The following is a 53,715-nucleotide window of genomic DNA, read 5'->3' on the forward strand; positions in this document are numbered from 1 at the left end:
CTGGCCGCTGCCGCCAAGGCCTGATTCAAGTTCCTAAGCAGCCACTGGTGTCTGTACTGCAAAGCCTGGGCGGCAACCCACCTTCGATGGGATGTTGCCGGTAGGGCTTGGGTGATCGGGTACTGGAAGCCAAAAATTATCAATCTAACAGTCTAGGAGTTCTCGTATGTTTATGCGTCGCCAATTTTTGCAAGGCCTGGTGCTGGCCGGCAGTGCCAGCCTCGTCCCCTTGTCCAGCTGGGCGGCAGAGGGCGTGTCTGCGCTGGAGCTGGTCAAGCCCCTGGCGGAGTACAAGCTCTACGTCAACACCAACCTGCGCGAGCTGGTCAAAGGCGTGCAGGCCTTTACCGACGCGGTCAAGGCCGGCAAGGTCGAAGAGGCCAAGAAGATGTATGCCCAGGTGCGCCGCCCTTATGAGCGCATCGAGCCGATTGCCGAGCTGTTTGCCGACTTGGACAAGAGCATGGATTCGCGCGCAGACGACCATGAAAAGGCCGAGAAGGATCCCGGTTTTACCGGCTTCCACCGCATCGAGTACGGCCTGTGGGTGGAGAAAAGCACCAAGGGCCTGACCCCCTTTGCCGACAAGCTGCTGGCCGATGCCAAGGAGTTGCAAAAGCGCGTGGGGGGCCTGACCTTCCCGCCAGAAAAGGTGGTGGGCGGCGCGGCCGTGTTGATGGAAGAGGTGGCTGCCACCAAGATCTCGGGCGAGGAAGAGCGCTACAGCCACACCGATCTGGACGACTTCCAGGCCAACTTTGAAGGTGCGGACAAGATTTTTGAGCTGCTGCGCCCCCTGGTCGAGAAAAAGGACAAGGCCTTTGTCGACAAGACCGCTGCCAACTTCAAGACCGTGTTCGATATTTTGGCCAAGTACCGCAAGCCCGATGGCAGCTTTGAGCTGTACACCAAGTTGGGCGAGGGGGACCGCAAGATTCTGGCGGGCCGCGTCAACACCTTGGCAGAAGACCTGTCCAAGCTGCGCGGCATGCTCGGCCTGAACTGATCTGGGTGCCACAGGGCTGGGGAGCACTACCAGCTCTGCTATTTTGAAAGCCGCTCATCGCTGATGGGCGTGTAGGGTGCCGTGTTGTTTGCGACTGGATGCCTCAAACAAGGCGACAGAGCGACGAATTGCCATGTGTTGGTGAAACTCGTGGTGTCTTGCCACTCGAAAAGCGCCCGGTGATCCCGGGCGTTTCGCGTTGTTGTAGCTTCTGATGGATCTTGAAGATATTCTCACTGCATGCAAATTGAGAGCCCTCGAGGGCGTGGTTGCTCAGACTGGCAAGCTGGCGGATCGGTTAATGCGGACAGCCGGCCTGCATGCCCGGGAGTGCCCTGTGTGCGTTCGGGCTGGATGCGTCTTGGAATGTAAATTGAAAACAACCAAAAATATTGCTGGTCATGCTTTGTTTACACATTTTTGAATAATCACATTTCTTCATAGTCAAGATTTTGCATGCGGATTATTTTCTTTAACCATGTCAATGAGTGCGCGTAAAGCTGTAGATATCTGTCGATGTCCAGAATAGCAAAGGCACAGTCCAGGAAATGGCGGGCACCAGTCTTCTAATAGCCGAATGAGCCTGCCATCCTTTAGCGCATGTTGTACCAGGTGGTCTGGTACAAATGCGATACCCACGCCATCCATTGCAGCTTCGACCATCAGAGACTGGTCGGTAAGGGTCAGAGGTCCTTTCACATCAATGACTTCGCTCGCTCCGTGTCGTTCAAACTCCCACCGATAGATCTTGCCGCTTTCAAAGCGAAACCGAACACAGGAGTGGCGGTAGAGATCCTGAGGAACTTGGGGGCATCCATGCTCAGCCACGTACTGTGGTGATGCAACCGCAGCAAAGCGCACATCTCCGCCCAAAGGTACAGAAATCATATCCTTGGGCACCGCTTCGGCAAGACGGATACCTGCGTCAAAACCCTCTCCGATGATGTCGCTCAATCGCCCGTCGCTCACTATATCTAATTGAACCTCGGGGTACATTTTCAAAAACTGCGCAAGGATAGGCAGCAAAATTATGCGTATTGCTCCCTCACTGGCATTGATTCTCACCGTACCTCTGGGCATCTGCCGAAGCTGATCTACGTCACGTAGTGCATCTTCAATGGCTGTCATTGCTGGGCGTAACTTCGCAGCTAGCCGTTCACCCGCTTCAGTAAGCGAGACACTGCGAGTGGTGCGATTGACCAGTCGAACCCCTAAGCGCTGCTCCATCCCTTTTACGGAATGGCTTACGGCAGAAGGCGTAATGTCAAGATCTATAGCCGCCCCCCGAAAGCTCTCACGAGATGCCACTGCAAGAAATACTGCAAATGCAAAAAAATCTCCGTTCTTGGGTCGGTGTGCATTTTCCATTTCAATTGATGTCTCGCTAAAAATATGAATTTGTTTTCAATAAAATCTGAATTCGTTCAACTGAGATATTGAGCTTGCAAATAAGTGCTGAGAGAAATAAATCCTCTGATTGGTCGAGTCTGAAGAAAGCGGTTTACTCGCCCAAAACTAAAAACTCAATGCCGCCAATGTGATTGATAAGCTCATTGATTAGATCGACAACAGTGTTCAAGCGAGTACCCCCTGAATAGTCTGAGTCTAATTGCCGGCCAGTCTAACTCAGAGTCTCTCCCCCTTGCTCAAAGCTGAGGGACGGAATTTCTGATTGATGAATTGACCTCACTTAGCTGTAAAGCCAGGGCTTATTGTTCATTTATAAATGGATTTTTACACTCGTGTCATCACTTCAAAGGAACACGAATGTCTCAAAAAATCTTGATCACTGGTGCTAGCTCGGGCTTCGGACGAGGCGCTGCCATCGAGCTGGCACGTCTGGGTCATACAGTCGTTGCAGCTGCCGAAACCTGGCCACAAGTGCGCACCTTGCGTGAAGATGCAAAGACGGCGGGAGTCAGTTTGGACGTCATCAAGTTGAACTTGCTCGATCCCATCGATATCGCCCATGCAGGCTCGTTTGATCCAGATGTACTGGTCTTGAACGCGGGTGTTATGGAGGGCGGCTCCGTCGTCGACATTCCAATGCAAAGGGTGCGGGAGTCTTTCGATATCAACGTATTTGGACACCTGGAGCTTGTACAGGCCATCGTGCCGAAAATGGTGGCTCGCAAGTCAGGCAAGATCGTCTGGACATCTTCGATGGGCGGCATTCTGGTTGTGCCGTTCCTGGGTATCTATTGCGCCACCAAACACGCCATCGAGGCCATTGCAGGCTCTATGAAGGCAGAGCTTGAGCCCCATGGCGTGAAGGTCGCCACTGTCAATCCGGGCGTTTTTGGTACTGGGTTCAATGACACCGGTGCGGAGAGCTACGTACAGTGGTATGACGAAAAAGCCGCCGTGGTTCCCATGCCTGATTTCAGTGGCAGTTTGGTGGGCCAAGCAGATCCTCAAGAGAGGATCGACGCAATGGTCGAGATCATTCCGGCTGACAAGCACCTTTATCGCACCATGCGCCCAATTGCGACCATCGAAGCCGCTAAGAAGTGGCAAGAAACTGAATGGACTCAGGATGTCTGAGATCACGCTAGACCATGCCAATCGGATCCTGGCGCAAGGCCGTGTAGCCGCTCAAAAAAATGGCTTGAATGCAGTATTCGCGATCATGGATACGGGCGCGCACCTCGTGGCCTTTTCCAGGATGGACGGTGCCTGGCTCGCGTCCAATGAGCTGTCGATCGCCAAGGCTCGTACAGCAGTCATGTTCCAAGCACCATCCGAATTTCTCAACCCCCCATTGCAGATCGGCCAGCCCCTTGCCCACTTTGACCACGTTCACAGCGGAGGCCTGTTGCTGATGGGTGGAGGCCTGCCGCTCTTCAATGAGGATGGTCTTTTGATTGGCTCCATCGGAGTCTCTGGAGGGACCCCCGAGCAAGATGCGGCCTTGGCGCGTGCTGCAGTCACCGCTTAGGCAAATAGAGAAGGCCCTTGGCCGCTGCCAATCGCAGAACCATGGCCAACGAGCGGCTCTATATGGATAAAGGGATCGAGTAAAAGACACTTCGCAGTGTCATGCAGGCCGGGACGGCCTGCACCTCTGAAGGGAGGCAATGATTCAAAGCTATTTGAATGCTGAGCGCGTAAGTGCGACCATACTGGTAATTATTGGCCTGCTGGCTATCTGCATCGCCGCATGGGGTTGGCGCAATGGTGCATTTTGGAGAGGAGCTGCCATTGCAATGCTTGCAATGGCAGTCATTCAAATTAGCGTAGGCGCAACAATTCTTGTGACGAGCCCAAAACAGGCACAAAGCATGGCAAGGTTAATAGTCGTGCAAAAGTCTTTGGCGGTTAAGGATGAAATATCAAGAATGCAAAGCACGTTGAAAGGCTTTTCAATTTATCTAAGTTTTGAGCTGGGATTATTTTTGATTGGATTGTTTATATTTTTTATAGCATCAAGCGATGGCTTTTGGCGTGGATTTGCTATCGCACTTTTGATTCAGGCAGCCGTGGTGCTGGCGTCAGATTTCTTGGCCGTCCGGCGAGCGTACGCATATTTGACCTGGCTAAATAAAATATAAAAATAGCAAAGTATGAGGAATACTCCCTCTCATGATCACTGTTTGCAAGATATAAGTGCTTTAGAGCCACGAGCAAGAAGAAGGTGGTCTAAGCAAGAAAAATTGGCGATCATTCAGCAAACCTATGCTGCTGGGCAATCTGTATCAATGGTGGCGAGTCATTATGGTATCAATACAAATTTGCTGTTTCTGTGGCGCAGGCAGTATGAGCAAGGTCTGCTCATACCCCTTAAGCCAGGCGAACAAGGTGTTGCGTTAGAGCTGTTCACCGATGTTTTACGGCAGTTGCGTGAGCTGCAGCAGCTGCTAGGAAAAAAGAGCCAAGAGGCAGAGATATTGAAGCTCACACTGGAGTATGACCGACAAGCGCGTATGAGAATGCTCGGCGCTCGAATTGGGATGCTTCAGAGCAAGCATGGGTGAAGGAGTGATATATGCCTATGTCCTTGTAATAGCACCCAACAAGTCGCAGGCGCTGTAGCGCCCTGCGGAGCGGTTTTTATCGGCGCAGCCCCCCGGGATTGGCCGACAATGGCGGCTGCATTTTGAACCGCTAGCGCTATGAACGACACCACCACCAGCCCCGATGCGGGCGAGACCGACTGGGCTGCCTGGAGCCGAGAAGCCGTCGAGACCATGATGGCCCGCAATACCGAATGGCCACGCCAGTTTGGCCTGCTCGCTGCGCCCCAGTACCACTGGGATTTGCAGAACGCCAGCCTGGTGTTGCAGGGGCCGCTGCACGCGGTGCAGGGCACCGTCTGCCTGGTGGGCACCAGCAGCCAGAGCGATGGCAGCTTTGTGTGGAGCTGGGCCAATGCCGACATCCCTGCCCAGCATGGCCAGGCGCTGGAGGTCGTGCATGACTTTGGCCGCGAGCACCAACTGGCCTTGTTGACCACCGCGCGCATTCCTGGTGGCCGGCCTGAGGCGACAGAATGCCTCTGCATTGCCGCCCGCCTGCAGCGCGCCATCGGTACCTTTGTCGACCAGCAAGGCGATATCACGCTGTACTTCAGCATCCTGCATCTGCAGGTCGCGCCGGCGGTGGACCAAGCCTTGCAGTAAGCGCAGCTTTCCGCATCAAAGCTGCGGCGCCGACTGGCCCTCCGCGGGGCAGATAAGCCCCAGGCTGCAACCAAAGGGGTCCAGCAGCATGGCGGCGCTTGCCCCCAGGCTGGTGGTGATCGGCCCACGGTACAGCTGTGCACCGTGGGCCTGCAGGCGCTCAACGGCGGCGTCCAGGTCAGCCACCTCCCAGTACACCGTCGTACCGCCGACGCCACCCGGGCATTTGCCATCGACCGGGTGAAAGCCGATCAACAAGCCCGGCCCCTGCACAAACGCATAGTGCGCGTTCTCTTGCTGTACCTCAGCGCCCAGGAGCTGCGCATACCAAGTGGCCGCTGCATCGATATCGGCGACAAACAACACGACGGACTCCAGCTTTTTGAACAAGGCCATTCCTTTGCGATGGGTGGGGAGGGTGGGCGATTGTGGCATGGGATAGTGGTGCGCTGGCGGGTGGTGGCCGGCGCTTGCCCCTTAACCCGGAAATGGTTATGGAGACAGCCAGCGACGCCAAGTCATTTCATGTAACTACAATAGTTGCATGAAACACAACAGCCAGTTTTCCGATGTTCTGCATGTGCTGCTGCACCTGGCAGAGGCGCAGACGCCGCTGACCTCCGAGGTGCTGGCGCAAACCATGGACACCAACCCCGTGGTGCTGCGGCGCCTGATGGCCGGCTTGCGCGATGCCGGCATGGTCTCGTCCGGCAAAGGCCATGGGGGTGGCTGGCTGATTGCAGCCGGCTGGGGCGAGACAACATTGCGCGACATCCACCAGGCGCTGGGCGCACCGGCGCTGGTGTCGCTGGGCTTTCGCGAGGACCACCCCGAATGCCTGGTTGCGCAGGTGGTCAACCACTCGCTGCGCAGCGCCATGCAGGAGGCCGAGGCCTCGCTGCTTGAGAAGTTAGGCGCGGTCACGCTGGCGCAGCTGTCCGCCCAGATCGGTACCTCCTTGCGGGCGCACCGGCTGGCCAAAACATCCACTTCGTACCGTATAGAGGACCACCATGGACATTCACACTGATTTCGCCGTCATTGGCGGCAGCTACGCCGGCATGTCGGCCGCCTTGCAACTGGCCCGCGCGCGGCGCCAGGTTACCGTCATCGACGCGGGTGTGCGCCGCAACCGCTCTGTAGACGAAGCGGGCAGTACCTCGCATGGCTTTTTGTCACGCGACGGTGTGGCCCCTGCCCAGCTGTGGCGAGAGGCGCGCGCGCAATTGCTGCAGTACCCGACCGTGCGCTGGATCGAGGGCCAGGCCGAGCAGGCCCGTGTATTGCCCAGCGGCGAGCTGGCTTTTGAAGTGGCCGGCCAGTTGCTGGTGGCGCGCCGCGTGGTGCTGGCAACGGGGGTACGTGATGCGCTGCCTGCCGTGCCGGGCCTGGCAGAGCGCTGGGGCAAAAGCGTGTTCCATTGCCCTTATTGCCATGGTTATGAGGTGGGTGGCGGCGCGATCGGCGTGATTGCCGCATCGCCGCTGGCCCACCACCATGGGCTGATGCTGCCCGACTGGGGGCCAACCACCTTGTTCCTCAACGGCGCCTACGTGCCCAGCGAGAGTGATTTGGCCGATTTTGCAAGGCGTGGCACCCAGATCGAGGCCACGCCGGTGCTGCGCATCGACGGTTTTGCCGATGTGGTGCTGGCCGATGGCAGAACGGTCCCCCTGCAAGGCCTGTTCACCCAGCCACGTACCTCGCCCGCCAGCCCCGTGGCTCAGCAGCTGGGCTGCACGCTGGCCGATGGCCCCATGGGGCCCTATGTGCAGGTCGATGCCATGCAGCAAACCAGCGTGGCCAACGTGTTCGCCTGCGGCGATGGCGCGCGTGCAGCGGGCAGCATTGCGCTGGCGGTGGCCGATGGCGCGATGGCAGGCGTGGCCGCACACCGCGCGTCCATGCTTTGAGCGAATGGCTGGATGCAGAAAACGCCCCTCGGGGCGTTTTTTCATGCGCAGCTGAGCCGTCCAAGGCGATCAGCTGGGCTTCCAGCCTTCTGGCACCCGGGGCCGCTCGATCTTGGCCAGCTCGCAGACCACATCGGCGATGCCGGAAAAATCGATACCGCCAAACTGGCTGGCACGGGCCAGGCTGAAGGATTCATGCACGGCAGCGGCGACCGGCATGGGCACGCGGGCGGCATGCGCAGCGCTGACGACCAGCGACAAATCCTTGTGGGCCAGATCGATGGTGAAACCCGGCGAGGTATCGCCCGCCAGCACCTTGTTGGGAAAGTTCATGCGCAGCTGGCCATTGGTGGCTGAGGTGCCGTAGAGGACCTGCAGGGTTTTGCTGATATCGAGCCCAAAGCGCTGCGACAGGGCCAGCGCCTCGGCATTGACCTGGCACAAGGTGATGGCCACATAGTTGTTGACCAGCTTGGTGCGCCCGCCCGCGCCCACAGGGCCGCAGTGGTAGGTAGTGGTGCCCATGGCATCCAGCAGTGGTTTGACCTTGGCGAAATCGGCATCGCTGGCGCCGACCATGAACAGGCTCTCTCCCCGGTCAGCATGTTCGGCCAGGCGGCCCACGGGCGCATCGACCACGGTCATCTGGCGGCCAGCGGCGGCCTTGCTCAGGCGGTCTGTCGCCAGCGGGTCGATGGTGCTCATATCGAGCAGGATGGTGCCCGGCAGCGCATTGGCAAAGATGCCATCAGCGCCCTGGGCGATCTGCTCGACCTCGACCGAGGAGGGCAGCATGGTGATCACTACTGTGCAGCGGCGTGCAATATCGGGCACCGTCGCAGCTTCTGCGCCCAGTGCCACCAGCGCCTCTACGGCCTGGGGGTTGAGGTCGGCCACCAAGAGGCTGAAGCCTTTTTTCTGCAGATTGGCGGCCATGGAGCGGCCCATGCGTCCCAGGCCGATAAAACCGATGCTGTCTGTCATGCTGAGGGTCTCCTGCGGATGTATCAAGATTGGCACGTTGGAAAAGTGGAAGACGGCTTAGTACGCGATGTAGGCGGTCTTGGTGCTGGTATAGAAATCCACCGCATAGCGCCCCTGCTCGCGCGGGCCGTAGCTGGAGGCCCGTGTGCCGCCAAAGGGCACGTGGTAGTCGAGCCCGGCGGTAGGCAGGTTGACCATGGCCAGCCCGCTGCGCACATGCAGGCGGAAATGGTTGGCCGCGCGCAGCGACGTGGTGCAGATGCCGGCCGAGAGGCCGTAGCGCGTGTCATTGGCCGTCGCCAGCGCCTCGTCGTAATCAGCGACCTTGATGACGCTGGCCACCGGGCCAAAGATCTCTTCTTGGTTGATGCGCATGGCGTTGTTGCTGCGGGTGAGCAGGGCCGGCCGCACAAAGTAGCCGGGGGAGGCTGCCTCCACGGGCGTGCCACCTTCGACCAGTTCAGCGCCTTCGCGCTTGCCCAGGTCCAGGTAGTGCTGGATCTTGTCGAACTGCGACTGGTTGATGACCGGGCCGATCTGCGTGGCCTTGTCCAGGCTGTTGCCGACCACCAGTGCGCGCATGCGCGCCGTCAGCGCGTCGACAAAACGGTCATGCACCCGCTCGGTCACGATCAGCCGGCTGGAGGCCGTGCAGCGCTGGCCAGCCGAGAAGAAGGCGCCGTTGAGCGCGCATTCCACCGCCACATCCAGATCGGCATCGTCGAGCACCACCAGCGGGTTCTTGCCGCCCATCTCCAGCTGCAGGCGGATCATCTCGCCAATGGCGGTCTGCGCAATGCTCTGGCCCACATGCACGCTGCCGGTAAACGACACGGCATCCACGCCACTCAGCAGCCCTTGCGCGGCATGCTTGCCGCTGCCGTTGACCAGGTTGGCCACGCCGGGCGGCAGGCCTTGCTCGTCCAGAATGCGGAACAGCGCATGGGCTACGCCAGGTGTGTATTCCGAGGGTTTGAGCACCACCGTGTTGCCAAAGGCCAGAGCGGGGGCCAACTTCCAAGCCGGAATGGCGATGGGAAAGTTCCAGGGCGTGATCAGGCTCACCACGCCCAGCGCATGGCGGCTGATCTGCACACCGATGTCCGGGCGCACGGAGGGCAGACTCTCGCCGCCATAGCGCAGGCATTCGCCGGCAAAGAACTGGAAGATCTGCGCGGCGCGCACCACCTCGCCCAGGCCTTCGGCCAGGGTTTTGCCTGCCTCGCGCGAGACCAGCAGGCCCAGGCTCTCCTTTTGCGCGAACATCTGGTTGGCCACGCGCTGCAAGAAGTCCGAGCGCATCTGCGTCGTCGTGTGCTGCCAGCCGTCAAAGGCGGCGCGCGCGGCTGCCACGGCCTGCTGCATTTGCTCGGCGTCGGCGGCAGCGTAGTCGCCCACCAGCTCCCGCGTGTCGGAGGGGTTCCAGCTTTGGAGGGTGCTGGCGCCGCCCAGCCATTGGCCGTTGATCAGGTTCTCGTTCATGTCTCACTCTCAGGTAGGTCGCGCTGCGCACTTGCGGGGTGCGCAGCGCAGGCAGTCGGCAGGTAGGCCGGGCGTTAGCCGGCTGGCTTGAGCAGCGGGCAGGCGCCTTCTTTGGAAGGTGCGTAGGCCTTGTCGCCCGGGATGGTGCTGACCACCTTGTAGTAGTCCCAGGGCTTGGTCGATTCGGCTGGTTTTTTCACCTGCATCAGGTACATGTCATGCACCATGGCGCCGTCGGCGCGGATGTAGCCCTTGGCAAACATGTCGTCGATGGGCAGCGATTTGAGCGCGGCCATCACCTGGTCGGGCTCGGTGGTACCGGCCTTTTGCACGGCCTTCAGGTAAGTGGTCGTGGCCGAGTAGTCGCCCGCCTGGAAGGTGGTGGGCATCTTCTTGTTCTTGTCGTAGAAGCGCTGGGAGAAGGCGCGTGAGCCTTCGCTCATGTCCCAGTACCAGCCTTCGGTCAGGTACATGCCGCCGGTGGTGCCCAGGCCCAGGCTGTGGATGTCGGTGATAAAGGCCATCAGCACCGCCACGTTCATTTTCTTGTCGATGCCAAATTCTTTGGCGGTCTTGATGGCGTTGATGGTGTCGCCACCGCCATTGGCCAGGCCCATGACCTTGGCGCCCGAGCTTTGCGCCTTCATCACATAGGACGAGAAATCGGAGGTGCTGAGCGGGTGGCGGACGGCGCCCACCACCGTGCCGCCGGTTTGTTTGACGACGGCCATCGCCGCCTGCTCCATCGAGTGGCCGAAGGCGTAGTCCGAGGTGAGGAAGTACCAGTCTTTGTAGCCCTGGCCCACCAGCGCGGCGGCCGTGCCGCGCGCCTGGGCAGAGGTGGAGTAGGTGTAGCGCACCATATAGGGCTGGCAGGCCTCTTCGGTCAGCGAGTCAGCGCCTGCACCCGCGCTGATGAAGACCTTTTTCTTGTCCTTGGACAGGTTGCTGATCGCCAGCGACACGGCGGAGTTGGAGCCGCCGATGATCAGGTCCACGTTGTCGCTGTCCCACCATTGGCGTGCCTTGGATGCGGCGATGTCGGCCTTGTTCTGGTGGTCGGCCGAGATGATCTCGATCTTGCGCCCCAGCACCTCGCCGCCAAAATCGGCCACCGCCATGCGGACGGCATCCAGCCCACCGGGCCCGTCAAAGTCCGAGTACAGGCCCGACATGTCGGTGATGAAGGCGATCTTGACCTTGTCGGGTGCGGCCTGCGCGCCGCTGGCGAGCAGGGCGGTGACCGCCAGTGCGGCTGCAGTAAGGGGCCCGTGTGCTTTTTTCATGCTTGTGTCTCCTGGAGTGATGGACGGGGGTCGGCAGTGCTCTTGGCGGCCCTGCTCGACAACGGAACTAGCGCAGTACAAAGGGGTTGCTGGTGGTCGCTCCACTGTTGATCCAGACCGACTTGGTCTGCAGGTATTCGTAGATCGCGCTCTGGCCGTTTTCGCGACCCAGGCCCGAATCCTTGTAGCCGCCAAAGGGGGCCATAAAGCTCACGGCGCGGTAGGTGTTGACCCAGACCGTGCCGGCCTGCAGGCGCTCGGACATGCGCAGCGCGCGGCCAATATCGCTGGTCCAGACGGCAGCGGCCAGGCCAAAGCGCACATCGTTGGCAATGCGCAGCGCATCGGCCTCGTCGTCAAAGGGGATCACCGACAGCACCGGGCCAAACACCTCTTCTTGCGCAATGCGCATGCCGTTGTGCACCTGGGTGAGGATGGTGGGCTCGATAAACCAGCCCTTGCCACATTCGGCGCGGCTGGCCTTGCTGCCGCCCAGCACCACCTGGGCGCCTTCGGCCTTGGCGATGTCGATGTAGGACAGCACTTTTTCGTACTGGGGCAGGGTGGTGACCGGGCCGACCTGGGTTTCCAGGCTCATCGGGTCGCCCATGCGGGCCGTCGCGGCAAAGGCCACCAGGCGCTCAACAAAGGCATCGTGGATGCTGCGCTGAACCAGGAGGCGCGAGCCAGCGATGCAGGTTTGCCCCGTGGCGGCAAAGATGCCCGAGATGGCGCCATACATGGCCTGCTCCAGGTCGGCATCGGCAAACACGATATTGGGCGATTTGCCACCCAGTTCCATCGAGGCATGTTTGAGCTGCCCGGCTGCCGCCTGGTTGATGGCGCGGCCCGTGACATCGGAGCCGGTAAAGCTCAGCTTGGCGACCAGCGGGTGTTCTACTAGCGCGCTGCCCACCTGCGCCCCGTAGCCGGTGACCACGTTGAACACCCCGGGCGGAAAGCCCGCCTCGTTGAACAGCTCGGCAAACTCCAAGGTCGAGGCGGAGGTGAACTCGGAGGGTTTGACGACCACGGTGCAGCCCGCCGCCAGCGCGGGCGCAATCTTCCAGGCCAGCAAGAAGAGCGGCGAGTTCCAAGGCGTGATGGCGGCCACCACGCCCAGTGGCTCATGGCGGGTAAAGGCAAAGTAGCCTTTTTTGTCCAGCGGCAGGGTGGCCCCTTGCACCTTGTCAGCCAACCCTCCGTAGTAGTAGAACCACTGCGGTATGTACTGCAGCTGGGCACGCATCTCGGCAAACAGTTTGCCGTTGTCCATCACCTCGGTGCGGGCCAGCTTGTCGGCATCGCGCTCGATCAGCGCTGCGAGCTTGCGCAGCAGCGCGCCGCGTTCGGTGGCGCTCAGCTGCGGCCAGGCGCCGCTGCTGAACGCGGTGTGCGCCGCTTGCACTGCTGCATCCACATCGGCGGCATTGCCATCGGGAATCTCCGCCCAGGCCTCACCCGTGTACGGGTTGAGGCTGGCAATCCATTGGCCGCTGGTGGGCGGCTGGGCCTGGCCGGCAATCTGAAGGGAGTAGCGTTTCATGGCAGGTGGGGCAAGAAAGGGGCTGCGGGGCGAGGGCGCCGCAGCGCCGGATGGTGCGGGAAAGCGCAAGGGGCGCCGACCAGGCCATGCCTGGCAGCAGACGGCAGCGCGTTAGAACGGCTGCAGGCCCAGTGCGCTGCGAAAGCGGTTCTTGATAAAGGGGCCATCGCGCGGCGGCAGCGCGCGGGGCGGCTCATCGGCATGGATCAGCGCTTGCACAAAGGTGGTGGCCTGGCGGGCGTTGATGTGCTGGGCCAGCGCATCGGCCTCGTCCACCGTGCGCAGTTGCTGCACCTGGGCAATGCCAAAGCCGCGTGCCACGGCTACCAGATCGGTGCCCAGGCTGCTATGGCTTTTTTGCATGCCGGTTTCGCCATAGTGGCCGTTGTCCAGCACCACAATGCTCAGGTTGGCAGGTGATTTGGCTGCAATCGTGGCCAGGCTGCCAATGCCCATCATCTGCTCGCCGTCACCGGTGATGACCACCACCGGGCGCGTAGGCTGGGCCAGCGCGATGCCCAGCGCCACAGACGAGGCACCACCCATGGCGCCCCACAGGTAGTAGTTGTGGTCGCGGTCGCCAGCGGCAAACACATCGTAGGAGGCGGAGCCGAGGCCGGTGACGACCAGGGCCTCAGGGGTCTGTGCCAGCAGCCGGGCCACAAAAAGGCGGCGGTCCATGGCCGATGAGGTGTGGGCTGTCTGCATCAGTTTCTCTCCCATTTCTTGCGGCCGATTACGTCTTGGCCAATCAACACGGCGATGCGGGCACCGGCCAGGAAGGCGCCATCGAGCGCAGCACTGACGACTTCGTGCGCGTCTTCGGGGCGGCGCACCCGCATCACATGGATGCCCATCAGCTCCATCGCCGCTTGGGTGGCGCGGCCCATGGGCGCTTGCCAGGGGTTGAACTCGGCGTACTCACCGCGCATCGTGACGATGGTGAGAAAGGGGATGTCGGCTGCGCTCAGCAGCGAGAACATATTGATGCAGTTGCCGACGCCGCTGCTTTGCATCAGCAGCACCGCGCGCTGGCCGCCCAGCCAGGCGCCGGCCGCAACCGCCACGCCTTCTTCTTCGGTGGTCAGCGCGACATCGGTGATCTCGGGATCGGCGATGGCGCTCTTGATGACATAGGAATGGCCGGCGTCGGGCACATAGGCCACTTGCTGAATGCCGGCCTCCTTGAGGGCCTGAAATATATCTTTTTGCCAGGGCGGTGGGTTGGGGTTGGCGTTCATCTGCTTTCCGTTTTGTGAACCAGTGAAGGCATCATAAAATGTGATCAAGTGATTTGAATAATCACAATTTTTGATATCTGTATTACCTAATCTGATCGAAGGTGCAGCATGGATTTCAAGCAGCTCAAAGCCTTTTTGACCGTGGCCGACACCGGCAGCGTGACCCGTGCATCGGAGTTGTTGCATGTGGTGCAGCCGGCCGTATCGCGCCAGTTGAAGCTGCTGGAGGAAGACCTGGGCTGCGCGCTGTTTGAGCGCGAGCGCCACGGCATGGTGCTGACTGAGCAGGGCCACGAGCTGGCGAGCTACGCACGCCGCGCCTTTGGCGAGCTGGAGAAAGCCCGGCTGCAGCTGGCTGGCACGCAAGAGGAGGTGACCGGGCTGGTGACGATTGGCCTGCTGCCCAGCACCTGCGATGTGGTATCGAGCGCGCTGGTGGCAGCGCTTGCCAGCCGCTACCCGGGCATCAAGCTGCGTTTGACGGTGGCCTATGCCGGCACGCTCAGGCAATGGCTGGCCAATGGCCAGGTCGATGTGGCCCTGCTGTACGCGGCAGAGAAGCACCCCGATCTGGTGCTGGAGCCGCTGATCGAAGAGGAGTTATGGGGCCTGGGCCCCAAGGGCTGCGGCATGGCAGGCGCTGCCTCGGTGCGCATGGCAGAGATGGCGAGCCGGGCGCTGGTGCTGCCCAGCAACCCGCATGGCATCCGCTTGCTGGTGGAGCATGCCTGCGCGCTGGAGAACCTGCAGCTCAATATCTGCGTGGAGACCGATGCGCTGCCGGTGCAGCGCAGCGTGGTGATCGATGGCCTGGGTTACACCATCCTGCCGCCGATTGCGGTGGTGAACGACCTGGCCGCGGGCCGGCTGGAGGGCGCGCCCTTGACCGAGCCTGAGCTCAAGCGGGTGATTGCGCTGGCCCATGCCACTAACCGCAGCATGACCAAGCCAGTGCGCGCCACCGTGGCGGTGCTGCGCCAGATTCTGCAAGAGGCCGTGGCCTCAGGCGGCTGGCCCAGTGGCAAATGGCTGGCCAGTGCACCGGCCAGCACGCCGGCTTAGTAGTCCGCCATAAAAATGCCCGCCGGCCCCTGCAGCAGGGACGGGCGGGCAGTACTGCCGCACAAGGCTCGCGCCTTGCGGTTTTACTTCAGGTCAAAGCGGTCCAGCTCCATCACCTTGGTCCAGGCGGCGGTAAAGTCCTTGACCATTTTTTCTTTGGCACCGGCTTGGGCATAGACCTCGGCCACAGCGCGCAAGATCGCGTTGGAGCCAAAGACCAGGTCGACACGGCTGGCGGTCCAGCGCTGGGCACCGCTCTTGCGGTCCAGGCCCACAAAGCTGCCATCTTCCTGGGGCTTCCACTGGGTGCCCATGTCCAGCAGGTTGATGAAGAAATCATTGCTCAGTGCGCCGGGGTTGGCAGTCAGCACCCCTTGCGGGTTGCCAGCGGTGTTGATGTTGATGGCGCGCAGGCCACCGACCAGCACCGTCAGCTCCGGGGCGCTCAAGGTCAGCAGCTGGGCCTTGTCGATCAGCAGCGCCTCGGCCGGCGCGGCAAAGCGGCCTTGCAGGTGGTTGCGGAAACCATCGGCCTTGGGCTCCAGGTACTGGAAGGACGCGGCATCGGTCTGCTCGGCCGTGGCATCGCTGCGGCCGGGGTGGAAGGGCAGGGTGGTGGGCACGCCCGCATCGGCGGCGGCCTTTTCGACGCCGGCATTGCCGGCCAGCACGATCAAATCGGCCAGCGAGATGCGCTTGTCGCCATCGGCTGCCTTGTTGAAGGCGCGCTGGATACCTTCGAGCACCGCCAGCACCTTGGCCAGTTGCGCGGGCTGGTTGGCTTCCCAGTCCTTTTGCGGGGCCAGGCGGATGCGGGCACCATTGGCGCCGCCGCGCATGTCCGAGCCCCGGTAGGTGGAGGCCGAGGCCCAGGCTGTGCCGACCAACTCCTGCACCGTCAGGCCCGAGGCCAGCACTTGCGCCTTGAGGCTGGCGACGTCATCGGCGTTGACCAGGGGGTGCGTCACGGCGGGGAGCGGGTCTTGCCAGACCAGCTCTTCCTTGGGCACTTCCGGGCCCAGGTAGCGGCTGCGCGGGCCCATGTCGCGGTGGGTCAGCTTGAACCAGGCGCGGGCAAAGGCTTCGGCAAAGGCCTGGGGATTTTCCAGAAAGCGGCGCGAGATTTTTTCGTAAGCCGGGTCCTGGCGCAGCGACAGATCGGTGGTCAGCATGGTGGGCTTTTTGTTCGGGCCACCATGCGCATCGGGGATGACATCGGGCGCATCCTTGGCCACCCATTGGATGGCGCCGGCCGGGCTTTTCTCTTGCACCCATTCGTACTTGAACAGGTTCTCGAAGAAGAAGTTGCTCCACTGGGCAGGGGTCTGCGTCCAGGTCACTTCCAGGCCGGAGGTGATGGCATCGCGCCCGCTGCCGGAGGCGTAGCTGCTGGTCCAGCCCAGGCCCTGGGCTTCGATGCCATCGGCCTCGGGCTCGGCGCCCACATGGCTGGCTTCGCCAGCGCCATGGGTCTTGCCAAAGGTGTGGCCGCCGGCGATCAGCGCCACGGTTTCTTCGTCGTCCATGGCCATGCGGGCAAAGGTATCGCGGATGTCGCGGGCGGCTGAGATCGGGTCGCCATTGCCGTCCGGGCCTTCGGGGTTCACATAGATCAGGCCCATCTGCACGGCGGCGAGCGGGTTTTCCAGATCGCGGTCACCGCTGTAACGGCTGTTGGGCTTGTCGCTGGAGGCCAGCCATTCCTTCTCGGCACCCCAGTACACGTCTTGGTCGGGTGCCCAGGTGTCGACCCGGCCACCGGCAAAGCCAAAGGTGCGAAAGCCCATGGTTTCCAGTGCGACGTTGCCGCAGAGGATCATCAGATCGCCCCAGGACAGCTGGTTGCCGTATTTTTGCTTGATGGGCCAGAGCAGGCGGCGCGACTTGTCGATATTGACGTTGTCGGGCCAGCTGTTGAGCGGTGCAAAACGCTGCTGGGCGCGGCCCGCGCCGCCACGGCCATCTTGCACGCGGTAGGTGCCTGCCGCATGCCAGGCCATGCGGATGAACTGCGGGCCGTAGTGGCCAAAGTCGGCCGGCCACCAGTCTTGCGAGTCGGTCATCACGGCGCGCAGATCGCGCTTGACGGCCTCGTAATCGAGCTTGTTGAATGCTTCGGCGTAATCGTAGTTTTCACCCAAGGGGTTGTTGGCCGGGTGGTGCTGGCTGAGCAGGTCTACACGCAACTGGTTGGGCCACCAGCTTTGGCTGGTCGTGCCATTGCCTTGGGCGGCCGTTTCGCTGTTGCGCTGGGGGGCTGCACTGTGAAAGGGGCACTTGGATTCAGTGGTCATGGGGGTTCTCCGGTTCAAGCTGACAGGGCGCCAGATACCAGGCGGTATCCGATGGGAGGAAATTCCGATGGATGTGTCGGTTTCCATGTTTTTTGATTATGAATGCCGCTCGCCTGTCCCAGCCGCCTGCACTGATTGAATATCCGCAACTCGATGATTAAGAAAAACCAATCAGCAGCCAGGGCGACCGCGTTGAGGGGATGCAAGCACTGCGTTTGGAAGGGCAGACAGGCGCCATTACAGCATCGGATGCCGGATCGCTGCCGTCAGACAATGCCTACAAGCAAGTCTCCCCTGCGAGGCAAGCGCAGGCGGGCCCCTCAGCCTGCGCGGTGCTCAGCGGTGTACGTTTTTCACCAAGGTGCTTTTGCCAAACAGGCTTTGCACCAGGTCCACCACCAGCTCGGCGGTCTGGTTGCGCAGGTCGAGTGCGGGGTTCAGCTCGACGATGTCGATCGAGCCGAGCAGGCCGGTGTCGGCAATCATCTCCATGCACAGCTGGGCTTCGCGGTAGTTGGGGCCGCCGCGCACGGTGGTGCCGGTGCCTGGGGCAATCTCGGGGTCGAGAAAGTCCACATCAAAGCTCAGGTGCAGATGGGTTTGGCTGGGATCACAGCCAGCCAGCGGCGCCAGGGCGCGCAGCATGGTTTCGCGCATGCCCAGCTCGTCGATGGCGCGCATGTCGAACACATCGATGTTGTGGGTTTTGATCAAATGCTTTTCTTGCGCATCCACGCTGCGCAGCCCGATCTGGCACAGCGATTGCGGCCCCAGCGCTGGCGCAAAGCCGGCCAGGTGCGTCAGCTCGCGCGGGCCCAGGCCTGAGAGGCTGGCCACCGGGATGCCGTGGATATTGCCCGAAGGCGAGGTCTCGGGCGTGTTGAAGTCGGCATGGGCATCGAGCCATAGCACATAAAGGCGCTTGCCCGTATCACGGCAATGGCGTGCCACGGCGCTGATCGAGCCGACCGCCAGGCTGTGGTCGCCGCCCAGCATCAAAGGCATACGGCCGGCTGCCAGCTCGCCGTGCACGGCGTCGTGCACCGCCTGGTTCCAGGCGACGGCTTCGCCAAAGTTGCGCAGATCGCCATGGCGCGCATCGCGCGGCTTGCGCTGGTTGGCGGGGCCCGACAGGTTGCCCAGGTCGCGCACCTCGCAGCCCAGCTCCGCCAAGGCCGGCCCCAACTGGGCCACGCGCAAGGCGTCGGGCCCCATGGCCGCGCCCAGGCGGCCTGCGCCGATATCGGTGGGCACGCCGATGAGGCTGAGGGCGGTGGAGGGCGAGCGAAGGAGGTCAGGCTGGGATGGCATGGCAGTGGGTTGGGGCTAGGTCGTGATGGGGGGCTTCGGGCTGCAATAGCAGCTCGAACAGGTTTTTGGGATTGCGCAATTGTGGCAGCAGGGCCAGCGGTTGCAACAGCTGGTGTTGCTGGGCCAGGGCGTGCATATACCGCAAGGCGGTGTAGTCTTCCAGCGCAAAGCCGACGGAGTCGAACACCGTTATGTCGTCCTCGTGCAGGCGGCCGGCTCGCTCGCCGCGCAGCACCTGCCAGAGCTCGGTCACGGCAAAGTCTTCGGGCATGTGCTGGATCTCGCCTTCGATACGGCTTTGCGGTGCAAATTCGACGAAGACCTTGGCGTCCAGCAGGATGGCAGCATCGAGCTCGGTTTTGCCAGGGCAGTCGCCGCCGACGGCGTTCAGGTGCATGCCAGGCTGCACCATGGCGCGGCTGACGATGGTGGCATTGGCCTTGTCTGCGGTGACGGTGGTGACAATATCGGCGCCTTGCACGGCTTCAGCTGCACTGCTGCAGCGCTGCAGTTGCACGCCAGGTAGCTGCGTTCTTAAGTTGTGGATGAGCTTGTCAGTAGCGGCGGGGTCGATGTCAAACAGGCGCAGGGACTGGATGCCCAGCAGGCCGACAAAGGCCAGGGCCTGGAATTCGCTCTGCGAGCCATTGCCGATCAGCGCCATGCTGCGGCTGCTGCGCCGGGCCAGCAGCTTGGCGGCCATCACCGAAGTGGCGGCAGTGCGCAAAGCGGTGGTCAAGGTCAGCTCGCTGAGCAAGATGGGCGCGCCGGTGTCGGCCCGCATCAAGGCACCAAAAGCCATGATCGACGGAATGCCCCGCTGCGGGTTTTTGGGGTGGCCGTTGACATACTTGAACGCAAAGTGGCTGGCATCGGCCACGGGCATCAGCTCCATCACGCCGTCGGGTGTGTGCTGGGCCAGGCGCGCGGTCTTGTCAAAATCTTCCCAACGCGAAAAATCCTTCTCCAAAGCGCTGACCAGGCCGCGCAGCAGGTCCGTCAGGCCCACACGCTGGACCAGCAGGGCGGCGGCGTCGGTGCTCAGAAAGTCGACTTGTCCGGGGTGGTTCGTCATTTTTTGCTCCTTTTGATTTTTGCGCTGGCTGCAGAACCGAGGCTGTGCAGCAGCAGTTACAAGCAGTGTCTGCGCAAGCAGTCATAAAGCAAAGTGCCAAAAGTGGTAGAAAATGACAGGATTCAGAGCAATTAGTCAGGCTGTATTGTGCATATCGATAATATTGACCAGGCCTTAATCAGCCTGCTGCGCCAGAATGCCCGCGAGAGCGTGGCTACCTTGGCGGGCAAACTGGGCGTGTCGCGCGGCACCGTTACCAACCGCATGGACCGGTTGGAGCGCGACGGCCTGATCGTGGGCTACAGCGTGCGCCTGCGCCCCGATGTGCAGCCCGATGTGCTGCGCGCCTGGATGAGCATCGAGATCACGGGCAATGACACGCGCCGCGTGATGGCGTCCTTGCTGGGCGAGCCCGGCGTGGCTGCACTGCATAGCACCAATGGCCGCTGGGATGTGCTGGCGGAGCTGCAAGTGGCCAGTCTGGAGGCGCTGTCCCAGGTGCTTGAACGCATCCGGTTGATCAAGGGCATCAGCAACAGCGAGACCAGCATCCATCTAGAGAGCTTTCGCGTGTCCTGACAGCGCCGCGCTGCGCTGCGCCGCAGTGCATGGCTTATCGGCGAGGGGCGCGCAAAAATGCCAGCGCTTGCTGCAGCTGTAGGCCGGCATTCTCTGTGAGCACCGCATCATGGGCGAGCACCAGGCGTTCGACCGGCCAGGCACAGAGGGCGCTGGCAGATGCGCTGGCCGCCGCCCGGTCCTTGATGGCAAAGCGCAGCGCGCGCGGCATCGCCAGGCGGCTGCGTGTGCCGTTCAAGCTGTTGAAGAGGCGCGCGGACAGCGACAAATCCTGCGGGTAGTACTGCAGCAAGTCGGTGACGATCAGGCTGGCGCTGGGCTGGTGCAGCCAGACGCATTCGTTGAGAATGGGAATGCCGGTAAAAAACTGCATCGCCAGGGCGGGCTGCCAGGCGGCGGGCAGGGCTTGGTCCAGGCTGTGCAGCTGGGGCAGGTCCGGGCGTTTGGCGGCCAGGCCCGGCGCACCCCACAGCTCAGCCTGCGGGTAATGCGCCTGCCAGTCGCCAGCAAACAGGTGGTGCATGCGGTTGGGGGCGACGATCCAGCGCACGGTGCCCAGCGCATCGAGGGCCGCACGCAGCGCAGGCGAGGGTGCAATGGGCGAGTGCAGCCACAGCGTGCCGTCAGGCAGGCGTACAACAGCCATACGGCTGCGCACCGGCAGCCCATGCACACTGATGTGTTGGCGAGCACTCCAAAGGTCGGGGGCAATGGCTTCAAGCATGGTAGTGAGGGCTGCAGAGGGTGGAATGCCATGGATTGCCATTGTGAATCGGGCGCCTGGGTGCAAAAAGTCTGGCGATGGTCAACAATGGCAGGCAACTTTATGAGGGATCGTACATGCACTATGACGTGGTGATTGTGGGCGGCGGTGCAGGTGGGCTGGAGCTGGCCGCACAGCTGGGGCGCAAGCTTGGCGCGCGCGAAGGGCGCGAGCGTGTGTTGCTGGTGGACAAAATGCCCTTCCATATCTGGAAGCCGACCCTGCACGAGGTGGCAGCGGGCACGCTCGACGCGCACCAGGAAGGCCTGTCTTACACCGTGCTGGCGCGGCGCAACCATTTCAGCTTTGCCATGGGCGAGTTCATGGGGCTGGATGCGGCCAAGCAAAGCATTGTGCTGGCACCGGTCATCAACGATGCGGGCAAGCAGGTGGTGCCCGAGCGCGTCATCAGCTACCAGCACTTGGTGCTGGCCATGGGCAGTGGCTCCAATTCCTTTGGCACGCCAGGTATCGAGCATGCCTATCTGCTGGAGAGCGTGCGGGATGCGCAGCGCTTCCATGCCGACTGGCTTGGCGCCTGCGCCCATGCCTCGTATGCCGAGCCGCGTTCGCTGGCTGTCGCCATTGTGGGTGCCGGTGCCACGGGGGTGGAGCTGTCGGCCGAGCTGATCGAGGCGCACCAGATGCTGCTCGAGAGCCTGTCGGACAGCCAGCGCTTCCGGCTCGATATCAGCCTGATCGAGGGCGGTGAGCGGATCTTGGGCGGCCTGCCACCACGCATCTCGGAGCAGGCCAAGGTGGCCTTGGAGCGCAAGGGCGTGCGGGTGATGACGGGCACGCGCGTGCAGTCGCTGGCGCAGGGCCAGGTGATCACCTCCAACGGCGAGGTGCCAGCGGGTCTGATCGTCTGGGCCGCCGGCATCAAGGCAGCGGACAGCAATGCGCGCCTGGGGCTGGAGGTGAACCGCATCAACCAGTTTGTGGTGGACGACCATTTGCGCACCAGTGCCGGCCGCATTTATGCGATGGGCGATTGCGCAGCCGCCACCTGGACGGAGGGCAAGACCGTGCCGGCGCGCGCCCAGGCGGCCCACCAGCAGGGCAGCTATTTGTGCAAGCTGCTGTTTGCCGCGCTCAAGGAGCGCTCGTTCGACGAGGTGTTTGTTTACCAGGACTTTGGCTCGCTGGTCTCGTTGGGCGACAACAAGGGCGTGGGCAATCTAATGGGCGGCTTGTCGGGCAAGAACTTCTTTGTGCAAGGCCTGATTGCCAAGTGGATGTATATGTCTTTGCACCTGATGCACCACCGCGCCATTTTGGGAACCGGCAAGACGGCGGTGCTGGCGCTGGCCCGATTGCTGCAGCAGCGCGTGTCGGGCCGCATGAAGCTGCATTGAAAGAACTTTGCTCGGCAGTGCCGAGCAAGTTTTTGTGCTGGGTTTAGATATCGTCCGGGCCCAGCACGATATCGAGTGAGCTGCCACCGGCCAGCAGCTTTTGCACCAGCTCGGCGGATGAATCAGCGCCGTACTTGCGCATCAGCCGGGTGCGGTAGATCTCTACCGTGCGGTGGCTGATGCCCAGGCAGCGGCCAATCTCCTTGCTGGTCATGCCTTCCAGGAGGTGCGCGGCCACCTCGCGCTCGCGGGCCGTCAGCTCGGCACGCACCGGGCGCAGCGCGCTCAGGTCCTCAAAGCTCCAGACGCCGCCTTCATGCGGGTCCTCGCGGTTGAAGGCGCGGCCCATCACATGGCACCAGAACATCTCGCCGTTGGCGCGCTTCATGATGCGGTTGTCGGAGTAGAGACCGTGGGTGCCCATGATGGGGGCGATGCGCCGGCCCAGGCGTTCAAACTCATCGGCGCTGGGGTAGAGGATCTGGAAGGACTGGCCCATCATCAGCTCGCGCGAGGTGCGGAACATGTCGCAGACCTGCTCGTTGCAGTCGATCATGACCCGCCGGTGGGACACCACCAGGCCCACAGGCGCCATTTCAAAGGCTTGTCGGTAGTCGAGTGGTGTCACTGCCATGGCAAAAATTGTCCCCTTTACGAAATACTACGTATCCTAATACGTAGTATGCTTGATTGGCGAAACAAGCCCTTCTTATCAGGAGACAAGTGTGAATAAGATCTACCCCAGTGCTGCAGACGCGCTCAAAGGCGTGGTGGCGGACAAGCAGTTAATGGCCGTGGGCGGCTTTGGCCTTTGCGGGATTCCCGAGGCCTTGATCGAAGCGCTGCGTGACAGCGGCGTCAAGGACCTCACCGTGGCATCGAACAATGCCGGCGTGGACGGTTTTGGCCTGGGCAAGCTGCTGGAGACGCGCCAGATCAAGAAGATGATCGCGTCCTATGTGGGCGAGAACAAAGAGTTCGAGCGCCAGTACCTGGCCGGCGAGCTGGAGCTGGAATTTACCCCCCAAGGCACCCTGGCCGAGAAGATGCGCGCTGGCGGTGCCGGCATCCCCGCTTTCTTCACCAAGACCGGTGTGGGCACGCAAGTGGCCGAGGGCAAGGAGCTGCGCGAGTTTGATGGCGAGACCTATGTGATGGAGCGCGCCATCGTGGCCGATGTGTCCCTGGTCAAGGCCTGGCGCGCCGACAAGAGCGGCAACCTGCAGTTCCGCCTGACGGCACGCAACTTCAACCCGGCAGCAGCGACCTGCGGCAAGGTCTGTATCGTCGAGGTCGAAGAGATTGTCGAAGTCGGTGATTTGAAGCCCGACGAGATCCATCTGCCGGGTATCTATGTGCACCGCCTGGTGCTCAACGCCACCCCCGAGAAGCGCATCGAAAAGCGCACCATTACCGAGAAGCAGTAAGGAGCCTGTCATGCCTTGGACCCAAGACCAAATGGCCGCACGCGCGGCGCAAGAGCTGGAAGACGGCTTCTATGTGAATCTCGGTATCGGCATTCCTACGCTGGTGGCCAACCACACCGGTGACAAGGAAGTGTGGCTGCAATCGGAAAACGGCATGCTCGGCATTGGCCCTTTCCCGACGGAAGAGGCGATCGATGCCGACCTGATCAATGCGGGTAAGCAAACGGTGACCACGATTGCCGGCTCGTCCATCTTCAGCTCGGACCAGTCCTTTGCGATGATCCGTGGCGGCAAGATCAACCTGTCCATCCTGGGTGCCATGCAGGTGTCTGAAAAGGGCGACCTGGCCAATTGGATGATTCCGGGCAAGATGGTCAAGGGCATGGGTGGCGCGATGGACCTGGTGGCCGGCGTCAAGCGCGTGATTGTGCTGATGGAGCATGTGGCACGCAAGAAAGACGGCACCACCGATCTGAAGATTCTGCCCAACTGCACCCTGCCATTGACCGGCGTGGGCGTGGTGGACCGCATCATCACCGACCTGGGCGTGTTTGATGTGACCCCCGAAGGCCTGAAGGTGGTGGAGCTGGCGCCCGAAGTCAGCTTTGACGAGGTGCAGTCCAAAACGGGTGCGACCTTGGTCAAATAAACAAGCGCAAAAAGCTTGATCCAATCAGCCCGCCCACGCTTTGTTGGCGGGCTTTTTTGTGCGCAGGCGAAAGCTGTCGCTTTCCCCATTGTCTGGCGCGGGGGCTGGCGACATACTGGTGGTTGTACTCTTCCAAAATGCACGCCATGAACGCCCCTTACACGCCCGCCGCGCTGTCCCACCCCTTGTTTACCCAGCCCGATGTGCTGCGCATGCGCGAGGACATGGCCTTGGCCTTGCGGGCCGCTGCGCACTATGGCTTGGGGGAGGGGGTGTGCAACCACTTCAGCATGGCGCTGCCTGACGGGCAGCATTTTTTATTGAACCCGCGCGGGCTTATGTGGAGCGAGGTGCAGGCCGACGATGTGGTGATGGTTGATGCCCAGGGCGCGGTGGTGGCCGGTGGCCATGTGGTCGAGCCCACGGCGATGTTCATCCATGCGGCGGTACACCGCATCGCTCGCAAAACCTGCGTGCTGCACACCCACATGCCCTATGCCAGCGCCTTGACCTTGACGACGCAGCGCGCGCTGGACACCACCTTGAGCCAGAATGCAATGCGCTTTCATGGCCGGCTGGCCATCGACGCGCAGTACAACGGCTTTGCGCTGGACGAGCGCGAGGGCGAGCGCATTGCCAACGCGATGCAAGGCGCGGACATCAGTTTTTTGGGCAACCACGGCATCATCGTCTGCGGCGAGCGCATGGACTATGCCTTCGACGATCTGTACTACCTGGAGCGTGCCTGCCAGGCGCAGGTGCTGGCACAATCCACCGGGTTCGCCCTGGCACCCTGCGATCCGGCTTTGGCCGCCACAGTGGCCGAGCAGGCCAATGGCGAGCGTCTGCAATCGACGCTGTTTTTTGAGGCATTGCGCCGCCAATTGCCCTAAGAAGCCTGCCTGGGTTGCCGTACTTTGTGGAGATTTGGATGACTGAGAGACATTGGGTGCGCTGCACCCACGACCGGCATGCGCCGGCTATTTTGGCGATCCTGAATGACGCCATCGTCAACAGCACAGCGCTGTATGACTACCAACCCCGTAGTCTAGAGAACATGCGCACCTGGTTTGATGCCAAGGTCAAAGGCGGCTACCCGGTGATTGGTCTGGAAGACGCAGAAGGACAATTGCTGGGCTTTGCCAGCTATGGCGCGTTCCGGGCCTACCCGGCCTACAAATACACGATGGAGCATTCGGTGTACATCCGCGAGGACCAGCGCGGCAAAGGCCTGGGCTTGCAGCTGATGCAGGCGGTGATCGATGAGGCGAGAGCGCAGGATGTGCATGCCTTGGTCGGTGCCATTGATGCGGCCAATGCCGGCTCGATTGCCTTGCATGAGCGGCTGGGCTTCAAGTCAGTCGGCCTGCTGCCCCAGGTGGGGTTCAAGTTTGGCCGCTGGTTGGATCTGGCTTTTTACCAGCTGCTGCTGCAAACGCCCGCCCACCCAGTCGACGGCTGAATACTGTCGGGTGCGGGTACATGGGATAATCCGCTCTTTCGCGCAGCGCAGGCCGGTTCGCACCGGTTTGCGATGGCTGTATCGAGGCTCGATCACTCTGCGTAGTTGCCGTGCCAGCGCTCGTCGCTGGATCAGGGATGCGCTGCAAAACCCTCGCCCAATGGGCGTTTTGCAAAGGGACCCGAGGCACTTGCCCTGATCTTTTGACTGGCGCTTTGCCGCCAGCGTCTGCCTTATGTCCCATCGCCAGCCTGTTCGCATCAGCGACATTGACAAGTTCGACACCATTGTCGACGCCCGCTCCCCCGCTGAATTTGCCCTTGACCGCATTCCGGGGGCGATCAACTGCCCGGTGCTGAGCAACGAAGAGCGTGCCCAGATCGGCACCATCTACAAGCAGGTCAGCCCCTTTGAGGCCAAGCGCCTGGGCGCCGCCTACGTGAGCGCCAACCTGGCACGCCACCTGCGCGACACCTTTCATGACCGACCCGCCAACTGGAAGCCGCTGGTCTACTGCTGGCGCGGTGGCCTGCGCAGCGGCTCGATGGTGACCTGGTTGCGCCTGGTGGGCTGGGATGCGCAGCAACTGGCTGGCGGCTACAAAGGCTTTCGGGGCCATGTGATCGAGCGGCTGGAGTCGCTCGTGCCGCAGCTGCGCTTGCAGGTGCTGTGCGGTGCCACCGGCAGTGCCAAGACCCGGGTGCTGCATGCGCTGGCAGAGCAAGGTGCGCAGGTGATTGACCTGGAAGGTTACGCCAGCCACAAGGGCTCACTGCTGGGCCATTTGCCCGGGGTGGAGCAGCCCAGCCAGAAGCATTTCGAGACCTTGCTGGCCACGCAGATAGCGCAGTTCGACCTGAGCTGGCCGGTGTACATCGAAGGCGAGAGCGCCAAGATCGGGCGAATCTCTGTGCCGCTGGCGCTGGTGGAGCATATGCGCCAGGCCCCGATTATCGAGATCGAGGCCTCAGCACAGGCGCGGCTGGCATATTTGCTGCGTGACTACGCCTATCTGGGCGCGGATGCCGGGCTGCTGGCCACCAAGCTTGGTTATCTCAAGGAGCTGCAAGGCAAGGAGGTCGTGGGCCGCTGGCAGGGCTGGGCAGCGCAGGGGGCGCTGGAGCCCTTGTTTTCTGAGTTGATGGCCTTGCACTACGACCCGCATTACGAGCGCAGCCAAGCGCGCAATTTTGCGCAATGGGCGGGGCGCCAGAGCCTGGCGACCGAGGAGCTATCGGACGAGCGCATTGGCCAGTTGGCCGCGCAGATCAGGCAGCAGTCTGTGTAAGCCTGGTGGGCCGTCAGAATGTGGGCAGCCCCAGCCGCTGCCCCAGCGGCGAATACAACAGGCATAGCGCCACCAGGTTGAGCACCACGGTCAGCCAGAACACCTGCAGAAACGGCTGCTTGCTGGATTTGTGGCGCAGCCAGCGCTGGGCCAGCAAGGCGCCCGGCCAGCCGCCCAGCAAACCCAGCAGCCACAGGTGCTTTTCAGGGGTGCGCCAATGCCCTCGCTGTGCGGCAGCCTTGTCCCAGGCGTACCAGGCAAAAGTGACCACCGAGGCTAGCGCATACCAGCCCGCAGCCCGCCAGGTGGAGCCAAAACCCAGGCCCAGCACCAGCAGCAGGCACGCCAATCCGGGAATAAACAGCAGCTCAGCGGCGCCGGCTGGGCGAGATTTTCCCGTGGCGACAGGCGGGCGCTGAGGGCGCGGCGCTGCGGCGCCGGGGCGTGGTTGGGGCGACGGGTGCGCTGCAGCACCTGGTGGCTGAACGCCCAGCACGCGGGCGCGGCTGGCCCGTGGTTTGTCGCCTGCAGGTTTTTCCAGCACATAGCTCAGGCGCTGCTTGGCCTGGGGGCGCACCACGGTGTTGCGGTCAAAAGCAGAGATATGTACAAACACCTGCTGCCCACCGCCATCGGGGGCGATAAAGCCAAAGCCGCGCTCGTCGTTCCAGGATTGCAGGGTGCCTTCAAACAGCATAGGCCTCCAGCTGCTTTGCGGCTTCTTCCCATTGCTGCTCGCTGAATACCGCCACGCCTGCCTGGCGCAGCAGGCTGCAGGCCAGGCCCTCGCCGGGCACGGTGTGGCCGGCAAATTGCCCGTCATAGACCTGGCTGGAGCCGCAGGTCGGGCTGAACTCTTTGAGCACGGCTACCCGAATGCCATGGCGCTGCACCAGTTGCAGTGCCAGTTGCGCGCCATGCACAAAGGCAGCGGTCACATCGTTGCCTGCGCTGTCGCGTACCTGGGCGGCATGGCGCAGCACCGCCATGCTGGTGCCGCCCACGATCTCTGCGGGCAGCCTGGGCGTGGGCAGGCCTGCAGCCGTCTCCGGGCAAAGGCTGACCACTTGCTGCTGTGCCAGCCAACGGTCGAGCACCGCGTGCTGCGCGCCTTTGTGGCTGCCGTCATAGCGCACGGGCTGGCCAAGCAGGCAACCGCTGACCAGCACCTTGGGGAGAGGGGGTTTTAGCATGCCAGAACCTCCATCTGCTGGGCCTGTTCGCTAGCGTCGCAGCGGAGCCTGTTGCCGATGAACTGCAGCTCCAGCCCATTGGCAAATTGCAGATGCAGGCTGAGCGCCTCTGCCTGGTAGTCGCTGGGCACCGCCAGCGTGCGGAGCTGTTGCTGGCCCATGCGCAGCATGCCACCAACCAGCAGCCCGAAGGCTTGCGATTCGTCGGAGAGTGTTGGCGGGCAGGGGCTTAGGACCAGGCGCAGGCCATTGCTGTAGCTGCGCTGGGTCTCGCTTGCCTGACGCTCGCTGATCAGCGCGGCTGAAAAAGCGATGCTGCAGCCCTGTGCAGTGCGGTGGATGCGGCTGATTTCGGAGTCGGCAAATTCAAACTGGCGAGGCATGCCAGGATTGTCGCAGACCCAGGGGAGGGCCTGCGCTAGATCTGAACCAGTCATGCAGCCCCAGTCTGCGCCAGGCAGTCGCCCAGCCAGGGCATGGCCGATGCGGTCCAGATCTGCCGCTGCGGCGGCAGCTGTGCGCGTTCCTCCACACAGCCTAGGCGGATCACGACAAACTCCGGGTTCTGGGCGGCGCAACCATACAGCGCCGTTCCGCAAACGGGGCAGAAGACCTGGTCGCGGCGTTGGCCGCTTTGCGCGGTCTTGGTATAGGTCTGTACGGCGCCTTGCAGCGAGAAATCAGCGATTGCGGCTTTGACAATTGCCCGCATCGGTGCGCCGGACAGCACCTGGCAGTCGGTGCAATGGCATACGCTGACTTGGGCGGGATCGATCAAGGCGGTAAAGCGAACCGCTTGGCAGTGGCATGTGCCGTGGATGCGCATGGCGAAACCTTGGTGGCAGTGGGAGGGGCTGCTGCCTTTGTACTGCATCGCGCCAGATCCCGCAAAGCGCTGCCTGCGGCGCATGTGGGGCCTTGGTGGCATGACTCTTGCATAACTGTTAACAAGCGAAAGCCGGACCTGTTTCGTGCTGCCTGTAGGAATATCTTTACAGTCTCTGGTGCAGTAACTATGGTTGCATATAGAAACAACCAAGGGTTCTGTGTGAAAGCTTGATGAATTGCTTGAAATCAATAAAAACAACTGGTTATGGAGTACTCGACTCTGAGCTTGTGCATAATTTCGCAAAATTCCAAGGGAAAACCCAGATATTTTTGAGAATAACTGGCTTGGATTTTGTTACATATTTATGAATTGTCTTCAAAATAAACCGTGCTAAAGTCGCCCGCTATGTCACCGAAATGGATTTGCACCCTCATCGTCGCCGCGGCTGCCAGCGTGCATGCTGCCCCCGAGAGCGATCACAAAGCCTCCGATCTGGATTTGCTGCTTGGCATTGGCCAAAGCAGTCTGTCCAAGCTCGACTCGGTGCATCACCAGGTCAAAGACCAGGCGAATGTGCTGATCAGCAATGCCTTGGGTCTGATTGGCGTGCCCTACCGTCGCGGTGGTAACAGTGCCGAGACCGGGTTTGACTGCAGTGGTCTGGTACGCGCTGTGTATGCGGAAAGCTGGGGCAAGATCCTTCCCCGCCGCGCAGAGGAGCAGGCTGCGGCCACCGACAAGATTGAAAAGGCGGAACTCAAGCCCGGTGATCTGGTGTTCTTTAACACCATGCGCCGGGCTTTTAGCCATGTGGGGATCTACATGGGAGACGGCAAGTTCATCCATTCACCCCGCACCGGCAAGACGGTCCGCGTCGAGAGCATGGAAATCGCCTACTGGGAAAAACGCTTTGACGGGGCCCGCCGCGTGGAGCTGAGCGAAGAGGCGCGTAGCATGCTGATGCAACAGGTCAACCTGGATGGCGCTGAGGCGCAGGATTTGATCGGGCGTGTGATGTCCAAGGCCAGCATGCGGGTGAACTGAACCCCAGCCAGCGCCCACCGCGAAACAAAAGCTTCCCCCTGGGAAGCTTTTTTGTTGGCCGCAGGCTGGGCAAGAAACACAGCTGACAAAAAGGGCTGCCCATGGGCAGCCCTTGATGACGCACCCAACCTGGGTGCAGGCCTGGCAGGCCTTACTTGATCAGCTGCAAAATATCGCGAAAGTCTTCGTGCTCGCAGCTGCGCAGCCATTCGAACACCACCATCTCCGTGGTGACCAGCTCAGCGCCAGCGCCGGCCAGGCGGTCAAAGGCGGCATCGCGGTTGCGCTCGGTGCGGCTGCTGCAGGCATCGGTGACGACGCAGACATCGAACTCATCTTCGAGCAATTCCAGCGCGGTTTGCAGCAAGCAGACATGGGCTTCGCAGCCGGCAATGATGATGCTGTTGCGCTCGGCCGCCGCTTGCGGGGGCTTTTGCAGATGCTTGGGAAGGCTGCGGGCATTGCCGCCTTGGGGCTTGGCAGGGGGGCGCAGCCATTCGTTCAGCCCTTCTGGCACGGCGCTGAAAAACATCTTGGCCAAGGTCTTGTCGCACAGCCCGCGCAGCTCTGCTGCATTGGGGCCGAGCTTGCTCGGGTTCTGCTCGGTGCCGAACACGGGCACCTGCAGTTGTTGGGCAATCTTTGCCAGGAGGGTGGCGTTTTTCAACACCTGCGCGCCATCAAAAATGGCGGGCATCAGTTTTTCCTGGTAGTCGACCAGCACGAGCTGGGATTCTTCAAAATCTAAAAGCATGTGGCATTTTAACCGTGACGGTGCCCGGCCGCTGGCGCGGCATGGCGGGTTGCGAAGGGGTTAGGCCAAATTCATCTGGCGGCAGCCCAGCCAGCGTGCTGCCGCAGGATGCCGCATGCTGTGGCGCCAGGCTCAGCGCTTGTCCTGGTCCAGTGGCGGCGCATAGGCCGCTGGCAGCGCAATGCCGGCCTCATGCGCCACGCGCACGCAGTCGCGCAGATGCTGCTCGCCCAGATAGCGCAGTGTGGCGTAGCCCAGCGCAGCAGAAACGGCCTGCCCCGCAATGGGCACATATTTGCTGGCCTGCTGCACGGTCAGGCGCATGCCCAGGGCCTTGGCGCCGCGCATGATGACATCCTTGGTGATTAGCTTGCCGATCAGCACGCCGCCCAGCATGTTGACGGTGTTTTGCACCTTGGCACGCTTGGCCGGGGCGAGGCGGGCAATTTGCGCGTCGCTCAGGCCGAAATGGTTGCTGATCTGCGGAATAAGCCTTGACAGCAGGGCTGCGTCAACGGCCATGTCCAGCCCCGGCACCGGTGTGGCACTGGCCAGTGCGGCCACCAGCGCCTTGCGGTGTAGCAGCTTGAGGGACTGCTCTACCGCCTCCAGCAGTGCCGGGTTGCCTGTTTGGGCAGCCAGTTGCAGTGCAGACAGGGGGCGGGGTTTGCGTCCAAGTTTCATGGGTGTGGAAGAGGGGAGTAAAAGTAAGAGGACTGTCTGCGCCAGCGGGCCGCCCCGGCTGGCGCAGGACGCCTGGCGCTTAGCGCTTGCGGATCAGACCGTAGAGCGCCAGCAAAATGATGGCGCCCACGACAGAGGCGATCCAGCCGGCTGCTTCGCCCTGTTGGTACCAGCCCATGGCCACGCCAGCGTAGCCGGCCAGCAGCGAGCCGGCAATGCCCAGCAGGATGGTCATGATCCAGCCCATCTTGTCGTCACCGGGCTTGATGGCGCGTGCAATCAGGCCAATGATCAGGCCTACAAAAATGGTTCCAATGATCGACATCTGTTTTTTCTCCGTTGAGCTGCGAACGCCAGCGCCTCGGGTTGAGGCGGGCCTGGTCAATACGCCCTGAAGCGTACCAAGGCACTTTAAGGGCGTTTGTAGGAGAAGGCTTGAAATACAGCAGCTTTACGCCATAAACAACGGTGAACTGCGGCTGTCATGCCCATGAAAAAAGCAGCCAGCGCCGCGAAGGGCGAAGGCTGCCTGGGGCAGGCCTGGGCCTTGCAGGGCTCAGGCCAGGCTTAGGGGCTGGTTACGCCACGACTTTGGCAATCGATGCGCAGACGTGCTCGATGTTCTTGCTGTTGAGCGCGGCCACGCACATGCGGCCGGTGTCCGTGCCGTACACGCCAAATTCGGAGCGCAGGCGCACCATCTGGTCCTTGCTCAGGCCGGAGTACGAGAACATGCCGATCTGGGTGGTGATAAAGCCCATGTCCTGCTTGACGCCGGCGGCCTTGAGGCCGTCGACCAGCTTTTGGCGCATTTCCTTGATGCGCACGCGCATCTCGCCCAGCTCTTTTTCCCACAGCGCGCGCAGCTCGGGGTTGTTCAGCACGGCTGCCACCACGGCGCCGCCGTGGGTCGGTGGGTTGGAGTAGTTGGTGCGGATGACGACCTTGAGCTGGCTCAGCACGCGGCTGGCTTCTTCCTTGTCGGTGGCCACCACGGACAGCGCGCCCACGCGCTCACCGTAGAGCGAGAAGCTCTTGGAGAACGAGGTCGAGACAAAAATGTTCAGGCCTGCGGCAATGAACTTGCCGATCACAGCGCCGTCTTCGCTGATGCCGTGGCCAAAGCCTTGGTAAGCCATGTCCAGGAAAGCGACCAGGTTCTTGGCCTTGACCACTTCAATGACCTTGTCCCACTGGGCGGCGGTGATGTCGTAGCCGGTAGGGTTGTGGCAGCAGGCGTGCAGCACCACCACGGTGCCAGCGGCGGCGGCGTTCAGGTCGGCGATCATGCCGTCGAAATCGATGGCGCGGTTCGCTGCGTCGTAGTAGCGGTAGTTGCCCACTTCAAAACCGGCGTTCTGGAAGATGGCGCGGTGGTTTTCCCAGCTGGGGTCGGAAATCAGCACCTTGGCTTGGGGGTTGAGGCGCTTCAAGAAGTCTGCGCCGATCTTCAGGCCGCCGGTGCCGCCCACGGCTTGCACGGTGGCCACGCGGCCGGAGGCGACGACTTCGGAGTCAGCGCCGAACACCAGTGCCTTGACGGCGCTGTCATAGGCGGCAATACCGTCGATAGGCAGGTAGCCACGCGGGGTGGGCTTGTCCATCATGGCTTTCTCAGCGGCCTGCACGCACTGCAGCAGCGGCAGCTTGCCGTTGTCGTCGAAATACACGCCCACGCCCAGGTTCACTTTGCTGGGGTTGGTGTCGGCTGCATACTGCTCGTTGAGACCCAGGATGGGGTCGCGTGGGGCCATTTCGACGGAAGAGAAAAGAGACATGTTGAGTCCTTGGTAGGTGGAAATCTGGCTTTGCATCCCCAAATGCCAAACAAGAGGCCATCGCCTCAATCGCAAATTTGCAGTACGCTTTGGGGTTAACCCCGTATTCTAGCGACGCCCGCTCGCGCGTGGCATACCCGACCTATGCACGAAGTCACTCCAGAGGCACCCCGCGAGGGGGAATTCATCCAATACCCGGGCTCGGCCTTTACCTTGTTCCAGCCTTATCCGCCGGCAGGCGACCAGCCAGCAGCCATCGATGCGCTCGTGGAAGGCATTGATGACGGTGAGGCTTTTCAGACCTTGCTGGGCGTGACGGGCTCGGGCAAGACCTTCACGATGGCCAATGTGATTGCTCGCACCGGGCGCCCTGCCATCGTGTTTGCGCCCAACAAGACCTTGGCGGCGCAGCTGTACAGCGAATTCCGCGAGTTCTTCCCCAAGAACGCGGTGGAGTACTTCGTCAGCTACTACGACTACTACCAGCCCGAGGCCTATGTGCCCCAGCGCGACCTGTTCATCGAAAAGGACAGCGCCATCAACGAGCACATCGAGCAGATGCGCTTGTCGGCCACCAAGAGCGTGCTGGAGCGGCGCGACACCATTGTGGTCGCCACCGTCTCGGCCATCTACGGTATCGGCTCGCCGGAGTCCTATACCAAGATGCGCTTTATCTTGCGGGTGGGCGATGAGCTGAACCAGCGCGATGCGATCGCGCAACTGGTGCGCATGCAGTACAAGCGCAATGACGCCGATTTCTCGCGCGGCACCTTCCGGGTGCGGGGCGACACCATTGACGTGTTTCCGTCGGAGCACAGTGAGATGGCGGTGCGCATCGAGCTGTTTGACGACGAGGTCGAGAGCCTGCAGCTGTTTGACCCGCTGACCGGCCGCGTGCGCCAGAAGGTGCCGCGCTTCACCATCTACCCCAGCAGCCACTATGTCACCCCGCGCGACCAGGTGCTGCTGGCCATCGAGACCATCAAGGAAGAGTTGGCATTGCGCCTTAAACACCTGGTGGGGGAGGGCAAACTGGTCGAAGCCCAGCGCCTGGAGCAGCGCACCCGCTTTGACCTGGAGATGCTGACCGAGGTGGGCCACTGCAAGGGCATTGAGAATTACAGCCGCCACCTGTCGGGGGCCATGCCCGGTGACCCGCCCCCGACCATGACGGACTACATGCCCAAGGACGCGCTGATGTTTCTCGATGAGAGCCACCAGATGATCGGCCAGCTGAACGCCATGTACAACGGCGACAAGGCGCGCAAGACCACCTTGGTGGAGTACGGTTTTCGCCTGCCCAGCGCGCTGGACAACCGCCCCTTGAAGTTTGTGGAGTTTGAGCAGCGCATGCGCCAGGTGGTGTTTGTCTCTGCCACGCCGGCCGACTATGAGAAAACCCATGCCGGCAAGGTCGTTGAGCAGGTGGTGCGCCCCACCGGCCTGGTCGACCCCGAGGTGGAAGTGCGGCCTGCCACCCACCAGGTGGATGACGTGCTGCAGGAAATCCATTTGCGCACCAAGGTCCATGAGCGGGTGCTGATCACCACCTTGACCAAGCGCATGGCCGAGCAGCTGACCGAATACCTCAGCGACAACGGCGTGAAGGTGCGCTACCTGCACTCGGATGTGGATACCGTGGAGCGCGTCGAGATCATCCGCGACCTGCGCCTGGGCACCTTTGATGTGCTGGTCGGCATCAACTTGCTGCGCGAAGGCCTGGATATTCCCGAGGTGTCATTGGTCGCGATTCTGGACGCGGACAAGGAAGGCTTTTTGCGCGCCGAACGCAGCCTGATCCAAACGATTGGCCGCGCGGCACGCAATGTGAACGGCAAGGCCATCTTGTATGCGGACCGCGTCACCGACTCGATGCGCCGCGCGATGGACGAAACCAGCCGCCGCCGTGAAAAGCAAATGGCCTTCAATGAGGCCCATGGCATTGTGCCGCGCACGATTGTCAAGCAAGTGCGCGATTTGATAGACGGCGTCTACAGCACCAAGGCCAGCGACGACATGGACCGGGCAGAAAAGGTGGCCATGAGCCGCGCCCAGGTCGAGGACATGTCGGAAAAGGAAATTGCCAAGGAAATCAAACGCCTGGAAAAACAGATGCTGGAAGCGGCGCGCAACCTCGAATTCGAGGCAGCAGCCCAGGCACGCGACCAATTAACCATCTTGAAACAAAGGGCTTTTGGCGGGGCCTCTCCAGAGGCAGGGAATACCCGTGGGCTCTAGGGATGTCAGCTTCTGTAAGTAATCTTTGCTTACCCGAGCGAGTTCAGGGGGCTTTGTGCTATACTGACACAAATTACTCAACAACAAGAATAAAGCCTATCGATGAATGGGACCTACCCTGCTTGCAGGGTGGAGCGACAGGCTACGACGATGTCATTGCGGGTGGCTTGCTTGCATTGGGCGTCTATGGTTATCAAGCCTGACCTCTAAGGAACGATTATGCGTCTCACCACCAAAGGCCGATTTGCAGTGACTGCAATGATTGATCTGGCTTTGCGCCAGAACAATGGCCCGGTAACTTTGGCTGCGATCAGCCAGCGTCAGCAGATTTCACTGTCCTATCTGGAACAGCTGTTTGGCAAGCTGCGCCGCCATGAGCTGGTGGAATCCACACGTGGCCCCGGTGGCGGTTACACCTTGGCCCGCAAAGCAGCTGAGATCACAGTTGCAGACATTATTGTGTCGGTAGATGAACCTATTGACGCCACGCAGTGCGGCGGCAAGGAAAACTGTATGGGTGAGGCAGGTCGCTGCATGACCCACGAACTCTGGGCATCGCTGAACCAGCGCATGGTCGAGTTTCTGGATTCGGTCACCTTGCAAAAGCTGGTCGATGACCAACTGGCCAAGGGCATCCAGATCGAAGACAAGCCGATCGTGCGCCGCGCGATCTCGACCACCCCCGTGGTCAAGCCTATCCGTGTGACCGCACCGAACTCGGTGTTTGCACTGGGCAATGTGTTTGCCAAATCCTGATTGTTGATGCGGCGCTGGTCGCCGCATCCCCGGCACCTCGCTGGTGCCGGTGGGCTTCGCTGCGCCTCGAACGGGAGGCGGGCGAGTTCATGAAGTGATTGCGTTTTTGTGTTTTTTTGCGGGTGCCCTGTGGCACACGCCAGTAGAGCCAGATATGGACACCACCCCACATTTCCCCATTTACCTCGATTACGGCGCTACCACGCCCGTTGACCCGCGTGTGGTCGCCGCGATGATCCCTTGGTTGTCTGAGAACTACGGCAACCCTGCATCTCGCAGCCACGCCTGGGGCTGGACGGCGGAAGAGGCGGTTGAGAAAGCGCGCGTGCAAGTTGCCGAGCTGATCAACGCCGATCCGCGTGAAATCGTTTGGACCAGTGGTGCCACCGAATCGGACAACCTGGCGCTCAAAGGCGCTGCCCAGTTCTACAAGGGCAAGGGCAAGCACCTGATCACCGTGAAGACCGAGCACAAGGCCGTGCTCGATACCATGCGTGCGCTGGAGCGAGAAGGTTTCGAAGTCACCTACCTGGATGTCAAGGAAGATGGCTTGCTGGATCTGGAGGTGTTCAAGGCGGCGATTCGCCCCGACACCATCGTCGTCAGCGTCATGTTCGTGAATAACGAAACCGGCGTGATCCAGGACATCGAGACCATCGGGAACATCTGCCGCGACAAGGGCATCATTTTCCACGTGGATGCAGCGCAAGCCACCGGCAAGGTCGAGATCGACATCACCGCGCTCAAGGTTGACCTGATGAGCCTGGCCTCGCACAAGACCTATGGCCCCAAGGGCATCGGCGCGCTGTACGTGCGCCGCAAGCCACGCGTTCGCATCGAAGCACAGATGCACGGCGGCGGCCATGAGCGTGGCATGCGCTCGGGCACCCTGGCGACGCACCAGATCGTGGGCATGGGCGAGGCTTTCCGCATCGCCAAGGAAGACATGGCCAAGGACTACGCCCACGCCAAGGCGCTGCAGCAGCGCATGCTGGACGGCCTGATGGACATCGAGCAGGTGTTTGTCAATGGTGACCTGAACCACCGCGTGCCGCACAACCTGAACATCAGCTTCAACTTCGTCGAAGGCGAATCGCTGATCATGGGCATCAAGGGCTTGGCTGTGTCTTCGGGTTCGGCCTGCACCTCGGCCAGCCTGGAGCCCAGCTATGTGCTGCGTGCCCTGGGTCGCAGCGATGAGCTGGCACACAGCAGCCTGCGCATGACCTTTGGCCGTTTCACGACCAATGAAGACATCGACTACGCCGTGGCATCGATCCGTGAGAACGTGACCAAGCTGCGTGAGTTGAGCCCCCTGTGGGAAATGTACAAAGACGGTGTGGATCTGAGCACCATCCAGTGGGCTGCCCACTAATCCGGCGCAGCCGCTAACTGTAAAGAGGTACCAAGATGGCATATTCTGACAAAGTGATTGATCATTATGAGAACCCCCGCAATGTGGGCTCTTTTGACAAAGGTGATGAATCGGTAGGCACCGGCATGGTCGGCGCACCAGCCTGCGGCGACGTGATGAAGCTGCAGATCAAGGTGAATGCGGACACTGGCGTGATCGAAGACGCACGCTTCAAGACCTATGGCTGCGGCTCGGCGATTGCCTCGTCGTCGCTGGTGACCGAATGGGTCAAGGGCAAGACGCTGGACGAAGCCGCTGCGCTCAAGAACGCACAGATCGCTGAAGAGCTGGCACTGCCGCCCGTCAAGATTCACTGCTCCATCCTGGCTGAAGACGCCATCAAGGCCGCAGTGAATGACTACAAGGCCAAGCACAGCGCCAAGGCGGAGGCTTAAAGCGCCATGGCTGTCACGCTTTCTGAGTCGGCTGCTCGCCACATCAACCGCTACCTCTCGCGCCGTGGCCACGGGGTGGGGGTGCGCTTGGGCGTGAAGACCACCGGCTGCTCGGGCCTGGCTTACAAGCTGGAGTACGTGGACGAGGCAGCGCCCGAGGACGTGGTGTTTGAAGACCATGGTGTCAAGGTGCTGGTCGATCCCAAAAGCATGGCTTACATCGACGGCACGGAGCTGGACTTTGTACGCGAAGGCCTCAACGAGGGCTTCAAGTTCCATAACCCCAACGAGCGTGATCGTTGTGGTTGTGGCGAGAGCTTCAGAATCTGAGGCCCTGTATTCAGGCGCCCATTCCGCTGCCCTAGGCGGCGGTCATGGCCTTGTTTGTCGGCATCGGCGATGCCAAAACTGCAAACCGCCTGCGCTTTTGCCAGGCGGTTTTTTCATGATGAATCTGCAATCCAACGATTTCGAACTGTTTGGCGTGCCCGCTCAGTTTGTACAAGACCCGCAGCAATTGGCTGAGCACTGGAAGGCCTTGCAAAAGCAGGCCCACCCGGACCGCTTTGCCTCGCAGGGTGCCGCTGCGCAGCGCGTAGCGATGCAGTGGTCGGTGCGCATCAATGAGGCCTACCAGCGCTTGAAGGACCCACTCAAACGCGCCGCCTACTTGTGCGAGATGCACGATGCCCCCATACGCGCGGAAGACAACACCGCCATGCCGGCCGCTTTTCTGATGGAGCAGATGGAGTGGCGCGAGGCGCTGGAAGAGGCGCAGACCGCTGCCGACATCGATGCGCTCGGTGACCAGGTGCTGCGCTCGCGCCGCGCGCTGCTGGAGCGCTGCCAGCAGTTGCTGGATGTGGAGGGCGACTACCTGCAAGCTGCCCAGCAGGTGAGAGCCCTCATGTTTGTTGCGCGATTTAGCGGCGACATCGACCGCCGCCGCGAGCAACTGGGACAATAGGCTTTTGACCGAAGCAGGGTCGCCCACAGGGCGGCACAGCATGCTTTGGCGATCCCCCTGATGAGACCGCTGCCCCGCACCCAGTGCGGGTTGTAGGCAAGAGAACACAAGATAGACCGCATCCATGGCATTGCTCCAAATTTCAGAACCTGGCCAATCCCCCGATCCTCACCAACGCCGTATTGCGGTGGGCATTGATTTGGGCACCACGCATTCTTTGGTGGCTGCGGTGCGCAATGGCGTGGCCGAGTGTTTGCCTGATGACGAGGGTCGGGTGCTGCTGCCATCGGTGGTGCACTACCACGCCAATGGCAAGCGCGATATTGGCTATGCCGCTCTGGCCCATCCGGGCCAGGATGCCGCCAATACCATTGCGTCTGCCAAGCGCCTGATGGGCCGTGCGCTCAGCGACATCCATGCGCCCGAGCAACTGGCATACGAGCTGGTGCAGCCCGATGGCGGCGGCATGGTGGCCATCAACACGGTGGCCGGCCTCAAGACCCCGGTGGAGATCAGTGCAGAGATTCTGGCCACTTTGCGCTACCAGGCAGAGGACACCTTCGACAACGACTTGTACGGCGCCGTGATCACCGTGCCGGCCTATTTTGACGATGCGCAGCGCCAGGCGACCAAGGATGCAGCCCAGCTGGCCGGCATCAAGCTGCTGCGCCTGATCAACGAGCCCACCGCCGCTGCGATTGCCTATGGTCTGGACAATGCCGCAGAAGGCATCTATGCCGTCTATGACCTGGGTGGCGGCACGTTCGACATCTCTGTGCTGCGCCTGACGCGCGGTGTGTTCGAAGTCATCGCCACGGGTGGCGATTCTGCCCTTGGCGGGGACGACTATGACGCTGCCTTGGGCCAGTGGGTGCTCAGCCAGACCGGTGGCGCCGTCAGCACGCCGCAAGACAAGGCCATGCTGCGCCTGGCCGCCAAGGCCGCGAAAGAGGCATTGACCGGCGCCGAGACGGTGACTTTTTCTGCGCAGCTGTCCGGCCAGGCAATTTCTCTCGATCTGAGCCGTGCCGATTTTGATGCCGCCACCCAGGCCTTGACCACACGCACCTTGTCAGCAGTGCGCCGCGCTTTGGCCGATGCGCAGCTGGCCAAGGACGAGGTGCAAGGCGTCGTGATGGTGGGCGGCTCCACGCGCATGCCCCAGGTGCAGGCCGCAGTGGGCGCCTTTTTCGGCAAAACGCCACTCACCAATCTGAACCCGGATGAAGTGGTGGCCCTGGGCGCCTCCATCCAGGCCAACCAGCTCGCGGGCAATGACACCAATGGCGATCTGCTGCTGCTTGATGTGATTCCGCTGTCACTGGGTATTGAGACCATGGGTGGCCTGGTTGAGCGCATCGTCAGCCGCAACGAGACCATTCCGACCGCGCGTGGCCAGGACTTCACCACCTATAAAGACGGCCAGACGGCCTTGGCCATCCATGTGGTGCAGGGCGAGCGCGACCTGGTGGCAGACTGCCGCAGCCTGGCGCGCTTTGAGTTGCGGGGCATCCCCCCGATGGCCGCAGGCGCAGCGCGGATCCGCGTGTCCTTCACCATCGATGCCGACGGCCTGCTCAGCGTGGCTGCGCAAGAGCTGGTCAGTGGTGTGGAAGCCCGCATCGATGTCAAACCCTCGTACGGTCTCTCGGATGACCAGGTCGCCAACATGCTGCGAGACAGCTTCAGCACCGCGCAGGCCGATATGCAGGCGCGTGCGCTGGTGGAGGCACGGGTGGATGGCGATCGGTTGCTGATCGCCACCCAAAGCGCCTTGGATGCCGATGGCGACTTGCTGGCTGACGCTGAGCGCAGCCAGGTCGATACCCTGATGGACCAGTTGCGCCATGCGCTGTCCAGCAGCGAAAGCGCAGCCGATATCGAGGCCCGCACCGACGCCTTGGCCAAAGGCACCGAGGGCTTTGCCGCCGAACGCATGAACCGTGGAATCCGCCAGGCCCTGGCCGGCAAGAACGTGCAATCCATTTAACCGACCCCACAAGAAAAACGACGCTCCCATGCCCATCATCAAAATCCTGCCCCATGCCGAATACTGTCCCAACGGCGCCGAAATCAAGGCGTCCACGGGGACATCCATCTGCGAAGCGCTTTTGGAAAACGGCATCAACATCGAGCACGCCTGCGACATGAGCCGCGCGTGCACCACCTGCCACGTGATCGTGCGCCAGGGCTTCGACTCGATGGCACCTTCCGAGGAGGAAGAGGACGATCTGCTGGACCGTGCCTGGGGTCTGGAGCCGCAGTCGCGCCTGTCTTGCCAGGCCATCGTCGAGCGCGATGATGTGACAGTGGAGATCCCCAAGTACTCGATCAACCACGCCAAGGAAAACCACTGAGGCCTTGCGCACTGCAAGCAGTGCGTTGCGGGCTTTTAGAATCGGTGTTTTGAGTTGGGGGAATCGTAGATGTCGCGCCAAATTGTTCTGGATACGGAAACCACGGGTCTATCGGCGGTGGATGGAGACCGGGTGATCGAGCTGGGCTGTGTGGAGCTGCTCAACCGCAAGCTCACCGGCAACAACCTGCACCTGTACTTCAATGCCGACCGAGACAGCCATGAAGACGCGTTGCGCGTGCACGGCATCACCACCGAATTCTTGGCCGATAAGCCGCGTTTCCATGAGAAGGCCGAGCACATCCGCGAGTACCTGCAGGGTGCGGAGCTGATCATCCACAACGCGCCCTTTGACATGGGCTTTTTGAACAAAGAGTTCGAGCGCGTGGGCATGCCCAGCCTCAGCAGCATGGTCAGTGGTGTTATCGACAGCTTGCTGATGGCTCGGGATATCTTCCCTGGCAAGCGCAACTCGCTCGATGCCCTGTGTGACCGCCTGGAAGTGGACAACTCCGGCCGCGATCTGCACGGTGCCTTGCTCGATGCCGAGCTGTTGGCCGATGTGTATATCAACATGACACGCGGTCAGGAGCAGCTGCTGTCGTCGGACAGCATGGCATCGAACAATAAGTCTTCCTCGGCCCTGGTCGCCAAGCGGGTGGATTTTAGCCAGTTTGACCTGCCCGTCATTGCGGCATCAGAGATGGAGTTGGCGGCGCACGAAGACACGCTCGCGCAGATTGACAAGTCCAGCGGTGGCAAAACTATTTGGAGAAAAATAGCCTGAACTTGGTGGCCTGCAAAAATTTGCTGTCATAATAGAGGGCTTGACGACAAGCACTTATGGGTGATTAGCTCAGCGGTAGAGCACTGCCTTCACACGGCAGGGGTCACATGTTCGATCCATGTATCACCCACCAAAGTTTGTTGTTATGGTGTGCTTTCGGGCATGCTTGGGGTGATTAGCTCAGCGGTAGAGCACTGCCTTCACACGGCAGGGGTCACATGTTCGATCCATGTATCACCCACCACAATTTAGTTTCGGTATGCCTCTTTGGGCGTGCCTGGGGTGATTAGCTCAGCGGTAGAGCACTGCCTTCACACGGCAGGGGTCACATGTTCGATCCATGTATCACCCACCAACCAACAAACCTCTTGAATGTTTCGTTCAAGAGGTTTTTTGTTGTCTGCGGCGTGGCTGCTGGCCGCCTGGCTTGAATGTCGCTGCCAGGTAAATGTCCTGCGCCGATGCGCTGCAGCGCTTTATCTGGCCTAGGATGGCAAACCTTGATCACTTGCTGGGGCTTGCATGGCTGTGCGTACGGTTGCTGCTTGTATTTTCTTGTCCACCTTGCAGGCGGGGAGCGGCTTAGCAGCCCCAAGCCCGCAGGCTTGCCAAGCACAGGCGTCCGAGCGCTGTTATCTGGCCTTCGATCTGCCGGGCCAAGCGGGCCGCATGCATTTTTATGCGTCGCAGACCCAGGCATCGGCGGCGCTGCGGTCGGTATTGCTGATCCTGCATGGCCACCCGCGCGATGCCAACCGCAGCTTCAACGCCGCCCTGGATGCCGCGCGCCGGGCAGGGCGGCTGGACGACACCCTCGTCATTGCGCCGCTCTACCAGGTGGCCAGCGACCAGGCGCAGCGCTGCAGCACCCCGGGCACGCCGTTGGCAGAGGCGGGCGATGCGCTGTGGAGTTGCAGCAGCTGGCTGGCGGGGCAAAACTCTCAAGCGGGCCCTGACCGGCCTGCCATCAATGCGATTGCAGCGCTCGATGCCCTGGTGGCGCATATCCATGCGCGCTGGCCCAGCGTGCAGCGCATCACGCTGGCGGGCTTTTCTGCAGGTGGGCAAATGCTCCAGCGCAGCATTGGCTTTGCCAAAGAGCCGCCTGGCGGTGTGTCGCTGCGCTATGTGGTCGCCGACCCGGGCACCTGGCTGTACTTCGATCCGCTGCGCCCGCAGCCGCAGATCGGCGGTGCAGATGCGGACTGGGCGCAGTGCAGCGATGGCGCCTGCCAGTTCCGCATGCGGCTGCCGGAGCAGGCATCTTGCTCCGGCTACAACGATTGGAAATACGGCACCCAGGCCCTGCCGGCCTACCTGGCGGCAACGGCGGCGCAGGCGCGTGAACGTTACCGGCAGGCAGATATCACTTATCTGGAAGGCGCACTCGACAACCATGCCGGCAAAGGCACCAGCTATGGCGCGCTGGATAAGTCATGCGCGGCGATGCTGCAAGGGCCTTTTCGCAGGCAGCGGGGCGAGGCCTATGCCGCCTATGCGGCCCAGGTACTGCAACCGCCGCGCCCGCAGCGGCTCTACACCGTGCCCGGCTGTGCGCATGATGTGGCCTGCGTGCTGCCCTCTGATGCAGCGCGGTCGGTCTTGTTCGGCCCCAGGCCTTGATTCAGGCCGGCGGCGGCCGGCTGCACAAATAGCCGTCCAGCATGTCGACAATGGCTTGCTCGACCTGCGGGGCCGGGCGCGGTGCGCCGGGTGGGATGACTGCCGCGTGAATCAGTGATTCCATGGTTTGCAGCAGCATCCAGGTGGCCAACTCCCGGTCGGTGGGCACGATCTCGTCGCGGTGCTCTTCCAGCAGTTGCCGTATGCGCTGCCAGATGCTTTGGTCGGCCGGGCTTTGGTCTGCGGGTGCGTCAAAGAACGGGAACTCCTTCTCCAGCACGCGATGCAGCTCAGGTGCGACCTGGTGGGCTGCCAGCCAGGCATGCACGATGGCGGCCAGCTTGTCCCGCAAGCCCCGGGGATATGTGCCTGCCAGCGCGGTCTCCACGGCAGCCTGCATTTCCATGGCGTGCCGCTCGTGCAAGGCGGTGAGCAGGGAGTCTTTGTTGGGGAAATACTGGTACACGGAGCCGACACTGACGCCAGCGCGCTCGGCAACCAGGTTGGTATTGGTTCCGGCGTAGCCGCGCTCGGTCAAAACGCGAGCCGTGGCTTCGAGAATGGCGTCCACCAAAGCCCGTGAGCGGCTCTGGCGTGGGATGCGGCGCGGTTGTGGCAAAGAGGGCATGGGACAGTCGGAACGCGAGTTTTCAATGCGAGCAATGACTCATATTATTCCAGATATCGAGCAAATGCTCATGTTTGGAGTGATGGATGTCTTCTCGTTCTCGGGCTGCGACCACTGGTGCGACGCCGTCGCCTGCCGCTGCCCATGTCTTTCTCCGCCTGCTGCCGATCACATTGGCGGTGTTCATCGGATTTCTCAGCATCGGCTTGCCGCTGCCCATCTTGCCGTTGCATGTGTCCCACGATTTGGGCATGAGCCCCTTGGTGGTCGGCGCCGTCATCGGCACCCAGTTTGCAGCAGCCCTGCTCACGCGTGCCTGGGCCGGCAACCTGGCTGACATGCGCGGCGCCAAGCAGGCTGTGCTAGGCGGTCTGCTTGTGGCCTCCTGCGCGGGTGCCGCTTACCTTGCATCTTGGGCCTGGGTTACGGTGCCCAGCACCTCCCTCTGGATTTTGCTGTTGGGGCGTGTGCTGCTGGGCTGCGGCGAAAGCCTGATTGTGACGGGCGCGCTGAGCTGGGGCGTCGGGCTCGTCGGGCCGCAGCACGCTGGCAAAGTGATGGCATGGATCGGCATAGCCATGTATGGGGCCTACGCCGTCGGCGCCCCCATCGGGATCGCCGTGCAGGCGGGGTATGGGTTTGCGGGCATTGGCGTAGCCACTGCCATTTTTCCCCTGCTGGCGCTGGCACTGGTGCTGCAGGTGCGGGCAATTGCCCCCACGGCGGTCCGCCGCACGCCGTTCTACCAGGTGTTGGGCGTCGTCTGGACGGCGGGCCTGGGTTTGGCGCTGTGCAGTGTCGGCTTTGGCGTTATCACGGCCTTCATCGCCTTGCTGTTCGCTGCCCATGGCTGGGGCCATGCGTCGCTGGCCTTCAGCGCGTTCGGGCTGGCCTTTATCGCCGCCCGCATCTTCTTGGGGCATCTGCCCGACCAGCTCGGCGGTGCCCGTGTGGCCTTGGTCTGTGTGCTGATCGAGGCGCTGGGGCAACTGCTCATCTGGAGCGCAGCGACGCCTGTGGTGGCCTATGCCGGAGCGGCATTGACGGGCCTGGGCTATTCGCTGGCCTTTCCCGGGTTCGGCGTGGAGGCCATGCGCCGCGCGCCGCCACAAAGCCGGGGCGTAGCGATGGGTGCCTATGTGGCCTTCCTGGATATATCGCTAGGGATCACCGGGCCGCTGCTGGGCGCCGTTGCGCTGGCCTGGGGCGTGGAGATGGTCTACCTTGCTGGGGCCCTGGCGGTGGCGCTGTCCGCCCTGGTGGCCATGCGGCTGCTGATGGGTACCGCCCGGGGAGCGGGCCATGCTTGATACCCGCCACAAGCCCGCCACGGCCAGGATGGTAGCCACCGTGCAGCGCGTGCAGCGCATCACGCCCCATATGCAAAGGATTACGCTGGGCGGCGCGGAGATCGCAGATTTTGTGGCCTCCGAAGCCGCAGGCGAAGCAGCACCATGGGTCAAGCTGTTTTTGCCTTGCGGCCAGGGCCGCGCCTACACCCTCCAAGACCTCAATCCCGTAGCGGGAACGTTGAGCCTGGATTTTGTGCTGCACGCCCAGGAAGGCCAGGCCGGCCCCGCCGCCACCTGGGCGCAGCGGGCCCTGGTGGGAGAGCGGGTTGGCGTTGCCGGACCGCGCAGCGGCGGTGTTGAGCTTCCCGCGCAGGCCCGCTGGATCCTGCTGGCCGGTGATGCCACGGCCTTGCCGGCTATCCAAAGCATTGCCAGCCGCTTGCCGGCAGGCATCCAAGCCAAGGCGTATATCGAGGTGTTTTCCGAGAAAGACCAGCAGCCCATCCCCAGCTTGGCGAGCTTGCGGCTGCAGTGGATGAATGCACAATCCGAGCCGGGTCTTGCCTTGTGCCAGTCGCTTTTGTACCGCCCCTTGCCCGCCGGGCCAGGCTATATCTGGATGGCGGGTGAATCCGCCGCCATGCGCAGACTGCGGCTTCACTATCTCCAGGAGCGGGAATTGCCCCGCAGCAGCGTGAGTGCAAAAGGGTATTGGAAGTCGGGGGAGAGTGACCACCGAGACACATGACGCTGACAGGGGCAGTGTGCCGGGGCCAGATCAGCCGCGCGGCGCGCTGGCCTTGGCCGCAGAGCCCCAGCGCGCTGCGGTGCAAGCAGTCCCCGGCTCGTGCGCCGCTCAGCGCGGGGCGCTTGCAGGGCTGGGTGCCACCAGCGCAGGCGTGGCGGGGATGGCCAGCGCTGGTGCTTCGTTGGCCAGCATGCTGCGGTCCAGCGCTTGGATGTCGTTCAAGCTCAGGGTGCCGGCGGCCTGCTTGAGCTTGAGCTGGCCCAGCAAGGCGTTGTAGCGTGCCAGCGCCAGATCGCGCTTGGTTTGGTAGAGCTGGCTTTGGGCGTTGAGCACATCGATGTTGATGCGTACACCCACCTGGTAGCCGGTCAGGTTGGCGTCGAGTGCCAACTGGCTCGATGCCTCGGCTGCTTCCAGCGCCTGGACCTGGCTGGCGCTGGACTGCAGGCCAAAAAACGCGCTGCGCACATTTTGGGCCACTGTGCGGCGGGCATTGTCCAGGTCCGCCTCGGCCTTGGTCTCCAGGGCCAGGGTTTCCTTGACCCGGTTTTGCACCGAGAAACCGGCAAACAGCGGCACATTGAGCACCACGCCCACGGTGGCCTGGTTGGCGTTGTAGCCATGGGTGGGCATCGTCACGCTGCCCTTGGGGTAGAGCTGGCGGCCCACCGTGGCCTGCAGATCGACGGTGGGCAAATGGCCGGTTTCGGCTTTCTTGGTGTCGAGCCGGGCATTGCTGGTGGCCAGCTGGGCGATGCGGATTTGGGGCTGCTCGCTTTGTGCCTGGTCCACCCACATGAGCACATTGTCCGGCGTGGTGGCGGGCAGCACCACCGGTTGCTTCAGGGGCCAGGGCTTGTTGCCAGGCGTGCCCACGGTGTTGTCCAGCGCCAGGCGTTTGACGGTGAGGTCGTTGTCGGCGGCAATCTCTTGCGCGCGCACCAGGTCAAAACGGGCCTCGGCTTCGCGCGAATCGGTGATGGTCGCGGTGCCGACATCGAAGTTGCGCTTGGCAGCGGCCAGTTGCTCTTTCACAGCGGCTTTCTGTGCGCTGACAAACACGGTGCTGTCCTGCGCAGCCAGCACATCGAAATAGGCCTGGGCCACCCGTACCAGCAAATCCTGGCTGGCGGCATCGAGCTGCAGCCGGGCGATATCGCCGCCCAGCCGGCCTTGCTCCAGCGCAATGCGGTTGGCCGGGCGGTAGAGCGGCTGGCTGGCCGTGATGCCGATCTGGTGGTTGGGGCCATTGAGCCGCAGCTCCGGGTTGCTGATGGCCGTGTGGCTGTACTGCGACTGGGCCTGCAGCCCCACCTGGGGCAGCAAACCCGCACGGGCCTGCTCGCCCCGGGAGATGGCCGCATCCAGGTTGGCGCGGGCCGATTGCCACTGCGCGTCATAGCCGCTGGCTTGCTCCACCATCTGCATGAGGCTTTGGGCCTGGGCCGGCAGCAGGGCCAGGCCCAGCAGCGCCGCAGCGGCTGCGGCGCAGGTTGTTCTCAGACGAGGCAGGGCAGGGGCTTGGCGCATGGTGCAGAAGGGGGTGGTTTGTGGAGCGGGAGAAAGGGCAGTTGCCGACTGCCGTGCTGGCAGCGGCGCTGGCCGGCGATCAGTAACGGGGCACCGAGGGGTCGTGCTCGGCACTCCACAGATCGATGCCGCCGGTCAGGTTGCTGACCTGGCTGTAGCCCTGGCGCTCCAGGAACACGGCGACCTGCATGCTGCGCATGCCGTGGTGGCACAGGCAGGCGATCGGACGGTCTTCGTCGAGCAGGTTCAGCGAGGCAGGAATCTGCTGCATCGGAATGTTCAGCAGCTCGAAACCTTCGGGCTTGACCGAGGCAGTCTGTAGCTCCCAGGGCTCGCGCACATCCAGCACCAGCGGGTTTTGGTCCGCATGCTGGGCCAGCCATTCATTGAGTTGCGCGGGGCGGATTTGCTCCATACATCACTTTCTGCAGCGCAGCCGGCCCAGGCCGCCGCGCTGCGGGGGTCATCAGAACTTGAAACGGGGTGCCTCGGCAAAGCCCTTGAGGCGTGCCACGACGGTGTCCCAGGGCTGGGTGATCGTCAGCTTGCCCTGCGTGCGGGTGTAGACGGTGGTGCGCATCATGGGCTCGGTGCCCACAAAGGCGATCAGGCGACCGCCTTCCTTGAGCTTGTCGAGCAATGCGGGAGGCACTTCATAGACCGAGCCGCTGAGCACGATCACGTCATAGCTGCCGCCGATGGCCTGGGCGTTGGAGCCGTCTTCCAGCACCACATCGACATTCTTGATCTGGGCGCGGTGCAGGTTGGCGCGGGCCAGCTCGACCAGCGCAGGTTCAATCTCCAGCGAGGTGACCTGCTTGGCCAGGCGCGACATCAGCGCGGCCATGTAGCCCGAGCCGGTGCCGATTTCCAGCACATTTTCATGGGGCTGGAGCTTCAGGTCCTGCAGCACGCGCGCTTCGACGCGGGGAGGCAGCATGCAGTGGCCGTTGACCACGGCTTCTTCGCCGTCATCGCCCAGCAAGGGCAGCTGGATGTCCATGAACGCCATATCCTGCAGGCCATCGGGCACAAACTCTTCGCGGCGCAGGGTGCCGATCAGTGCCAGCACCTGTTGGTCGCCCAGGCTCCAGGGGCGAACCTGCTGTTCGACCATGTTGTAGCGTGCTGCGCGGTATTTATCATCCGTGCTGGGGGACATGTTCAGTGGCAAACTCATTGCAGACTCCGGTTGGCTTGTTGGGGTGGGGCAAGAAAAAACCCCCTATTTTAGGCCGCTTAGGGTTCCATAGCGGGGCGCCGCCATTTTTGGGCGAGCCAATTTGATAAATCATCCAGGTAGCAGTAGACAACGGGCACGACGACCAAGGTCAGCAGCGACGAGGTGATGACCCCGCCAATCACCGCCTGGCCCAGCGGCGCGCGCTGCTCGGCGCCTTCGCTCATCGCAAACGCCAGCGGCACCATGCCAAAAACCATGGCCAAGGTGGTCATCAAAATAGGGCGCAGCCGCACCTGGGCCGCCAGCAGCAGGGCCTGCTCGCGGGGCAGGCCGGGCACCGTCTGGCCGTCTTCGCCGGGCTGGGGCTGGCGGGCGCGTATGGCAAAGTCCACCAGCAAGATCGCATTCTTGGTGACCAGGCCCATCAGCAAGATGACGCCGATGATGGAGAACATGGACAAGGTGGTGCCAAACATCATCAAGGTCAGCACCACGCCGATCAAGGTGAGCGGCAGCGAGGTCATCAGCGCCAGAGGCTGCAAAAAGCTGCGGAACTGGCTGGCCAGGATCATGTAGATGAAGATGACCGCCAGCGCCAGGGCCGAGAGCGCGTAGCCAAAGGATTCCTGCATGTTCTTGGTGCTGCCGGCAAATTCATAGCGGTAGCCCGGCGGGAAGGTGGTTTGCTCCAGCACCGCGCGGATGTCGGCCGCCACCTCGCCAGCGCTGCGCTGGTTGGCGTTGGCATTAAACGCCACCTCGCGGTTCATCGCACGGCGGTTGATGCGGTTGGGGCCGGTGGTTTCGGTCAAGCTGGCCAGCTGGCTCAGGCGCACCGTATGGGGCTGGCCATTGGCGCCCGTCGCGGTCAAGGGCAACTGGGCCAGCATCTGCGGGTTCTCGCGCGCCTCGGGCGCCAGGCGCACCCGCACGTCATAGGTCTGGTTGTCGCCCGCGCGCCAGTTGCCCACGGTGTCGCCTTCGACCAGGGTGCGCAAGGCGGTGGCGACCTGGCCCATGGGCAGGCCCAGGTCCGATGCGGCATCGCGGTTGAACTGCAGCTGCACAATCGGCTCGCGTTCCAGCACGCTGCTGTCCAGGTCCACCAGACCCGGAATGCTGCGCAGGCGCTCGCTCACCTGGCGGGCCAGGCGCTCCAGCTCTTGCAGATCTGGGCCTTGCAGTGAGAACTCCACCTGCTTTTGGCCGCCCACCGCTTCGAGCAGGCCCACATGGGTGACCTGGATGCCTGCGATCTGGTTCAGCTGGGCACGCAGGCTGGCCGATATCTGCTGCACATCCTGGCTGCGCTCGCTGCGGTCTACCAGGCGCACATACATGCTGGCGTAGTTCTTGCCATTGGCATTGCCGGTGTTGATGGTTGTCAGGGTGTAGCGCACGGCCGGGTTGGCGCGCACCACGGCTTCGACCTGGCGGGCCCGGGCCTCGGTGGCCTCCACCGAGGCACCGACGGGCACGTTGAAGCGGATCTGGGTCTCGGAGAAATCAGCGCGCGGCACAAACTCGGTGCCCAGCAAGGGCAGCAGCAATAGGCTGAGGATGAAAATCGCCACGGCCACCAGCAGGCTGGTCAAACGGTGGCGCAGCGCCCAGGCCAGCAGGCGCTGGTAGCCCGCGCTCAGCTGCTCGGTGGCGGCCTCAAACGCGGCCAGTGCCCGGCCCAAAGCCTGTGCGATTTTGTTGGACGAGCGCTTGCCATCCTTGTGCACGCTGGGGTCATGCCAGACGCTGGAGAGCATCGGGTCCAGGGTAAAGCTGACAAACATCGACAGCAGCACGGCCACCACGATGGTCAGGCCAAACTCATGGAAAAACTTGCCGATGATGCCGCCCATAAAGCCAATGGGCAGGAATACCGCCACGATCGACAAGGTGGTGGCCAGGACGGCCAGGCCAATCTCCTGCGTGCCCTCCAGCGCTGCGCGGTAGGCGGATTTGCCCATTTGCAGATGGCGCACGATGTTCTCCCGCACGACGATGGCGTCATCGATCAGCAGGCCCACGCACAGCGACAAGGCCATCAAGGTCACCATATTGATGGTGAAGCCAAAGGCGTACATGAAAAAGAAGGTGCCGATGATGGAGATCGGCAAGGTCAGGCCGGTGATGACCGTCGAGCGCCAGGAGTGCAGAAACAGAAACACGATCAGCACGGTGAGCACGGCGCCCTCGACCAGGGTTTCGCGCACATTGTCCACGGCCACGCGGATGGGCCGCGATGCATCGGCAATCGGCTCCAGCCGCAGGCCGGGTGGCAGCTCGGGCGTGATCTCGGCCACCGCGCGGCGCAGGCCATCGACCACCTCGATGGTGTTTTCCTCCTGCGATTTTTGGATCGACAGCAGCAGGGTGCGTGTGCCGTTGTACAAGGCCAGGTTTTTCAGCTCTTGCGCGCCATCCTGCACCCGGGCGACCTGGTGCAGGTAGATGGGCGCGCCGTTGCGGCGGGCGACGATGATCTGGTTGAAGTCCTCGGGCCGCTTCATGCGCGAGTCGATCTGCACCAGCCGGTCCTGCTCGCGCGAGCGCACCGAGCCCAGGGGCAAATCCTGGTTCTCGCGGCGCACGGCGTCGGCCACCTCGCTGGCCGAGATGGACAGCGCCTCCATCTGCTGGGGGTTCAGGTAGACATTGATCTCGCGCGGCGTGCCGCCCACCAGGCTCACGGCGCCGACGCCGCGCACATTCTCCAGCCGCTTTTTCAGCACCTGGTCGGCCCAGGAGGTCATCGCAATCGCGCTGGGCGGCGTGCCCAGGCTGGGATCCGGCAGCAGGGCCAGCGACCAGACGGCCGCGTCGGCCGGGTCAAAGCGGATCACGCGCGGGTCTTTGACCTCGTCGCGCAGCAAGGGGCGCACGGCGGCGATCTTCTCGCGCACATCCTCGGCGGCACGGCGCCCATCCACCGAGATCTGGAACTCCATGATGATGACGGCCGTGCCCGCGTAGCTGCGCGAGGTGAGCGCACTGATACCGGCGACCGCATTGACGGCTTCCTCAATCTTCTTGGTGACTTCGCTCTCGACGATCTCGGGCGCAGCGCCCGGGTAATCAACCGTGATGACCACCACCGGAAAGTCGATATTGGGGAACTGGTCCACCTTGAGGCGCTGCAGCGAAAACAGGCCCAGCACCACCAGCGCGGCCATCATCATCGTGGCCAGCACCGGGTTGTTCAGGCTGAGGCGGGTGAACCACATGGATCAGGACGCGGGCGATGCGGCTGTGGCGGGTGCCGGTGGGGCTGCGGGCGCGGGTGCCAGCCTGACGGGCGTGGCTTCGCGCAGCTGGCCCACCTGGCCGCCCAGAATGCGCTGGCCGGCCTGCAGGCCTTGGGTCACTGCCACCCAGGTTGTGCCATCGCGCTGGCTGCGTGCACCCAGCACCACGGGCTGGTGCTGCACCCGCAGCGATTCGCCCGATCCGCCTTGGGGGCTGAGCAGCTGCACATAGGGCTCGGGCTTGTCGGTCCGCACAGCGGCCAGCGGCACGGCGAGCGCCTGCAACGCAGCAGTGGCGAGCTGGCCTTGCAGGTACAGGCCTTGGCGCAGCGCCGGAGCAGCAGAGCCTGCCGCTGGCGGGGTGATGCGCAAATACACCGTCACGCTGCGGTTGTTGGTATCGGCTTGGGGGTTGATGCGCACCACCTGGGCGCTGATGGGCTGGCCGCTGCCATCCACCTGCAACTGCGCCGTCTGGCCCAGGCGCAGCTGCAGTGAATCGGCCGCCGGCAACTGGGCCTGCAGCTCCAGCTCGCGCAGATCCACCACCTCCAGCACATTGGCATCCGGCCCCACCTTTTCGCCATTGCTCACCCATTTGCGCGCGACCTGGCCCTGGATGGGGCTGCGCAGCACCGTGTCGCTGAGGTTTTTCTTCAGCACATCGGCGGCCGAGCGCGCGGCCTGGTAGTTGGACTGTGCGGCCTGCCATTGCGACTGGGAGGACGCCAGCGCGGTGGAAGAGATAAAGCCCTGGTCGGCAAGGGCGCGGTTGTTGTCGTACTGGCGCTGCTGGATATCTTGCTGCGCGCGGGCCGCATCGGCTTGCTGCTGGGCCTGGGCCAGGCGTGCCTGGCTTTCAGTGCTGTCCACCCGGGCGACGACCTGGCCGGCCTGCACCGGGTCACCTTCGCGCAGTTGCAGCTGCT

57 protein-coding genes and 3 tRNA genes (2 of these 60 cut by a window edge) are annotated in these 53,715 nt (G+C 62.3%); 33 read left to right on the top strand and 27 right to left on the bottom strand.

Annotated features, from left to right (window positions below):
* Together efeB and efeO are read left to right on the top strand one after the other, a co-directional pair.
* Positions 1–24, top strand: the 3' portion of a protein-coding gene (gene efeB / locus M2375_RS18680) for an iron uptake transporter deferrochelatase/peroxidase subunit (protein ID WP_259169444.1). 1,320 nt of this gene lie to the left of the window's left edge; 24 of the gene's 1,344 nt are visible here — the last part of the coding sequence; the start codon falls outside the window, past its left edge; it ends in the stop codon at positions 22–24.
* Positions 25–166: 142 nt separating this feature from the next.
* Entirely contained in the window at positions 167–1,006 is an 840-nt protein-coding gene (gene efeO / locus M2375_RS18685) for an iron uptake system protein EfeO (RefSeq protein ID WP_259169446.1), read from the top strand.
* Between the two features lie 444 nt (positions 1,007–1,450).
* On the opposite strand, the gene M2375_RS18690 is transcribed toward efeO, so the two are convergent.
* A complete protein-coding gene (locus M2375_RS18690; RefSeq protein WP_259169447.1) occupies positions 1,451–2,374 on the bottom strand; it encodes a LysR family transcriptional regulator in 924 nt (307 codons plus the stop codon).
* A 399-nt stretch (positions 2,375–2,773) separates the two neighbouring features.
* Here M2375_RS18690 and M2375_RS18695 point away from each other — a divergent pair, with 399 nt between their 5' ends.
* From M2375_RS18695 to M2375_RS18715, 5 genes are all read left to right on the top strand, one after another.
* Entirely contained in the window at positions 2,774–3,550 is a 777-nt protein-coding gene (locus tag M2375_RS18695; RefSeq protein ID WP_259169448.1) for an SDR family oxidoreductase, read from the top strand.
* Positions 3,543–3,944, top strand: a complete 402-nt coding sequence (locus M2375_RS18700; RefSeq protein WP_259169449.1) for a heme-binding protein — start codon at positions 3,543–3,545, stop codon at positions 3,942–3,944. The genes M2375_RS18695 and M2375_RS18700 overlap by 8 nt, the downstream gene beginning before the upstream one ends.
* A gap of 139 nt (positions 3,945–4,083) precedes the next feature.
* Complete coding sequence (locus M2375_RS18705; protein WP_259169450.1) at positions 4,084–4,557, top strand: hypothetical protein; 474 nt, start codon at positions 4,084–4,086, stop codon at positions 4,555–4,557.
* 12 nt (positions 4,558–4,569) lie between these two features.
* On the top strand, positions 4,570–4,980 hold the full coding sequence (locus M2375_RS18710) for a transposase (RefSeq protein ID WP_259169451.1): 411 nt from the start codon (positions 4,570–4,572) through the stop codon (positions 4,978–4,980).
* A 138-nt stretch (positions 4,981–5,118) separates the two neighbouring features.
* Entirely contained in the window at positions 5,119–5,625 is a 507-nt protein-coding gene (locus tag M2375_RS18715; RefSeq protein WP_259169452.1) for a DUF6882 domain-containing protein, read from the top strand.
* 15 nt (positions 5,626–5,640) lie between these two features.
* On the opposite strand, the gene M2375_RS18720 is transcribed toward M2375_RS18715, so the two are convergent.
* On the bottom strand, positions 5,641–6,021 hold the full coding sequence (locus M2375_RS18720) for a VOC family protein (RefSeq protein ID WP_259169453.1): 381 nt from the start codon (positions 6,019–6,021) through the stop codon (positions 5,641–5,643).
* Between the two features lie 148 nt (positions 6,022–6,169).
* Between M2375_RS18720 and M2375_RS18725 the strand changes: the two genes are divergently transcribed.
* Together M2375_RS18725 and M2375_RS18730 are read left to right on the top strand one after the other, a co-directional pair.
* Positions 6,170–6,655: an Rrf2 family transcriptional regulator gene (locus M2375_RS18725; protein ID WP_259169455.1), complete on the top strand. Its 486-nt coding sequence runs from the start codon at positions 6,170–6,172 to the stop codon at positions 6,653–6,655.
* Positions 6,639–7,538 carry an NAD(P)/FAD-dependent oxidoreductase gene (locus M2375_RS18730; RefSeq protein WP_259169456.1) on the top strand — a complete coding sequence of 300 codons (900 nt, stop codon included), beginning with the start codon at positions 6,639–6,641 and terminating at the stop codon, positions 7,536–7,538. Before M2375_RS18725 ends, M2375_RS18730 begins: the two co-directional genes overlap by 17 nt.
* 69 nt (positions 7,539–7,607) lie before the next feature.
* Here M2375_RS18730 and M2375_RS18735 read toward each other — a convergent pair whose 3' ends face one another.
* The 6 genes from M2375_RS18735 to M2375_RS18760 all read right to left on the bottom strand — a co-directional run bounded on the left by M2375_RS18735 (position 7,608) and on the right by M2375_RS18760 (position 14,077).
* Entirely contained in the window at positions 7,608–8,522 is a 915-nt protein-coding gene (locus tag M2375_RS18735) for an NAD(P)-dependent oxidoreductase (RefSeq protein ID WP_259169457.1), read from the bottom strand.
* A 57-nt stretch (positions 8,523–8,579) separates the two neighbouring features.
* A complete protein-coding gene (locus M2375_RS18740; protein WP_259169458.1) occupies positions 8,580–10,004 on the bottom strand; it encodes an aldehyde dehydrogenase family protein in 1,425 nt (474 codons plus the stop codon).
* A gap of 74 nt (positions 10,005–10,078) precedes the next feature.
* Positions 10,079–11,290, bottom strand: coding sequence for an ABC transporter substrate-binding protein (locus M2375_RS18745; protein ID WP_259169459.1), 1,212 nt, complete (start codon positions 11,288–11,290; stop codon positions 10,079–10,081).
* A 67-nt stretch (positions 11,291–11,357) separates the two neighbouring features.
* Positions 11,358–12,836, bottom strand: a complete 1,479-nt coding sequence (locus M2375_RS18750) for an aldehyde dehydrogenase (RefSeq protein WP_259169460.1) — start codon at positions 12,834–12,836, stop codon at positions 11,358–11,360.
* Positions 12,837–12,947: 111 nt separating this feature from the next.
* Complete coding sequence (locus M2375_RS18755) at positions 12,948–13,544, bottom strand: thiamine pyrophosphate-dependent enzyme (protein ID WP_259169461.1); 597 nt, start codon at positions 13,542–13,544, stop codon at positions 12,948–12,950.
* Entirely contained in the window at positions 13,544–14,077 is a 534-nt protein-coding gene (locus M2375_RS18760) for a thiamine pyrophosphate-binding protein (protein WP_259169463.1), read from the bottom strand. Before M2375_RS18760 ends, M2375_RS18755 begins: the two co-directional genes overlap by 1 nt.
* A 108-nt stretch (positions 14,078–14,185) precedes the next feature.
* Between M2375_RS18760 and M2375_RS18765 the strand changes: the two genes are divergently transcribed.
* Positions 14,186–15,139 (top strand): LysR substrate-binding domain-containing protein, encoded by a 954-nt coding sequence (locus M2375_RS18765; RefSeq protein ID WP_259169466.1) that lies wholly within the window; start codon positions 14,186–14,188, stop codon positions 15,137–15,139.
* An 83-nt stretch (positions 15,140–15,222) separates the two neighbouring features.
* Here M2375_RS18765 and katG read toward each other — a convergent pair whose 3' ends face one another.
* The 3 genes from katG to M2375_RS18780 all read right to left on the bottom strand — a co-directional run bounded on the left by katG (position 15,223) and on the right by M2375_RS18780 (position 19,819).
* Positions 15,223–17,433, bottom strand: a complete 2,211-nt coding sequence (gene katG, locus M2375_RS18770; protein WP_259169468.1) for a catalase/peroxidase HPI — start codon at positions 17,431–17,433, stop codon at positions 15,223–15,225.
* A gap of 336 nt (positions 17,434–17,769) precedes the next feature.
* On the bottom strand, positions 17,770–18,744 hold the full coding sequence (gene rocF / locus M2375_RS18775) for an arginase (protein WP_259169469.1): 975 nt from the start codon (positions 18,742–18,744) through the stop codon (positions 17,770–17,772).
* On the bottom strand, positions 18,728–19,819 hold the full coding sequence (locus M2375_RS18780) for an ornithine cyclodeaminase (protein ID WP_259169471.1): 1,092 nt from the start codon (positions 19,817–19,819) through the stop codon (positions 18,728–18,730). The genes rocF and M2375_RS18780 overlap by 17 nt, the downstream gene beginning before the upstream one ends.
* Before the next feature lie 153 nt (positions 19,820–19,972).
* Between M2375_RS18780 and M2375_RS18785 the strand changes: the two genes are divergently transcribed.
* The gene (locus tag M2375_RS18785) at positions 19,973–20,398 is read left to right on the top strand and encodes an Lrp/AsnC family transcriptional regulator (protein WP_259169539.1); all 426 of its coding nucleotides are present in this window, start codon (positions 19,973–19,975) and stop codon (positions 20,396–20,398) included.
* Positions 20,399–20,432: 34 nt separating this feature from the next.
* Here M2375_RS18785 and M2375_RS18790 read toward each other — a convergent pair whose 3' ends face one another.
* A complete protein-coding gene (locus tag M2375_RS18790) occupies positions 20,433–21,122 on the bottom strand; it encodes a DUF4336 domain-containing protein (protein WP_259169473.1) in 690 nt (229 codons plus the stop codon).
* 116 nt (positions 21,123–21,238) lie between these two features.
* Between M2375_RS18790 and M2375_RS18795 the strand changes: the two genes are divergently transcribed.
* Complete coding sequence (locus M2375_RS18795) at positions 21,239–22,519, top strand: NAD(P)/FAD-dependent oxidoreductase (protein WP_259169475.1); 1,281 nt, start codon at positions 21,239–21,241, stop codon at positions 22,517–22,519.
* A gap of 43 nt (positions 22,520–22,562) precedes the next feature.
* Here M2375_RS18795 and M2375_RS18800 read toward each other — a convergent pair whose 3' ends face one another.
* Positions 22,563–23,153 (bottom strand): PAS and helix-turn-helix domain-containing protein, encoded by a 591-nt coding sequence (locus M2375_RS18800; RefSeq protein ID WP_259169477.1) that lies wholly within the window; start codon positions 23,151–23,153, stop codon positions 22,563–22,565.
* 91 nt (positions 23,154–23,244) lie between these two features.
* On the opposite strand from M2375_RS18800, the gene M2375_RS18805 reads away from it, so the two are divergent.
* The 5 genes from M2375_RS18805 to mnmH all read left to right on the top strand — a co-directional run bounded on the left by M2375_RS18805 (position 23,245) and on the right by mnmH (position 27,345).
* Entirely contained in the window at positions 23,245–23,946 is a 702-nt protein-coding gene (locus tag M2375_RS18805; protein WP_259169478.1) for a CoA transferase subunit A, read from the top strand.
* 10 nt (positions 23,947–23,956) lie between these two features.
* Positions 23,957–24,595, top strand: coding sequence for a 3-oxoacid CoA-transferase subunit B (locus tag M2375_RS18810; protein ID WP_259169479.1), 639 nt, complete (start codon positions 23,957–23,959; stop codon positions 24,593–24,595).
* A gap of 146 nt (positions 24,596–24,741) precedes the next feature.
* Positions 24,742–25,488, top strand: a complete 747-nt coding sequence (locus M2375_RS18815; RefSeq protein WP_259169480.1) for an aldolase — start codon at positions 24,742–24,744, stop codon at positions 25,486–25,488.
* 38 nt (positions 25,489–25,526) lie between these two features.
* Positions 25,527–26,057, top strand: coding sequence for a GNAT family N-acetyltransferase (locus M2375_RS18820; protein ID WP_259169481.1), 531 nt, complete (start codon positions 25,527–25,529; stop codon positions 26,055–26,057).
* Positions 26,058–26,292: 235 nt separating this feature from the next.
* A complete protein-coding gene (gene mnmH / locus M2375_RS18825; RefSeq protein ID WP_259169482.1) occupies positions 26,293–27,345 on the top strand; it encodes a tRNA 2-selenouridine(34) synthase MnmH in 1,053 nt (350 codons plus the stop codon).
* 13 nt (positions 27,346–27,358) lie between these two features.
* Here the strand turns inward: mnmH and M2375_RS18830 are convergent, their stop codons facing one another.
* Genes M2375_RS18830 through M2375_RS18845 form a run of 4 tightly spaced genes read right to left on the bottom strand, consistent with a single transcriptional unit; the run spans position 27,359 to position 29,412 of the window.
* Complete coding sequence (locus M2375_RS18830; protein WP_259169484.1) at positions 27,359–28,042, bottom strand: DUF1294 domain-containing protein; 684 nt, start codon at positions 28,040–28,042, stop codon at positions 27,359–27,361.
* Positions 28,032–28,538: a DUF523 domain-containing protein gene (locus M2375_RS18835; RefSeq protein WP_259169485.1), complete on the bottom strand. Its 507-nt coding sequence runs from the start codon at positions 28,536–28,538 to the stop codon at positions 28,032–28,034. The genes M2375_RS18830 and M2375_RS18835 overlap by 11 nt, the downstream gene beginning before the upstream one ends.
* Positions 28,532–28,921 carry a hypothetical protein gene (locus M2375_RS18840; protein ID WP_259169487.1) on the bottom strand — a complete coding sequence of 130 codons (390 nt, stop codon included), beginning with the start codon at positions 28,919–28,921 and terminating at the stop codon, positions 28,532–28,534. Before M2375_RS18840 ends, M2375_RS18835 begins: the two co-directional genes overlap by 7 nt.
* Before the next feature lie 50 nt (positions 28,922–28,971).
* Positions 28,972–29,412 carry a GFA family protein gene (locus tag M2375_RS18845; protein ID WP_259169488.1) on the bottom strand — a complete coding sequence of 147 codons (441 nt, stop codon included), beginning with the start codon at positions 29,410–29,412 and terminating at the stop codon, positions 28,972–28,974.
* A gap of 360 nt (positions 29,413–29,772) precedes the next feature.
* Here M2375_RS18845 and M2375_RS18850 point away from each other — a divergent pair, with 360 nt between their 5' ends.
* A complete protein-coding gene (locus M2375_RS18850; protein WP_259169489.1) occupies positions 29,773–30,411 on the top strand; it encodes a C40 family peptidase in 639 nt (212 codons plus the stop codon).
* A gap of 151 nt (positions 30,412–30,562) precedes the next feature.
* Here the strand turns inward: M2375_RS18850 and M2375_RS18855 are convergent, their stop codons facing one another.
* The 4 genes from M2375_RS18855 to M2375_RS18870 form a co-directional block, all read right to left on the bottom strand.
* Entirely contained in the window at positions 30,563–31,165 is a 603-nt protein-coding gene (locus tag M2375_RS18855; RefSeq protein WP_259169490.1) for an isochorismatase family protein, read from the bottom strand.
* Between the two features lie 132 nt (positions 31,166–31,297).
* Positions 31,298–31,849, bottom strand: a complete 552-nt coding sequence (locus M2375_RS18860) for a hypothetical protein (protein ID WP_259169491.1) — start codon at positions 31,847–31,849, stop codon at positions 31,298–31,300.
* Between the two features lie 79 nt (positions 31,850–31,928).
* A complete protein-coding gene (locus tag M2375_RS18865; RefSeq protein WP_259169492.1) occupies positions 31,929–32,174 on the bottom strand; it encodes a GlsB/YeaQ/YmgE family stress response membrane protein in 246 nt (81 codons plus the stop codon).
* A gap of 253 nt (positions 32,175–32,427) precedes the next feature.
* The gene (locus M2375_RS18870; protein ID WP_259169493.1) at positions 32,428–33,627 is read right to left on the bottom strand and encodes an amino acid aminotransferase; all 1,200 of its coding nucleotides are present in this window, start codon (positions 33,625–33,627) and stop codon (positions 32,428–32,430) included.
* A 144-nt stretch (positions 33,628–33,771) separates the two neighbouring features.
* On the opposite strand from M2375_RS18870, the gene uvrB reads away from it, so the two are divergent.
* The 13 genes from uvrB to M2375_RS18935 all read left to right on the top strand — a co-directional run bounded on the left by uvrB (position 33,772) and on the right by M2375_RS18935 (position 44,163).
* Positions 33,772–35,865 carry an excinuclease ABC subunit UvrB gene (uvrB, locus tag M2375_RS18875; RefSeq protein ID WP_259169494.1) on the top strand — a complete coding sequence of 698 codons (2,094 nt, stop codon included), beginning with the start codon at positions 33,772–33,774 and terminating at the stop codon, positions 35,863–35,865.
* Positions 35,866–36,084: 219 nt separating this feature from the next.
* Positions 36,085–36,621 (top strand): Fe-S cluster assembly transcriptional regulator IscR, encoded by a 537-nt coding sequence (gene iscR / locus M2375_RS18880; protein WP_021025851.1) that lies wholly within the window; start codon positions 36,085–36,087, stop codon positions 36,619–36,621.
* Positions 36,622–36,775: 154 nt separating this feature from the next.
* A complete protein-coding gene (locus M2375_RS18885; protein WP_259169497.1) occupies positions 36,776–37,996 on the top strand; it encodes an IscS subfamily cysteine desulfurase in 1,221 nt (406 codons plus the stop codon).
* A gap of 35 nt (positions 37,997–38,031) precedes the next feature.
* Positions 38,032–38,430, top strand: a complete 399-nt coding sequence (iscU, locus tag M2375_RS18890; protein ID WP_133856012.1) for a Fe-S cluster assembly scaffold IscU — start codon at positions 38,032–38,034, stop codon at positions 38,428–38,430.
* Between the two features lie 6 nt (positions 38,431–38,436).
* Entirely contained in the window at positions 38,437–38,760 is a 324-nt protein-coding gene (gene iscA, locus M2375_RS18895; RefSeq protein ID WP_021025848.1) for an iron-sulfur cluster assembly protein IscA, read from the top strand.
* Between the two features lie 118 nt (positions 38,761–38,878).
* A complete protein-coding gene (gene hscB / locus M2375_RS18900; protein ID WP_259169541.1) occupies positions 38,879–39,397 on the top strand; it encodes a Fe-S protein assembly co-chaperone HscB in 519 nt (172 codons plus the stop codon).
* 124 nt (positions 39,398–39,521) lie between these two features.
* Positions 39,522–41,387, top strand: coding sequence for a Fe-S protein assembly chaperone HscA (hscA, locus tag M2375_RS18905; RefSeq protein WP_259169498.1), 1,866 nt, complete (start codon positions 39,522–39,524; stop codon positions 41,385–41,387).
* Between the two features lie 28 nt (positions 41,388–41,415).
* A complete protein-coding gene (gene fdx, locus M2375_RS18910; protein ID WP_259169500.1) occupies positions 41,416–41,754 on the top strand; it encodes an ISC system 2Fe-2S type ferredoxin in 339 nt (112 codons plus the stop codon).
* A 69-nt stretch (positions 41,755–41,823) separates the two neighbouring features.
* On the top strand, positions 41,824–42,540 hold the full coding sequence (gene dnaQ / locus M2375_RS18915) for a DNA polymerase III subunit epsilon (protein ID WP_259169504.1): 717 nt from the start codon (positions 41,824–41,826) through the stop codon (positions 42,538–42,540).
* Between the two features lie 58 nt (positions 42,541–42,598).
* A tRNA-Val gene (locus M2375_RS18920) sits at positions 42,599–42,673 on the top strand.
* Positions 42,674–42,709: 36 nt separating this feature from the next.
* Positions 42,710–42,784, top strand: a tRNA-Val gene (locus tag M2375_RS18925).
* Between the two features lie 36 nt (positions 42,785–42,820).
* Positions 42,821–42,895 (top strand) — tRNA-Val (locus M2375_RS18930).
* 314 nt (positions 42,896–43,209) lie between these two features.
* Complete coding sequence (locus tag M2375_RS18935; protein ID WP_259169505.1) at positions 43,210–44,163, top strand: hypothetical protein; 954 nt, start codon at positions 43,210–43,212, stop codon at positions 44,161–44,163.
* A gap of 1 nt (position 44,164) precedes the next feature.
* Here the strand turns inward: M2375_RS18935 and M2375_RS18940 are convergent, their stop codons facing one another.
* Positions 44,165–44,791 (bottom strand): TetR/AcrR family transcriptional regulator, encoded by a 627-nt coding sequence (locus tag M2375_RS18940; protein WP_259169506.1) that lies wholly within the window; start codon positions 44,789–44,791, stop codon positions 44,165–44,167.
* Between the two features lie 86 nt (positions 44,792–44,877).
* On the opposite strand from M2375_RS18940, the gene M2375_RS18945 reads away from it, so the two are divergent.
* Positions 44,878–46,101 (top strand): arabinose transporter, encoded by a 1,224-nt coding sequence (locus M2375_RS18945; protein ID WP_259169507.1) that lies wholly within the window; start codon positions 44,878–44,880, stop codon positions 46,099–46,101.
* Entirely contained in the window at positions 46,094–46,831 is a 738-nt protein-coding gene (locus tag M2375_RS18950; protein ID WP_259169508.1) for a siderophore-interacting protein, read from the top strand. Before M2375_RS18945 ends, M2375_RS18950 begins: the two co-directional genes overlap by 8 nt.
* Positions 46,832–46,939: 108 nt before the next feature.
* Here M2375_RS18950 and M2375_RS18955 read toward each other — a convergent pair whose 3' ends face one another.
* The 5 genes from M2375_RS18955 to M2375_RS18975 form a co-directional block, all read right to left on the bottom strand.
* Positions 46,940–48,361, bottom strand: coding sequence for a TolC family outer membrane protein (locus M2375_RS18955; RefSeq protein ID WP_259169509.1), 1,422 nt, complete (start codon positions 48,359–48,361; stop codon positions 46,940–46,942).
* A gap of 79 nt (positions 48,362–48,440) precedes the next feature.
* Entirely contained in the window at positions 48,441–48,776 is a 336-nt protein-coding gene (locus M2375_RS18960) for a rhodanese-like domain-containing protein (protein ID WP_259169510.1), read from the bottom strand.
* A 51-nt stretch (positions 48,777–48,827) separates the two neighbouring features.
* A complete protein-coding gene (locus M2375_RS18965) occupies positions 48,828–49,541 on the bottom strand; it encodes a protein-L-isoaspartate O-methyltransferase (protein WP_259169511.1) in 714 nt (237 codons plus the stop codon).
* 59 nt (positions 49,542–49,600) lie between these two features.
* Positions 49,601–52,765, bottom strand: coding sequence for an efflux RND transporter permease subunit (locus M2375_RS18970; protein WP_259169512.1), 3,165 nt, complete (start codon positions 52,763–52,765; stop codon positions 49,601–49,603).
* A 3-nt stretch (positions 52,766–52,768) separates the two neighbouring features.
* Positions 52,769–53,715: the 3' portion of an efflux RND transporter periplasmic adaptor subunit gene (locus M2375_RS18975; RefSeq protein WP_259169513.1), read on the bottom strand. 265 nt of this gene lie beyond the right edge of the window; 947 of the gene's 1,212 nt are visible here — the last part of the coding sequence; its start codon lies off the right edge, out of view; the stop codon is at positions 52,769–52,771.

This window comes from Comamonas sp. BIGb0152 (assembly GCF_024809975.1).
Classification (GTDB): domain Bacteria; phylum Pseudomonadota; class Gammaproteobacteria; order Burkholderiales; family Burkholderiaceae_C; genus Comamonas.

What these genes read in the sequence shown, in the direction of transcription:
- M2375_RS18830 (WP_259169484.1), bottom strand. Translation starts at nt 28,042, where the DNA reads ATGCTGTTTGAAGGCACCCTGCAATCCTGGAACGACGAGCGCGGCTTT.
- M2375_RS18955 (WP_259169509.1), bottom strand. Translation starts at nt 48,361, where the DNA reads ATGCGCCAAGCCCCTGCCCTGCCTCGTCTGAGAACAACCTGCGCCGCA.
- dnaQ (WP_259169504.1), top strand. Translation starts at nt 41,824, where the DNA reads ATGTCGCGCCAAATTGTTCTGGATACGGAAACCACGGGTCTATCGGCG.
- M2375_RS18760 (WP_259169463.1), bottom strand. Translation starts at nt 14,077, where the DNA reads ATGAACGCCAACCCCAACCCACCGCCCTGGCAAAAAGATATATTTCAG.
- M2375_RS18810 (WP_259169479.1), top strand. Translation starts at nt 23,957, where the DNA reads ATGCCTTGGACCCAAGACCAAATGGCCGCACGCGCGGCGCAAGAGCTG.
- efeO (WP_259169446.1), top strand. Translation starts at nt 167, where the DNA reads ATGTTTATGCGTCGCCAATTTTTGCAAGGCCTGGTGCTGGCCGGCAGT.
- fdx (WP_259169500.1), top strand. Translation starts at nt 41,416, where the DNA reads ATGCCCATCATCAAAATCCTGCCCCATGCCGAATACTGTCCCAACGGC.
- katG (WP_259169468.1), bottom strand. Translation starts at nt 17,433, where the DNA reads ATGACCACTGAATCCAAGTGCCCCTTTCACAGTGCAGCCCCCCAGCGC.
- mnmH (WP_259169482.1), top strand. Translation starts at nt 26,293, where the DNA reads ATGTCCCATCGCCAGCCTGTTCGCATCAGCGACATTGACAAGTTCGAC.
- M2375_RS18950 (WP_259169508.1), top strand. Translation starts at nt 46,094, where the DNA reads ATGCTTGATACCCGCCACAAGCCCGCCACGGCCAGGATGGTAGCCACC.
- iscA (WP_021025848.1), top strand. Translation starts at nt 38,437, where the DNA reads ATGGCTGTCACGCTTTCTGAGTCGGCTGCTCGCCACATCAACCGCTAC.
- M2375_RS18795 (WP_259169475.1), top strand. Translation starts at nt 21,239, where the DNA reads ATGCACTATGACGTGGTGATTGTGGGCGGCGGTGCAGGTGGGCTGGAG.
- M2375_RS18840 (WP_259169487.1), bottom strand. Translation starts at nt 28,921, where the DNA reads ATGCCTCGCCAGTTTGAATTTGCCGACTCCGAAATCAGCCGCATCCAC.
- M2375_RS18965 (WP_259169511.1), bottom strand. Translation starts at nt 49,541, where the DNA reads ATGAGTTTGCCACTGAACATGTCCCCCAGCACGGATGATAAATACCGC.
- rocF (WP_259169469.1), bottom strand. Translation starts at nt 18,744, where the DNA reads ATGCCATCCCAGCCTGACCTCCTTCGCTCGCCCTCCACCGCCCTCAGC.
- M2375_RS18945 (WP_259169507.1), top strand. Translation starts at nt 44,878, where the DNA reads ATGTCTTCTCGTTCTCGGGCTGCGACCACTGGTGCGACGCCGTCGCCT.
- M2375_RS18765 (WP_259169466.1), top strand. Translation starts at nt 14,186, where the DNA reads ATGGATTTCAAGCAGCTCAAAGCCTTTTTGACCGTGGCCGACACCGGC.
- M2375_RS18740 (WP_259169458.1), bottom strand. Translation starts at nt 10,004, where the DNA reads ATGAACGAGAACCTGATCAACGGCCAATGGCTGGGCGGCGCCAGCACC.
- M2375_RS18850 (WP_259169489.1), top strand. Translation starts at nt 29,773, where the DNA reads ATGTCACCGAAATGGATTTGCACCCTCATCGTCGCCGCGGCTGCCAGC.
- M2375_RS18735 (WP_259169457.1), bottom strand. Translation starts at nt 8,522, where the DNA reads ATGACAGACAGCATCGGTTTTATCGGCCTGGGACGCATGGGCCGCTCC.
- M2375_RS18960 (WP_259169510.1), bottom strand. Translation starts at nt 48,776, where the DNA reads ATGGAGCAAATCCGCCCCGCGCAACTCAATGAATGGCTGGCCCAGCAT.
- M2375_RS18745 (WP_259169459.1), bottom strand. Translation starts at nt 11,290, where the DNA reads ATGAAAAAAGCACACGGGCCCCTTACTGCAGCCGCACTGGCGGTCACC.
- M2375_RS18695 (WP_259169448.1), top strand. Translation starts at nt 2,774, where the DNA reads ATGTCTCAAAAAATCTTGATCACTGGTGCTAGCTCGGGCTTCGGACGA.
- M2375_RS18710 (WP_259169451.1), top strand. Translation starts at nt 4,570, where the DNA reads ATGAGGAATACTCCCTCTCATGATCACTGTTTGCAAGATATAAGTGCT.
- M2375_RS18690 (WP_259169447.1), bottom strand. Translation starts at nt 2,374, where the DNA reads ATGGAAAATGCACACCGACCCAAGAACGGAGATTTTTTTGCATTTGCA.
- M2375_RS18970 (WP_259169512.1), bottom strand. Translation starts at nt 52,765, where the DNA reads ATGTGGTTCACCCGCCTCAGCCTGAACAACCCGGTGCTGGCCACGATG.
- M2375_RS18845 (WP_259169488.1), bottom strand. Translation starts at nt 29,412, where the DNA reads ATGCAGTACAAAGGCAGCAGCCCCTCCCACTGCCACCAAGGTTTCGCC.
- M2375_RS18720 (WP_259169453.1), bottom strand. Translation starts at nt 6,021, where the DNA reads ATGGCCTTGTTCAAAAAGCTGGAGTCCGTCGTGTTGTTTGTCGCCGAT.
- M2375_RS18700 (WP_259169449.1), top strand. Translation starts at nt 3,543, where the DNA reads ATGTCTGAGATCACGCTAGACCATGCCAATCGGATCCTGGCGCAAGGC.
- iscR (WP_021025851.1), top strand. Translation starts at nt 36,085, where the DNA reads ATGCGTCTCACCACCAAAGGCCGATTTGCAGTGACTGCAATGATTGAT.
- M2375_RS18820 (WP_259169481.1), top strand. Translation starts at nt 25,527, where the DNA reads ATGACTGAGAGACATTGGGTGCGCTGCACCCACGACCGGCATGCGCCG.
- M2375_RS18835 (WP_259169485.1), bottom strand. Translation starts at nt 28,538, where the DNA reads ATGCTAAAACCCCCTCTCCCCAAGGTGCTGGTCAGCGGTTGCCTGCTT.
- M2375_RS18705 (WP_259169450.1), top strand. Translation starts at nt 4,084, where the DNA reads ATGATTCAAAGCTATTTGAATGCTGAGCGCGTAAGTGCGACCATACTG.
- M2375_RS18935 (WP_259169505.1), top strand. Translation starts at nt 43,210, where the DNA reads ATGCATTTTTATGCGTCGCAGACCCAGGCATCGGCGGCGCTGCGGTCG.
- hscA (WP_259169498.1), top strand. Translation starts at nt 39,522, where the DNA reads ATGGCATTGCTCCAAATTTCAGAACCTGGCCAATCCCCCGATCCTCAC.
- M2375_RS18870 (WP_259169493.1), bottom strand. Translation starts at nt 33,627, where the DNA reads ATGTCTCTTTTCTCTTCCGTCGAAATGGCCCCACGCGACCCCATCCTG.
- M2375_RS18790 (WP_259169473.1), bottom strand. Translation starts at nt 21,122, where the DNA reads ATGCTTGAAGCCATTGCCCCCGACCTTTGGAGTGCTCGCCAACACATC.
- uvrB (WP_259169494.1), top strand. Translation starts at nt 33,772, where the DNA reads ATGCACGAAGTCACTCCAGAGGCACCCCGCGAGGGGGAATTCATCCAA.
- M2375_RS18855 (WP_259169490.1), bottom strand. Translation starts at nt 31,165, where the DNA reads ATGCTTTTAGATTTTGAAGAATCCCAGCTCGTGCTGGTCGACTACCAG.
- M2375_RS18885 (WP_259169497.1), top strand. Translation starts at nt 36,776, where the DNA reads ATGGACACCACCCCACATTTCCCCATTTACCTCGATTACGGCGCTACC.
- M2375_RS18730 (WP_259169456.1), top strand. Translation starts at nt 6,639, where the DNA reads ATGGACATTCACACTGATTTCGCCGTCATTGGCGGCAGCTACGCCGGC.
- hscB (WP_259169541.1), top strand. Translation starts at nt 38,879, where the DNA reads ATGAATCTGCAATCCAACGATTTCGAACTGTTTGGCGTGCCCGCTCAG.
- M2375_RS18940 (WP_259169506.1), bottom strand. Translation starts at nt 44,791, where the DNA reads ATGCCCTCTTTGCCACAACCGCGCCGCATCCCACGCCAGAGCCGCTCA.
- M2375_RS18860 (WP_259169491.1), bottom strand. Translation starts at nt 31,849, where the DNA reads ATGAAACTTGGACGCAAACCCCGCCCCCTGTCTGCACTGCAACTGGCT.
- M2375_RS18865 (WP_259169492.1), bottom strand. Translation starts at nt 32,174, where the DNA reads ATGTCGATCATTGGAACCATTTTTGTAGGCCTGATCATTGGCCTGATT.
- M2375_RS18780 (WP_259169471.1), bottom strand. Translation starts at nt 19,819, where the DNA reads ATGACGAACCACCCCGGACAAGTCGACTTTCTGAGCACCGACGCCGCC.
- M2375_RS18800 (WP_259169477.1), bottom strand. Translation starts at nt 23,153, where the DNA reads ATGGCAGTGACACCACTCGACTACCGACAAGCCTTTGAAATGGCGCCT.
- M2375_RS18725 (WP_259169455.1), top strand. Translation starts at nt 6,170, where the DNA reads ATGAAACACAACAGCCAGTTTTCCGATGTTCTGCATGTGCTGCTGCAC.
- M2375_RS18750 (WP_259169460.1), bottom strand. Translation starts at nt 12,836, where the DNA reads ATGAAACGCTACTCCCTTCAGATTGCCGGCCAGGCCCAGCCGCCCACC.
- M2375_RS18815 (WP_259169480.1), top strand. Translation starts at nt 24,742, where the DNA reads ATGAACGCCCCTTACACGCCCGCCGCGCTGTCCCACCCCTTGTTTACC.
- M2375_RS18755 (WP_259169461.1), bottom strand. Translation starts at nt 13,544, where the DNA reads ATGCAGACAGCCCACACCTCATCGGCCATGGACCGCCGCCTTTTTGTG.
- iscU (WP_133856012.1), top strand. Translation starts at nt 38,032, where the DNA reads ATGGCATATTCTGACAAAGTGATTGATCATTATGAGAACCCCCGCAAT.
- M2375_RS18715 (WP_259169452.1), top strand. Translation starts at nt 5,119, where the DNA reads ATGAACGACACCACCACCAGCCCCGATGCGGGCGAGACCGACTGGGCT.